Here is a 57,671-nt window from a genome sequence, read left to right as displayed (position 1 = left end):
ACCACTATTTTTTACATAAGATGAGTCAGATGTGCCAGCCGCAAGCCATTTTTCACCGCTCTTGTCATATCCGTACAGATAATAATATCCGGGATAAGTTGGGTATCTTGATACATCAACCAAAAAGGCAACTTTATTTTTCGGCGGAGTAACTAAATCATCGGTTGTAAGGGGGTCAGTGTTTGAAAATTTAGCCTTAGCTAACTCTCGTAACTTGTTTTCGCTAACTTGCATAAACCTATTTGCGTATGCATATGGATTATCCATTTGATCGTAGTAATCATATTTGTTAATGAAATTGAGCTCATTCTCTCCATTATTCGTCACCGAAAAATCAGACTCTTTGTTAGGCGAATTCGTATCTGGCGCTTGCGAAGTATCGGTAACACCTCTGTGACCAGTTGTATCTGCTGTCGAAGCCGCATCTTGAAGTGCTATTACGCCAACACTAGCAGTACCAGCAAGCGCGATGGCAGCAAAAAAAACAAGCAATGTTTTAGATGCGATCATCCTCTTAATCAAATTATTAAATTTATTGGCCATTCTCAACCTCTTTAGAAAATGCTTTTCTCCGGTATAAAGGAAAAAAGCGGTTTTTACATGCTTTCAAAAATATCGAACAGCTAGTTGTCAAATGCTTAATTTTTAAGCTTAATAAAAAAAGAAATAAAAAGGTTACCGCTAAGATTTTCAGAAACAAATCAGGTCAAGAACTATTTCTAAATTAGAAGTTTCAAGAGATTCTTCGTGAAGGCACGGTGACTTTAAAACCATCAGAACAATGCGATTTAAAGTTTTCATACTGCGAGCTTTTTTATAAAATGTAACTATTGGTGATATTTCAAAACCAATCAAACAAAACAATATGTTACACGTAATTAAACATTAAGTTACATATAGATGATTAAAGTAACAATAAGTAACATTTATACGCAATTCATACAAAATAAGCATGTTTTTTATACACGTAAACTACCTACAGCCGTAGGTTTTGTATGAATAATGCAATAAGAAAGTGATCTAGGGCTTACGCAAAATTCATAAAAACAGCATAAAAGTTGCGGATAGAAATTACTCGTGCGAATGTACGTCGATTTTTCAACGTTTAATATCCCTTAGATTAGCGATATAAAATCTGTCTCTGTTTGCAATCCTTTATAAGTTGATGCCACCCCATCAAGTTATAAAACTGGGAAACGTAAGAGATGTGAAACGACACTCGACACAGCGTGATTATTGCCAATAATTATTGGTCACTCCATTGAAGCAAACACTAACTAATTTTGCCGACCGTGCAGAGAACATGAGCCATGAATCTATCAAAAGACTTCGGCTGCTCGATCAGCTAACAGCGCAATTAATCTTGGAGAATGTGATCACGCCAATGGTGACGGGTATGGGGGAGTTATCTGCTGTTTGATGAGACAATCATTGATAAGAGTCATGCTCCCACGATTGAATTTAAGAACAGAAATGAAATGCAATGCAATGAAAAGACAAGGATAACTTGAATGTTTCAAATTATCCTCTTCGGCAGATCACACGTGACCGTGACGGCGGAAGTAGGCGATGAGGCCGCTAGTGGAAGGATCGAGGTTGGCGTCGTAATCCTGATTGCCAAGGATGGCTGGCAGCAGCCGATTGGCGAGTTGTTTACCGAGTTCCACGCCCCATTGATCAAACGAATTAATGCCCCAGATCACGCCTTGTACAAACACTTTGTGCTCATACAGCGCCAGCAGCATACCAAGTTGGAATGGATCGAGACTCGGCATCAAGATAGTCGTTGATGGCTGATTACCGGCAAAAACTTTGTGTGGCAGTAAAGCGGCAATTTGCGCTTCGTTAAGCCCGGCTAGCTTCAACTCTTCACGCGCCTGTGCCTCAGTTTTACCGAATGCCAGTGCAGCACTTTGTGCCAGACAATTGGCTAACAAAGGTGCTTGATGGCCAGGCAAAGGATGATCGCTGGACGCAGCCACCAAAAAATCACACGGGATTAACCAGCCGCCTTGATGCAATAACTGGAAGAACGCATGCTGACCATTAACGCCGATTTCGCCCCAGACAATCGGGTTCGCGCGACAGGTCAAAGGTTCACCATTACGACCAACGGCTTTGCCGTTCGATTCCATTTCCAGCTGCTGCAGGAATGCCGGTAAGTGCCGGATGGATTCGTTGTAAGGCAAAATTGCGGTCGTTTCTGCGCCCAGAAAATTGGTATTCCAGACCGAAATCAAAGCCATTAAAACTGGTAAGTTGTGCTCCAGCGGGGTCGAGCAAAAGTGCTTGTCCATGGTTTCTGCGCCCTGCAACATGCGCTCAAAACCGCTCATGCCAATCGCCAGCGCCACCGATAAACCAACGGCTGACCACAATGAATAGCGACCACCTACCCAATCCCAGATGGTCAGGATATTGTCGTCAGGAATACCGAATTCATGCGCTTTCTCCGGGCTGGAAGTGACGGCGATAAAGTGCTTACTCACGGCCCATTCTTCCATCGCTGCCGCCATCAACCAAGTGCGTGCCGTGTGGGCATTAATGCTGGTTTCTTGCGTAGTGAAGGTTTTTGACGCCACGATAAACAAGGTCGTACGTGGATCCAGATCCTCCAGCAACGGCGCCAGATGCGCGCTGTCAAGATTGGATACATAATAGAAATTCAAATTCGGATGCTGCATGGCGGATAAAGCACGGGTCGCCAATTTGGGACCCAGATCAGAACCACCGATACCGATATTCACGATATTTTGAATTGCATCGCCTTTAAAGCCACGCCACAGTCCGCTACGGACACGCTCGACAATGTCACGCATTTGTTTGCGTACAGCGCGCACTTGTGGCATCACATCATTTTCTGCGTTTGGAAACGGTTTGAAATCCATATTCCGTAACGCGGTATGCAAGACCGCGCGGTCTTCGCTGATGTTGATTTTTTCCCCGGCAAACATGCGATCACGCCAGCCTGCGACCTTAGAAAGCCGCGCTAAGGCTAATAAACTATCCAAGGTTGGCTGATCGATTCTTTGCTTAGAATAATCAATCAGCAACCCATCCAATTCCGCCGAAAAACGGGTGAAGCGCTGCGGGTCTTCGGCAAATAAATCGCGTAAATGTTTTTTTTCAAGACGAGACTGATGTTGCAATAAGGATTGCCATTCAGGAGTGAGCGTAATGTTCATAGTTTAGAAAATCAGCTTAAAAAATACGACAACATCAACTTAAACCGGGCTGCGAAGCCGGGCTGCGAAGCCGGATTGCGATATCAGATAGTGGCCACATGTAAAATTCTGGCCAGATTCACGAATTGTTCCAACGGTATCGTCTCTGGACGTGCTTGCGGATCGACACCCGCATCAATCAATTGCTGCTCGGTAAACATGCCGGCGACGCAGTTACGCACCACTTTGCGACGTTGTGAAAATGCTTTGGTAACGACCGCTTCTAAACTTTTCTGATCACAGGCCAATGTTTCTTTTTTCGGAATCATCCGCACGATGGCCGAATCCACTTTCGGTGGTGGGTCAAAGGCTTCTGGTGGGACGACAAATAATAAATCCATGTCATAACGCCATTGCAGCATGACGGATAAACGTCCATAGGTTTTACTACCTGGCGGCGCCACCATGCGTTCAACAACTTCTTTTTGCAGCATGAAATGCTGGTCTTCAACCTGGTTCGCCATTTCTGCCAGATGGAACAATAAAGGACTAGAAATGTTGTATGGCAAATTACCGACGACGCGCAATTTTTTACCTTCAAGCACAGGAATGGTATTGAAGTCGAATTTCAATGCATCGCCTTCGTGGATGATCAATTTATCTGCCGGAAAACTCTTTTTTAGCCGAGTGACGAGATCACGATCCAGCTCAACCACATGCATCTGCGGTATGCCTTCCAAAAGCAGGCGTGTCATAGCGGCCAAACCCGGGCCGATTTCGACCATAGTTTCGCCAGTCTTGGGATTGATCGCGCGAATGATCTGGCTCAATACCAATTGATCGGTCAGGAAGTTCTGTCCGAAGCGTTTACGTGGAATATGTTTCATGATTATTTTTTATTATTTGCCATATCAGCAGCAACGCGAATTGCCACCAACATACTGCTGATATCGGCATGCCCAAGCCCTTGTGCGGCCAAATCTAGTGCGGTGCCGTGATCAACCGATGTTCGAATCAATGGTAAGCCTAGCGTGATATTCACACCTAATCCAAAACTCGCATGTTTCAGCACGCTCAAGCCTTGATCGTGGTACATGGCGAGCACGCAATCGGCCTGTTCTAAATATTTTGGCTGAAATAAGGTATCAGCCGGATAAGGCCCGCTGACAGCGATGCCCCTACTTTTGGCCGCTGCAATCACTGGGGCGATCACATCAATTTCTTCATGCCCCAAGTAACCGTTTTCTCCCGCATGAGGATTAAGTCCGGTTACTAAAATGCGTGGCTGCGCGATGGCCATTTTTTGACGTAAATCATCATTAATAATTTGTAGAGTGCGTAACAAATCATCAAATTTGATTGCCGCTGGCACGTCTTTCAACGCTAAGTGGGTCGTTGCTAAGGCCACACGCAAAGGCTGCGCCAGATGCGCATTGGCTTCACACGCCAACATCATGACCACTTGCGAGGTTTGCGTTTTTTCTGCGAAATATTCAGTGTGTCCACTGAACTTCACACCCGCATCATTGATGGTGCTCTTTTGCAAAGGCGCAGTAACGATCGCATCACACCACCCCTGTTGTACGCTCTCGATTGCCACATCCAGCGTATGCAACACGGAACGTCCATTGCGCGGATCAAGCTGACCGGCAATCACGTGAGCATTGAGCGGGCAATCGATCACAGTTATTTTATCGGCGCTAATCGCCGACAGGCCGTAGTTTCTGAGCGCCTCGACAGAGACGCCCATTAATTGAATAGCAGGATCAATCTCGTTGGCCAGCATCGCAAGATAGGCGGCATCACCAACCAATACCGGCCGCACTTCATGGCGTAATTCCCAGGCGGCACGTATCGAGATTTCCGGTCCTATGCCAGCCGGTTCACCGACCGTTAAGGCAATGACCGGCAATCTGGAATCAGACATTATTTGTCATCCGTACGGAATTCAACATAAGTACGGTCACGTAATTCACGCAACCAATCTTGCAAAGCTTCGTCGGATTTACGTTCACGCAAAGCGTTACGTGCAGCAAGACGTTGGCGATCATTTGACTGATCTTCTGTTTTGCGTTCCAAGACTTGAATCAAATGGTATCCGAACGGTGATTTGACTGGGTCACTCACCTCGTCAATCGCCAGTTTATTCATTGCTTGTTCAAATTCAGGTACGGTGTCACCTGGGTAGATCCAGCCCAAATCACCACCTTTGGCCGCAGAACCATCCGCAGAATTGGCTTTGGCGAGATCTTCGAAAGTCGCTTCTTTGGCAACGATCTTGCGCTTCATATCCTGCATTTTTTGCAGCACTTCTGCTTCAGTGATAATCTGATTCGGTTTCATCAGGATATGACGAACATGCGTTTGCTGGACTACCGCCGCATCCTGCTTGACATCATTGCTGGCCCGTTGGCCATTTAACTTCACAATATGAAAGCCGTTAGGACTACGAATGATGTCGGTGACTTCACCTGGTTTAATTTTACTGACCGCATCAAGAAATAATTGTGGCAGACGGTCTTGTTCACGCCAGCCGAGATCGCCGCCTTTTAATGCTTCAGCGCTGTCAGAATAGGTCACTGCCAATTTGGCAAAATCACCGCCTGCACGTAATTTTTGCAACACTTCTTCTGCGCGATTACGGCGTAAAGCAATTTGATCGGCTGTCGCATTTTCTGGAATGCGAATTAAGATATGGGCGAGACTTAGTTCTTGCTTGCCGGCTTTTGAGCTCGCTTCTATCGCCAAAAAGTTATCAACCTCTGATTCAGTAATCAGGATTTTGCTATCAACTTCACGCTCGCGCACGCGTTGCATCAGGATGTCATCACGAATTGCTTCGCGGAACTTAGCGTAAGGTGTTCCCTCGCGCTCCACCTGATTACGGAACTGTTGCAAACTCATTTTCTGTTGCTCAGCCAAGCGCAACATCGCACGATCCAACATCACGTCATCAACGCGCATGCCACTTTCTTTGGCCAATTGGATTTGAGCGCGGTCAATAATCATGCGCTCTAACAACTGTTTCTGCAAATCAGCACGATCTGGAATCGCCGTTCCTTGCGCTTTTAAATTGCGCTCAACTGTCGACATCCTTTCTGCAACTTCTTGCTTGGTAATGACTTCGTCATTGACGATCACTGCAATGCTATTGACAACTTGTGGCTTCGCTGGCGTCGATACTATTGGGCTAGCGGCAGTTGTTTGCTGCGCGAAACTGGCTGGTGCCGCGATCAAACTAACGGAGAATGCCAATAGAGATAAAAGAGTACGTTGTTTCATGTGCAATAAATGTCGCATAATGATCTAAAAAACTGTTTGAGCAGTGCCACACTATAGAGTGCTGCACGGCATAAAAGTTGCAATATACACGTTAGCAGGGTTTTCACAAACAATCATGCTTGCGCATCGATATCCAAAAACTCACTAACTGCCCCAAAAAGCGCTTCATTGCGCTCTTCATATCGCGTATTAACGCTCAGTAATCGGCTGATAACCGGAGATATTACGTTTTAATGCTTCGATAGGATCATTTCCGACACCCAATCGTCCTAATCCACCAAGTTCAAGCTGAATTGAAAAACCAGTATTGTTGTTGAGGCTATCAATTGCAAACCGCTGTGCCACCAAACGCAACGCCCAACAATCAGCTTTATATTCAAAACCTGCCAGACCATCAACTACCTTTCTATCCATTAAAGAATAGTTGCTTCTGCCGACTGCGTACCAGCGCCTTCCAATTGGCCATTGTGCCGAAATATCGACTTCTTCCAAGCTATCGCGTTGAAAACGGTATGCCACATTCAATACTTTCTTCGGCTCAGGTTGCCAACGGATACCATAATTCGACTTTACCGATTGGCGTGTGCTTTGACTTAGCTGTAAGCCAAGGTCCAATCCAAGACTACGCGTTATTTGTCCAGTTGCGGCTAACAGCAGGTCTGAGCGACTTGGTGTCATTGTGGTGTCAGTCAACACTTTCTGTGTATTGAAATAAAACCGCTGTCCAATGGCTAACTTTAATCGCTCTTCGCCATCCATCTCAATATAGCGAGATATCAATGCAGCCGTAATTTGATTCGAGTCGCCGACCAAATCTTGCCCGCTAAAACGGTTTTCACTAAAAATTTGCGCAAAGTTAAAATCTGCGTCGGTTGTATCAAAAAGCGGTACTGCGTCTTGATTCACATATGGTGTACGCACATAAAATAAACGTGGCTCCAGAGTTTGCGTCATTTCACGCCCAAACAAAGAACTCTGCCGCTCAAACACCATTCCACTATCGACAGAAAAGGTTGGCACTACAGTCGTAAAATTAGAGGCATAACCCGGATCTTGATTTGCCAGTTGATAGGCATTCGCATGCAACATCAGCTTCGGTGTAATGAAATAACCAGGTTGCACAAACGGCAGCGACAATTGAGGATTAATGACCAGACGGTCTCCACGCACATAAGTAGGGTGCCAAAAACGGGTCAGGCTTGCATCAAAAGCCCAATCGAAACCCAATATATCGCGTTGCCCAGAATGAAACTGTATTTGCGGCAACCGATCATACGGTCTGTCAATGGGGGCATTCAGATCTTGTAAAACTTGATAATTACTCGCCAAGATGCTGAGATCCCAAAATGAGCCCGAATACGTTGCATTGATATTGCGTGGCAGCAGACGCTGGGAAGTTTTGGTAATAGAATTCGAAAAATCTGAAGGGTAGTTATCGTCTGACGCGATATTAATATCCCAGCTCAAGTTCAATGCCGGCGTCAGCAGTTGTTGATGTGTCGAGGTCAATGCATAACGACTGGTATTTGTTAATTTATCGCCTTCCAAACCTTCAAGTGTCGTCTCACCGCGATAAGTATCGCCGAGGTAACGCATGTCGGCACCCAATTGCAGACCACGGCGCGAAATGATTTTCGGATACAAAGTCAGATCACGATTCGGCGCGATATTGTAATAATAGGGCAGACCAAATTCTACCCCACCCACGGTTGATGCACCGATCGTTGGTGGTAAAAAACCAGAATGGCGAGCACCTGACAACGGAAAGGTCAACGTAGGCGTAGCAAGGATCGGTGTTCCCATAAAGTACAGTACAGATTTTCCGGCGACACCTGTATCGAGACCACTATCGAGACTCAATGTATCAGCGCGCAGATACCAATCGGGATCAGGACCGCTGCAAGTACTATATGTTCCTTCATGAACGACGGAGCGTTCTGTATCGAGAAAATCGATTTTTGCGGCCTTGCCTTGCGCATTTGACTCCAGTAAATGGTAGTCCGCACGGCTGACATTTCCTACCCCGGAATCCAGACGAAGTTGCGCACTGTCACTATTAAAACAATCGCCTTCTTTGCGGATGCGCACATTACCTTCTGCAGCAACTTCATCTTCAAGATATAAGTAGGTTGCCTTATCCGCAGTTAAGGTCGTACTACCTTTGACAAGTTCAACGTTATTTTCAAAATGAGCATCCCTCTCAGGACGTCCGACCATTTTTTCAGCCTGAATAACAGTCGGAGCGCGTTGATCTGCTTCGCGCCGCTGGTGCTTTTGCTTGTCTTGCTCGTCCTTTTTTTCTCGCTTACTCTTTTGCCGCAAGGCTGTATCTTCCTCGAAACTAAAAGGATCACTTTGCTCACTTTGTTCAGACGCCTGAGTTTGCTGCACGGAACTCATGCTGTCGGCGTTAGCCGTCGGCGCAATTGTTTCCGAAATTTTCAGGGGCTGTGCTTGCGCTTGAACAAAGAAAGCAGGCACTATCACCGACACGACAATCGCGGGGATAGTAGGAAACAAGAGCGGCGAGTGAGATAATACGGGTTTCCTGCGCATGTATTCAGTAGTCAGTAAGCGTTTTGGCAAGCATATTGGACGGTATCATTCAGACAATCCGCCAGAAATTAGTCGCCTATTATAGGTGAAATGCCGCAAAATCTTGCCGAACTGTGCGCACAAACTCAATCTATTAACAAATTAATCATGCCATCCACACCATCTACCGATAATCAGCCAGCGGCTCCAACTGTTTCTGAGGTAAAAGAACAACGCTATTCCGCCCTCAAAGAATGGTTAGGCGGCTTGTCTGTCCATGCGCTCAAGATAGATAGTTTGCGTGCGGCATCGTCGGATGCCAGTTTCCGTCAGTTTTACCGAATTGATACAGAAAATGGCGGCAGTCTGATCGTGATGGATGCGCCACCGGCGACCGAAAATTCTGCTGCCTTTATTAAAATGGCAAAATTGCTCAAAGACATCAATCTAACGGTACCGGAAGTGCTCGAGCAAAATCTGGAAGCTGGTTTTTTGCTCGTGACCGATCTGGGCTTACACACGTACGCACATGTGTTAAATCACGACACAGCACATAAGTTATATCTGGATGCCATCGATGCGCTGGTGCTCATGCAAGCGCAAAGCCAGCCCGATGTCTTACCAGAATATGACCGCGCGTTTTTATCCCGTGAATTAAATATATTCACCGAATGGTACGTGAACAAGCATTTGGGCGTGACGTTAAACGAAAAACAAGCCGCGACTTTACAGAAAGTATTTGACCATATTTTAGCAAGTGCTCTGGCGCAACCACAGGTGTATGTACACCGTGACTTCCATTCACGTAACCTGATGTGGATGGGCAAAGGCAACCCAGGCATTGTTGATTTTCAGGATGCCGTATATGGACCGATCACTTACGATCTGGTGTCATTATTGCGTGATGCGTATGTGCAATGGGATGAAGAAATGGTGCTGGACTGGGCGATCCGTTACTGGGAAAAAGCCAAGCGTGCGGGCTTGCCTGTGGCGCCGGACATTGACAGCTTTTATCGCGATTTTGAATGGATGGGATTGCAACGTCACCTGAAAATTTTGGGTCTTTTTGCGCGTCTTTCACATCGCGATGGCAAAGATAAATTCCTGGCCGATATTCCCACTGTGATGGAATATGTACGAAAAACCTGTCATCGCTATAAAGAATTAGTACCGCTGTTGCGCTTGCTCGATGAATTAGAAAATACAGCGCCCCAAGTTGGCTACACGTTCTGAGGCACAGCACATGAAAGCTATGTTACTCGCAGCGGGACGTGGTGAACGGATGCGTCCGCTGACCGACACGTGCCCGAAGCCATTGTTAAAAGTACGCGGTCGTCCATTAATCGTCTGGCATATTTTAAATCTGGTCAAAGCCGGTATCACCGAGATTGTGATCAACCATGCGCATCTTGGTCATCAAATCGTCGACACGCTCGGCGATGGCAGCAAATTCGGTGCTCAGATCAGCTATTCACCAGAAGAAACCGCGCTTGAAACCGCTGGCGGCATCGCCAAAGCACTGCCATTACTGGGGGCGGAGCCTTTTATTGTCGTTTCTTCAGACATTTATATTCCACATTTTGATTTCAAAGAATGTATCAATACGCTAGAAGACAATGACCCATGGGGTAATCCACTTCCCGAAAATGAACGCGATATCGCCTGGCTTTACATGGTCAAAAATCCTGACTTCCATCCGAATGGTGATTTTGTGTTAACCCTGATGGGCTTATCCAACGAAGGTACGCCACGTCATACCTTCGCCAACATTGGCGTATATCGCCCAGAGATGTTTGCCAGTATTCGTCCAGGCGATCACGCAAAACTGGCACCGTTGATGCGAGAGTTTATTGATGCTGGTCGTATCGGCGGCGAATTGTATCGTGGCGAATGGCATAACCTAGGTACGCCGGAGCAATTAAACGCACTCAATGCGCCATTGAATTTTAATAAAGGCTAACTATGAGCCAGGCCAATCACCTGCATTTTTCCGCCCGTCGTCAACACTTGATATCGTTGATGCAAGCCCAGGGGGGTGGCGTTGCCATCATTCCTACTGCACGAGAATTGGTACGCAACAACGATAATACTTTTCCATTCCGTCACGACAGCTATTTCTATTATTTGTCAGGATTTACTGAGCCAGACGCCGTCATCGTTCTGGTTGCAACGGCAGACGAACAAGCAGAAATCCTCTTTTGTCGTCAAAAAGATGTCGAGCGCGAAATTTGGGATGGATTTCGATATGGACCAGAGGCGGCACAAACAGAGTTCGGCTTTGATGCAGCATATGCGATCGATGATATTCATCAGAAAATGCCTGAATTATTAGCTGACACACACAAGCTGTTTTATAGCACCGCCGTCGAGCCCCACTTGGATACCCAAGTACAGCAATGGTTACAGGAAGTACGTGCCAAAAGTCGTGCAGGCATCGGTGTACCAACAACCACGGTTGACGTCCGCCATCTGATCGACGAAATGCGCCTCTACAAGGACAGCATCGAAATCGCAACGATGCAGCGTGCCGCCAGTATCTCTGGCGCCGCTCATGCGCGAGCGATGCGAACCGCAACACCGGGGCAATTCGAATATGAATTAGAAGCCGAATTGCTGCATGAATTTCGCCGCCAGGGCGCGCAGTCGCCTGCATACGGCGCCATCGTTGCCGCAGGTGCGAATGCCTGTGTCCTGCACTACCAAAGCAACCAGGCGCAAATTCATGATGGCGATTTAGTACTCATCGATGCCGGTTGCGAATTTGACAGCTATGCCGCAGATATTACCCGCACCTTCCCCGTCAACGGGAAATTCAGTCCGGCACAAAAGACCTTGTACGACATTGTTCTTGCCTCACAATACGCAGCCCTTGCGTGCGCCAAACCTGGCGCTCGTTACATGGATGGTCACCATGCTGCAGTCCGTGTGCTGACGCAAGGGATGCTCGACACCGGCTTACTCGATAAAAATCTTGTAGGCAGCGTCGATGATGCCATTGCCAGTCTCGCCTATCGCCAATTTTATATGCATGGAACTGGCCATTGGATAGGCCTCGATGTGCATGATGTCGGCTTATATCGCGACATTCATAACATCGCTGAAAACAAGCCGTATCGCCATTTGCAAGAGGGTATGGTGATTACCATCGAGCCTGGCATTTATGTACGCCCGGCAAAAAATGTTCCCGAAGAATTTTGGCATATTGGCATACGCATCGAAGACGATATCCTTATCACCAGCGACGGCCATCATAACCTGAGCCGCGACACACCCAAAACAGTCGCCGAGATTGAAGCGGAAATGCGGCGCGCGACCTAGAAAAAAATGCGCCGGGAAACCGCTAATCAAGACGCAGACAGTTGAATATAGTTGAATAAGAGTTTATGACGACAACAGACTTTGATATTGCAATTTGCGGTGCCGGACCCGTGGGACAAGCACTGGCTCTGCTGTTGCACCGGGAAGGATTCGCTGCCAATAAAATTGTGCTGATTGATGCAAAAACAGCCGCCCAATCAGAACAAGATGCACGATCAATTGCTATTTCTTACGGTAGCCAACAAATCCTGCAACGCGCTGGAAGTTGGCCTATAAGAGCCACGGCGATCCAAGAAATTCATGTATCTCGACGCCAGCATTTTGGCCGCAGTCTGATGCGGGCGACCGATTATGATGTGCCAGCGCTTGGCTACGTTGCCCGCTATGGCGATATTATTCGTCCCATGCAAACGGCTGCCGCGGCAGCAAAAATTCAGATGTTCAGACCGTTTCAGGTCGCACAGATTGAAGAACAGGAACAGCAAGTGATCTTGAACCTAACGCATGCAGAAACAAGTGCGTGTTCCACCGTGACTGCAAAAATTCTGGTGCAGGCCGAAGGTGGTACCTTTGCGGATCAATCACAACGCGTGCAGCGCCACGACTATCAGCAAACCGCCATCATCGCCCATGTAACATGCAATCAAGCAAAGTTACAACGTGCATTTGAGCGCTTCACTGAACAAGGGCCACTGGCGTTGCTACCGCAAGAAGATGGCTATGCTTTAGTATGGTGTGCCCGTCCTTCGATGGCAGAGCAACTCTTAACGCTCGACGATGCCAGTTTTCTAGCTGCACTGCAAATCGCTTTTGGACATAGGCTTGGCGATTTCAAGACGGTTTCCAAACGCTTCGCTTATCCCTTAGGTTTAAATGCCCAACCCAGCGCCAGCAAACGCTGCGTCAGCATAGGGAACGCCGCACAAACGCTGCATCCAGTGGCCGGACAAGGATTAAATTTAGGCCTCAGAGACGCGCACACCTTAGCAAAATGTCTGAGCCGCCAACACGAACACCTCGAAGCTGGAATTCCGCTCTTTATTGAACAGCGTAAAACTGATCGTCAGTTGACGATTCGAATCACAGACACCATGGCCAGGATATTTGCCAGTTCTGCAGACGGTTCATTGACGCAGTCTTTACTTGGTCTTAGCCTCGGTACCCTCGATGTGTTGAGCCCTGTAAAAAATTTACTTGCGGGACAAATGATGTTTGGCTGGCGATGATACGTCTGCTCCCCAGACCAGTCATTTTTTTAAACAAGTTATAATCCTCCCCTCACTTACAAGGATGCAATATGAAACTCCGCACAAAAAGACGTTTAATGAATTATGGTCGTATCTACAACCACCAACTTTCGACCGTGTTAGAAGCTGCTTTTGAGGAATTCCGCGCTAATTTCACGAAAGAAGGCGAATCTTTGGAACAGTCTTTAGACGCTTTACACAAGCTCGGCGCCAGCTATCGCCACTTCAAAAAGTTCTCGTTGCGGTTTGCAATTTCACACTAACTGTCGCACTAAGTTTTGCACTAAGTTGCAAAATAAGTTATGGGTCTGATGCGTTCCCGCCGTCAGACCCATTATTTTTTTAGCATAGAGTCTGCATTGACTTAAATTGTTAGTCGATCGGTAAGCCACATACTGGCTTGACCTCTTCCATACAAATCATCGACCGCAATGAAGCGACACCAGGTACTTGCATCAAGGTATCGGTCAGAAATTGCGATAAGCTTTTCAAATCAGTCGCAACGACTTTGAGAATATAGTCAAAATCCCCCGAAATCGTATGGCACTCGATAATCTCCGGAAACGCCCGTAATTGTTTCTCGACTTCACGGACGTTTCTGAACTGTTCGCGATCTAAGGATAAATTGACAAAAGCCATCACGCCCAGACCAACCGACTCAGGTGCCACCTGCGCCACGTAACCCCGGATGATCTTCTTCTCTTCTAATGTGCGGACCCGACGTAAAGTCTGTGGTGCTGACAAATGAATTTTCTCTGCGAGGCTCAGGTTGCTCATGCGCCCATCATTTTGAAGATGGCGCAAGATACTCAGGTCATAAGCGTCCATTTGAATCCTTATTTTGCTTTTTTACACTGCGGTCTGTGCTACAGGCTTCACATTGCTGAAAAACATGAAGTTTTGACATCAAAATGTTGTCGACCAACTAGGCAGACCATAAATCACCAAAACCAAGCATGCATTTTGCGGCGAAAGGCACATGATGATTTTTAAGATATTTTACACAACAAGCATATTTAGAAATTTAAATTCTTTATATATTATTTTTAGAAATTATATTTCTTTATTAAGCATTAATACAACGAATTTAGCAATCTAATTATTCATCCGGATCGCTACAATGGATAACAGAACTCGTCGTTTCGAACAGCACTTTTGTGTTTGAGGCTTTTGCGAAATGCGGAAAAATTTCGCAGCGGCTTCCGGACATGCCTGATATTTCTTCGTGGCTAAGTCCAAAGACGATGTTCTGGTTTAATCGGATGCACTAAAAATCACGTCGTTATGCGTAGTCATCACGTCCACTTTTTAAGGCGTCCGACACAATTCAAACTATTCGGAGAACATCATGGTGACCTATATTGGCACACAAGAAATGCAAGCCCACTTACGCAAAGTTAAGCCAGAAACTGCGATCACTCGTATGGCTGAAATGATTAAAGAAGACTATCTGCGCTGGGCAAGCTTCGACAAATCGGCTCGTGTTGCAAATCACTCTGACGTTGGCGTCATTGAATTAATGCCAATTTCTGACGGCCACAACTACTCGTTCAAATATGTGAATGGTCACCCCAAAAATACACAAGCTGGCTTACTGACTGTCACTGCATTTGGCGTACTCGCGGATGTTGATACCGGTTACCCACGCTTGTTGTCTGAATTAACACTGACTACTGCATTGCGCACCGCCGCGACCTCCGCTTTAGCCGCAAAATATATGGCTAGACCTGATAGCCGTAGCATGGCCTTGATTGGTAATGGTGCCCAGAGTGAGTTTCAGGCGGTTGCATTTCATGCCATGCTTGGCATAGAAGAAATCCGGGTTTTTGACGTTGATCCGGCAGCGACAGAAAAATTGATTCATAATTTACGTGCTTATCCAAATTTACGTGTCGTTCGCGCGACTTCCGTTGCAGAAGCTGTCAAAGGTGCTGATATCATTACAACTGTCACGGCAGATAAAACGAATGCAACGATCCTGACGCCAGAAATGATAGAACCGGGTATGCACATCAACGGCGTCGGTGGGGATTGCCCTGGCAAAACAGAGCTACATGCAGACATTTTAAATAACGCGTATGTTGTGGTTGAATACGAGCCGCAATCAAGAATTGAAGGCGAATTACAACAAATGCCAGCAGATTTCCAAGTCACAGAATTATGGACAATCTTGGAAGATAAGGCACCAGGTCGCGCCTCCGCTGAACAAGTAACGGTATTTGATTCGGTCGGATTTGCATTAGAAGATTTTTCTGCCATGCGTTATCTGGAAAAATTTGTGATGCAAAAAACGTCACCATTGCTCGATCTGATTCCTGAAATGATGAATCCAAAAGATTTATTCGGGATGGGTATGGGTGCACCGGTCATGGACACAAAAAATGCAACATCAGCAATATTGGCAACACCAGCAACACCAGATACACCGTTGGCACCAAAAGTGCCAATACATGCTTAATACGCTTAACGGCATAACTTAGTCTGAAATTACACATAGAATGAAAACCATTTCCTTAATTGGAGCGCCGACAGATGTCGGCGCTAGCGTCAGAGGCGCAGGCATGGGGCCTGATGCATTACGCGTTGCAGGTCTGAACGAAGCCCTGGAAGGGCGTCATCTCAAGGTCATTGACCACGGCAACCTGCGAGGCCCTGCCAATCCATGGGAACAACCCGTGAATGGATTGCGTCATCTGAAAGAAGCGATCGACTGGAATCAGGCCGTCTACGATGCGGTCGATCATGCTTTGCTAAATGGTCACATTCCTATGATGCTGGGTGGTGACCATTGCCTGGCAATTGGTTCTATTAGTGCCGTGGCGGCGCATTGCCGCCGGGTCGGTAAAAAGTTACGTGTCTTGTGGTTTGATGCCCACGCCGATAGTAATTTATCGACAATTAGCCCCACCGGTAATATTCACGGCATGCCTGTCGCCTGTCTGATGGGTCATGGCCCAAAGGAATTAATCGCTTACGGCGGCCATACGCCAGCGATGCAGCCAGATGAGATTCGTCAAATCGGCATCCGCAGCGTCGACGCGGGCGAAAAGAAATTCATTCACGAAATGGGTATTCAAGTCTATGACATGCGCTATATCGATGAATACGGCATGCGCAATGTCATGAGCTCCGCGTTAGCAGGGGTTGATTCGAACACGCATTTACACGTCAGTTTCGATATGGATTGCCTTGATCCTGCGATTGCACCAGGTGTTGGCACTGCGGTTTTGGGCGGCCCGACCTACCGCGAAGCACAGTTGTGCATGGAAATGATTGCCGACACTGGCTTGCTGGCATCACTGGATCTGGTTGAACTTAATCCGGCTCTGGATTTGCGTAATCAGACGGCAATTCTGGCGGTCGATCTCATCGAGAGTCTGTTTGGGAAATCGACGCTGGTCAGAATGTAAGTTATTGACTTTCAATCGGATTCACTTGGTTTAAAGCATCAGCCACTTGCTCTGCAAGTGGCTTTTTTGTATTGCTACAAATAAAAAAATATCCCCGCCACCATTGAGGTCGACGGGGATTTTCTTGGTAATGACGCAGTTGCCGCAGCCTTATTCGACCGCTTTCACCATATCCTCAATAACCTTTTTCGCATCACCGAATACCATCATTGTTTTGTCCATATAGAACAACTCGTTATCCAGACCAGCATAACCAGAGGCCATAGAACGTTTATTAACGATGACTGTTTTTGCTTTGTAAGCTTCCAGAATCGGCATACCAGCAATCGGTGATTTTGGATCTTTTGCAGCAGGATTAACCACGTCATTGGCGCCTAACACCAGCACCACGTCAGCCTGACCGAACTCACTGTTGATGTCTTCCATTTCAAAGACTTGATCGTAAGGCACTTCCGCCTCCGCCAACAGCACGTTCATGTGACCAGGCATCCGTCCGGCAACCGGATGGATCGCATACTTAACGGTAATCCCCTTGTGCGTCAGCTTTTCAGTCAACTCTTTGAGGGCGTGTTGTGCACGTGCTACCGCCAGACCATAACCTGGAACGATGATGACTGTTTCAGCATTACCCAGCAAAAACGCGACGTCGTCGGCTGAACCCGACTTAACATTACGCTGTGCTTGCGTACCGCTACTTGCGGCTGCCGCTTCACCACCGAAGCCACCCAAAATCACATTAAAGAACGAACGATTCATTGCCTTACACATGATGTAGGACAGAATTGCGCCAGAGGATCCCACCAGCGAACCGGCGATAATCAACATTGAGTTATTTAATGAAAAACCAATACCTGCTGCCGCCCAACCTGAGTAACTATTAAGCATCGACACAACGACGGGCATATCTGCACCACCGATAGGGATGATAATCAAGACGCCCAACACAAACGCGATCGCTGTCATCAACACAAATGGTGTCCAACTTTGTGTCACACAGAAAGCAATTCCTAAACCCAGCATAGCCAGCGCCAGCACCAGGTTTAACTGATGTTGACCACTGAAGCTGACTGGTGCCCCCTGAAATAAGCGGAACTTGTACTTACCAGACAATTTACCGAACGCGATCACAGATCCAGAGAACGTAATTGCACCGACAAAAGTACCGATAAATAACTCAATCCGGTTACCTACTGGAATTGGCATATCTTTGCCAACGATATTAAATACCCAAGGCTCAGATACAACAGCAACAGCAATACATACCGCTGCCAAACCAATCAACGAGTGCATCGCTGCAACCAGTTCAGGCATTTTTGTCATTTCAACGCGTTTGGCCAGAATGGCACCAATACTGCCGCCGACAACGACACCCAGCGCAACCAGGCCATAGCCCATGCCGCTTCCGGCGCTTTCGGTTTTGAGCTTGACAATCAAAGCAATGGTTGTCGCTACCGCAACCGCCATCCCGACCATACCAAACGTGTTACCACGACGCGCAGTAGATGGATGAGACAAGCCTTTCAGCGCCTGGATAAAACATACCGAGGCGATCAGATAGAGCATTGTGACGAGATTCATACTCATTATTTGCCCTCCTTGTTACCGTCCGCTTTTGCTGCTTTAGGCTCTTTTTTCTTAAACATTTCCAGCATCCTCTGTGTGACCAGAAAACCGCCAAAAACATTCACCGCAGCCAAGGCCACAGCGACCGTGCCCATGACTTGCGCCAGTAAGCCTTCAGTCAAGCCAGCCGCCAACATTGCGCCGACAATGATGATGGCTGAGATCGCATTGGTCACCGCCATTAACGGCGTATGTAATGCAGGTGTTACCGTCCAGACCACGTGATAACCGACATAAATTGCCAGTACAAAAATGATGAGGTTGGTTAGGGTATGACTAACTTCCATGATGTCCTCTCTGTTGTAGTGATTGAGACATGCAAATACCGTCGATTTCTCGGGCAACTTTTTCTGACAGGCATCGTGCATCTATCATTCCTGCCATCGTCCGCTCCTTTGTCATCGGCTTAATACTCCTTGAGACTGGTGATCTGATTTTTTGCATTCACAAAAACCACATTCGGTTTGTGCGCACGCGCTTCTTCTTCTGTCATTGGTGCGTAAGTACAAATGATCATCAAATCGCCCAGTTGCACACGACGGGCTGCAGCACCGTTCAATGAGATTTCGCCACTGCCACGTTTGCCTTTAATTGCATAGGTGGAGAAGCGTTCGCCATTGTTCACGTTGTACAGCTCGACCTGTTCGTTCTGGATGATATTCGCAGCGTCGAGCAGATCTTCATCAATTCCACAAGAACCTTCATAGTGGAGATCGCACTGGGTCACAGTAGCGCGATGAATTTTGGCGCGGAGCATATTTCTTTGCATGGTGTTTCTACTTTCTGATACATGTGACGAAAAACTTAAAATTTCTTACTTCTTGAGAACCTCGCCGCCGGCACAGACGAGCGTAGCAGCAACAATTTCGTCTTCACGATTGATCGCCAATGCAGCTTCTTTGTCGATGATCAGTTTCAAAAAGTCGAGTACATTGCGGGCATACAATGCCGAAGCATCTGCCGCCAGTAAGGTCGCCAGATTCGGTTCACCGATAATGTGAACACCATACTTGGTCACTGTTTTCCCTAATTCTGACAACGGGCAATTACCGCCTTGCTCGACCGCCATATCGACGATCACAGAACCAGGCTTCATAGACTTAACAGTCTCTTCTGAAATCAATACCGGGGCTTTACGACCTGGTATCAACGCGGTAGTAATAATAATGTCGGCTTGTTTGGCGCGCTCATGCACCAATGCTGCCTGACGTTGCATCCATGCAGCGGGCATAGGACGGGCATAGCCACCTGTACCCTGCGCGATTTCGCGCTCTTCATCCGTCTCGTAAGGGACATCGATAAATTTAGCGCCAAGGGATTCAACTTGTTCTTTGACCGGAGGTCGCACGTCGGATGCCTCAATCACAGCACCCAGACGCTTGGCTGTCGCAATCGCTTGCAGGCCTGCCACACCGACACCCATGATCAACACACGCGCTGCTTTAACAGTACCTGCTGCCGTCATCAGCATTGGCATAAAACGTTGATAGGTGTTCGCCGCCAGCATCACTGCTTTATAACCAGCGATATTAGCTTGTGATGACAGTACGTCCATGGATTGTGCACGCGTAATACGTGGCGCCGCCTCGAGGGCAAATGCGCTGATACCATGGGCGGCCATCGCTGCAATATTATCGGCATCAAAGGGGTTGAGCATACCGACTAACACTGCTCCGGACTTGATCAAAGCCCTTTCACCGGCATCTGGCGCACGTACTTTTAATACTAATTCTGCGCCGAATGCTTCTGCAGCAGTGCCGATCTGGGCGCCTGCTGCCAGATACGCTTCATCTGTGATACTCGAAGCCACACCAGCACCAGACTGCACAATCACCTGATGTTTTGCAGCAACGTACTTCTTAATGGTTTCCGGAGTCGCCGCAACACGCGTCTCTCCAGGCCGAGTCTCGGCGGGAATGCCGATTTTCATAGATTTGCTCCCTGATAGTGAATAAAATCTTTTCTTTGTTACTGCCTCTCGTCGCAGTGCACCGGCTTCGAAACTGATCGCACTGTGATGTTGTAGCGGCCTTTACCGCACACGATTCAAGTCAGCAACCGTAATACATTCTGAACCAGCCCAGTCTCTGACGCCATTGGGCAAAATACTTACCTGAATCTTACATTTAATATTCGACAACAATATTACACGCAAAATGTTTTTTAGCACAACCGTTCACTTTTTTGCCAATGTTGAAATATTTGTTTTTTAAGTTTAACAACAAAATGTGAACGCCATCGTTTTAAAAATAAAATTTCCTTTTAAAAACAATTATTTAGATGATTTTCGTTAGCGAAAAATAGCATAACTCTAAAAAATAGCGTTTAACTTATAACAATAAAAATAGCTTTACGGCATGGATATATATAAAACGCATTAGCTAATTCACTTTCAAATTTGCTGGTTTGCCACACAAATTTTGATGGCAAAGTAAAATGTCACCTTCCCAGACTAAATGAAAGAAGCAATGTCCACCATCTGGAAGCCATCGGTCACCGTTGCAGCGATCATTGAACGCGATCAACGCTTTTTAATGATCGAAGAAGAAACACCGGATGGCATACGCATTAATCAGGCAGCTGGACATTTGGATCCACACGAATCCTTAATCCAGGCAGTCATTCGGGAAACCCTAGAAGAGACTGCACACGATTTCACCCCGACCGCCTTGGTAGGAACGTATCTATCCACCTTCACTTCGCCGAAAACGGCTGAAGAAGTGACTTATTTGCGTTTTGCCTTTACCGGTGAAATTGGGAACGCTTATGACCAACCACTGGATACAGGTATTTTGCGTACCCTGTGGATGAGCTATCAGGAAATTGTGGATTGCAAACACCTGCATCGCAGCCCTTTGGTGCTGCGTTGTATAGACGATTATCTGCAAGGACAACGAGCACCATTGTCTTTGTTATTTACGCATCCAAGCGTACTTGGATCAACATTATGAGCAAAAAAAGAGTAGTAATTGGTATGTCCGGCGGCGTCGATTCGTCGGTATCAGCATGGTTATTGAAAGAACAGGGTTATGAAGTGATCGGCCTGTTCATGAAAAACTGGGAAGATGACGACGATTCAGAATACTGTTCGACGCGCGAAGATTGGATCGATGCGGTCAGCGTCGCCGATGTGGTGGGCGTTGATATTGAGGCCGTTAATTTTGCCAGTGAGTATAAAGATCGCGTATTTGCTGAATTTTTGCGTGAATATCAGGCTGGCCGTACGCCAAATCCGGATGTGTTGTGTAACGCAGAAATTAAGTTCAAAGCCTTCTTAGACCACGCGATGAAACTCGGCGCAGATTACATCGCGACCGGTCATTATGCGCGCGTACGCGAAGTGAATGGAGAGTTTCAATTACTCAAAGCATTAGACGCCACCAAAGACCAAAGTTATTTTTTACATCGGTTAAACCAAAAACAACTCGCCAATACGTTGTTCCCTTTGGGTGAAATTCATAAAACGGAAGTAAGAAAAATTGCCGAACAACTGCAATTACCGAACGCCAAGAAAAAGGATTCCACCGGTATTTGCTTCATTGGTGAACGTCCTTTCAGGGATTTCTTAAATCGCTATTTATCGTATAAACCAGGCGAAATCAAAACACCGGAAAACGAAATCATTGGACAGCATGTCGGTCTGAGCTTCTACACCCTTGGCCAGCGCAAAGGGATAGGCATTGGTGGCATTAAATCGCACCAGAACGCAGACGGCAGCAGTGATGCCTGGTACGTCGCCAGAAAGGATGTCGCCGCTAACACTTTATACGCTGTACAAGGCCATGACCATCCGTGGCTATTGTCCTCAAGCTTAGAGGCGACGCAAGTTAGTTGGGTAGCTGGCCATGCGCCTGAAACTGTAGCTCTATCAGCGAAAACGCGCTACCGCCAACCGGATATGCGCTGCCAATTTGCTGGCGATGAGCAACAATTTAACTTACATTTTGAACAGGCTCAGTGGGCAGTAACCCCTGGGCAATCTGCGGTTTTATATGACGGTGATATTTGCCTCGGTGGTGGGATCATTCACTCAGCAGCAAGCTGATAATTTTGGCTGTGCGGTAGTTACCGTCGTTTTTTGGTCTACTGATTAGACGGGGTGGCTTATACCCGCTCTACGATTACGTATCCGCATCGACAGCAATATCGCTTTTGGCTTTCCCCCTCCAGGCTAAGCAAATTAAAGCAATTCAAAGAAATTCCAAGAAATTCAAAGCAATTCAAAGAAATTTAAGCGTCACGGAAAGCGGATCAGAAAGTATCTTTATCTGAGCGCAGCGAGTTAAGATACTTTCCCGTTTTACCTATTTAAATCGACGCAAAAATGATGCACTAAGAGGAACATTAGGATAGCCTTGAATATCAGTTTGTACGGCAAGTGGGCGCCTTGCCCCCTTTTTGTAGGGTGGTCGCAACCCACCTTCGGTTACCTTAATACCTGATTTTGCTTTTCCCTGACCAATAATCTTGATCATTTAAACGGTAAAATCGCATTCATCGATGCTATTTAAAGTCTGCTCAGCAACATGCTACTCACTCAAGCAATTACCACCGAGCACCTGACCTTAAGCAATTTACGGCCAGAGCAAGCGCAATTATTACAACGCTATCTGCTCGACAATCGGCAGCATTTGGCGCCCTGGGAACCGGTTCGAACCGACGCGTATTTTGATATTACCCAGTGTGAAGAACGCTTATACCAGCAGTTTCAGCAAATGCAACATGGCAATGGATTATTTCTCGCAATCATGTGCGACGAAAAAATGATCGGCGTATGTAATTTCAGCAATATCGTCCGCGGTGTGTTCCAAGCCTGTCACCTGGGCTATGCGATTGCCCATACGCATCAGGGAAAGGGATTAATGAGTGAAGCCCTGACGGCGGCGATTCAATACATGTTTGAACGTGAGAATCTACATCGTATTATGGCTAATTATATGCCAGACAATATTCGTAGCGCGGCCGTTTTAGAACGCTTGGGCTTTGAAAAGGAAGGCTACGCCAAAGCCTACTTAAAAATCAACGGCCAATGGCGCGATCACGTATTAACGTCATTAATTAATCCAACAGCAACAAATTAAACGTCAAACGTACAAGCTGCAAGTACATCGAATTATCCTTAAAGAACCGACTAAATCCAACATCATGCACGTCAGATTGGATAGCAATTAACTAACAACTAAGGCTATACTCTAGGCATTTCTGAACCAGTTTCCATAAATGTGGTCTATTTGCGGTTCAATGTTTGTAGAGAGCCTGCCTAGATATGTTACTGACCCGACTTCTCTTTCTATGCGCCAGCATCTGCTCGCTTGGTGTGACGACCATTTGCCTCGCGCAAAACGAGCCTGATGATCCTGGGGACGCCACCGTACCGCATCAACGTCCACGTATCGCCCTGGTACTCTCAGGTGGTGGTGCCAGGGGCTTTGCACATATAGGCGTGATCCGCGCATTGCGAAAAATGCGTATCCCGGTCGATATTGTCGTTGGTACCAGCATGGGTGCCGTCGTCGGTGGTGCCTATGCCGCAGGGCGCACGCCTGAAGAGTTGCAAAGAACTGTACACGATACCGATTGGGGCAGCGTCTTATCAGACCGCCCTGCCCGCACCGATCTGGATTTCAGACGCAAAGCAGAAGATGGGCTGATACCAACAAGACTTGAATTTGCAGTCACTAAAACTGGCGTGTCATTGCCGCCGGCCGCAGCTGGCAATGCGGCTTTAGAAAATGCACTGACCCAGCTTTTGCCGGAAGGTATGCGCGATCATCCAGTCAATCAACTAGCATTGCCTTTTCGCTCAGCGGCTTCGGATCTTTTAACAGGTGAATTAGTAGAACTAGATACCACACCTCTGCTAGCAACAATGCGTGCATCTCTGGCCGTACCCGGCGTCTTCGAACCGGTCCGGATCAAGGACAAACTGGTTGTCGATGGTGGTCTGGTGAATAATTTACCAGTAGAAATTGCCAGGGCGATGGGGGCGGATATTATCATTGCCGTCAACGTCGGAACCCCACTCGCTAAAGAAAAAGAATTGCGAAGTGCGGTCGATGTCGCGACCCAAATGTTGCAAATTTTGACCGAACAAAATGTACAACGTTCAATCAAACAATTACATCCTCAAGATATTTTAATTTCACCGAATCTTGATGGCATTTCGTTTCTCGATTTCACTCAATACCCGCGTGCGATTAACGAGGGTGAAAAAGCTGCGTTGAATTTGAACACACGCTTACAGGGATTAAGCCTCTCTGAAGAAGAATTCTCCCATTATGAAGAACAACGACTCCTCGCTGGGTCGATGACAAAAAGTCCGATCACAGCATTGCCAATCGCTAAAATCGAAGTGCAAGGGACGCAGTACATCAACCCGGTCGCTTTGGTATCGCAAACAGGATTAGAGGAAGGACAGGTACTGACACAACAACAAATTCGCGCTGCGACGACACGGCTGTATGGTCGCGGCGATCTGAACAATGTTGATACCGTCATTACGGATAATGATGGTGAGCGCAGTATTTTGATCAAACCGACCGAATCCAATTCCAGTAGAAATCGCCTTCGCTTCGGTATGGAATTGGCGAGTAATTTTTCAGATGAAAACAGTTTTGCATTAGATGTGTTGCACGTCGCAGCATCGTTGAATGCCTACGGTGCAGAGCTTAGAACCTTGGCAAAAATAGGTAGCGTGCGGGAATTCAATACGCAATTCTGGCAGCCGCTGGCACCAGCATCCCAATGGTATGTTGCACCATCGATCGAATATAACGCCCATAGCCAGAATATCTATAACAATCAGATTAAAGTGGCGACCCAGGAAATCAGTTATACGCGGGCAACGATGTCGATAGGCAGACACCTGGGAAATTGGGGAAGTATTGAAACAGGGTTGATGAGAGGATTTCAAAAAGTGAATTCAGAGTTATCTTCTGATCCAACTTCTGGCTTTAATCCAAATTCAAAGATATATGACACCACGCAATTTATCAATTTCAAAGTTGATACATTAAATTCGCTGGCATTTCCAACCCAAGGTAGCTATGTCAACGCGGTATGGCAAAGGTCGCCGAGTAAGGGAACTGGAGAACCGTCGACAGCACAATCAGAGTTCAGCGCACTGCAAGCATTTGAATACGGTGATTGGTCAGGGCATATTTATGGCGAATGGGCGCGCACAAAAAACACGCCACTCACTTCGCCCCTAGGTGGATTTCTTCGATTATCCGGATTACCAACAAACTCCCTGATTGGTGATGACAGTATATTTGGTCGGATCGTTATTGCCCGTAAGATAGGTTCCTTGCCTGGCACGGTCGGCGGTGCAATCCGCTTTGGTTTGTCTGCCGAAATAGGCGGCACCTATGGAACGACAACCCCTTTTAGTACAGGTATTTTGAAGCAAGCGGGAAGCGCGAGTTTATCGGTAGACACACGCTTCGGGCCGCTCTTCTTTGGTGCAGGTGCAACCCGCGGTGCAGGTTCTGCCGTCTACCTTTTCTTAAGCCCGATCTGGTGAGTCATACTCGGTAATTCGGGTTTTGGTTCAGGTCTGCGCAATGCAGTTAATGCAGAAAACTCCCAGGATTGGAAACCGACCAAGAGCGTGAAGCCATCGCGCTCTTCGGGTCTTAAACGACGATCATCTTGCTGGAGCCTGGCCAACTCTGCAGCCAGCTGTTGAATTTTTTGCACAATTTCCATAGCGCTGCGATCAGACACGCGCGCCGGTACGCACAACAATGTTTCGCCAGCATGATCGAACGTGCCACGAAAATAATCGCTGACCACATGATCACGAAAAAACTGCTGAACCGGACCATCTGGACGCCAATGAAAAGCCGGGGATACATTGAGTCGATAACGGTTATTTGGACGTAATTCAATCAACTCTAATTTGTCTAACGCGATCAGATGCAAAATGCATTCAGGCTCACTTAATTCATAGGTCTCTACAATTTGTTCCAGCGTCCAATGGCCAAGGCATGAAATCGCCACCAACAATAACTTAGCATCGGCAATCAACGATTTTTCTTGCGCCAGCGTCAATGTATCAGAGTGCGGAGTGACATCTGCCGCTTGCCGGAAAATATCCTCTAGCGCGATGCCAGCTGCTTTACAGATTTCTGCCAGACGCGACAAATTCATGTCTTTTTGGCCGAACATCCGCTTCACACTAGATTCACTCATCCCTATGCGCTCAGCCAGAATTTTATAGGTCACGCCAGCTGCCCGCAATTCGGTACGCAATACATTCAACAATAATTCAGGTGAACTCATAGTATCTCGATTCGATCATGAAATTAGCGCAATAGTATCAAATTTCAGTACCACACATACTGAAATATGAACCTTGGAACATTTTACTAGTTCTAAGTTCTGGCAGTTGCGACACTACATTTGATTTCAAAGACGCATGGCACTCGCTGTGCTGCGGTGAGTGATCCGGGCAAACAGTGTCTCCTCCACTATCTGCCCGGATCACCCGATTATCCTATGTTCAGACCTTGAAAGAATTTATGAAAACACTCATCAGATATAGTGCTTGCATAGTGGTCACAGGCGTCGTGTTTAGCTCTGGTTATTTCTTAGGCCAGCATCAGGCCGCAGAACAAGCAGCAAACCTTCGGCAACAAGCAATGTCTGCTCTCATCAGCGATTCGGCATCACAAAATAAACAACCATCCGATCATCAACTACCACGCCGCAAACCCGCCTTGTTGATGTAATTAGCCTCGGCAAAAAAACGTTTAATCGATGCGCTTTTGTGTTTGCGGATCAAATCGATGCATACTGTCAAACGTAAAACCAGCGGTCGTTTTTTGACCTGCAAGAACAGGTGTCCCTACTGGCGCACGTACGACCACAGCCTGTCCTGCGCAACGACCGTGAATCAATAAATCAGCGCCTAACGACTCAACCAAATCAATCTCAAAAGGCAAGCCAGGCATACCGATAAATAAATGCTCTGGACGCACGCCCAAAATAATTTTAGTCTCGCCGGCGGCATGCTGTTGTTGGCGCAAAGGGTGAAATGGCAGTTCAAATTTCACATCCCCCATTGTCATCCAATGACCATCTGAGCTAACGTTTCCTTGCCACAGATTCATCGGCGGTGAACCTATAAAACTAGCAACAAAACTCGTCGCAGGTTTGGAATACACTTCGTCTGGCGTACCGATTTGTTCTGCGACACCGCCATTCATCACGATCATACGCTGGCCTAACGTCATCGCTTCGACCTGATCGTGCGTCACATATAAACTCGTCGTCGCGAGGGCTTTATGTAATTTTTGAATTTCCAGACGCATTTGGACGCGTAATTTGGCGTCGAGGTTTGACAGCGGTTCATCAAATAAAAATACAGCAGGTTCGCGCACAATCGCTCTTCCCATAGCGACGCGCTGTCGTTGCCCGCCAGATAATTCTCGCGGTGTTCTATCCAATAATTTGTCTAGCTCCAAAATCCTCGCGGCTTTGTTCACGCGCTCTGTAATTTCTGACTTTGAATACCGTCTGATCTTCAAGCCATACGCCATATTTTCAAATACGGTCATGTGTGGATAGAGGGCATAGTTTTGAAATACCATCGCAATATCGCGGTCCTTGGGCTCCAGCTCATTGACGACGCGGTCACCGATAATTACCTCACCCTCACTAATCTCTTCCAGACCCGCAATCATACGCAAAAGGCTGGATTTACCGCAACCCGATGGGCCAACGATCACCACAAATTCACCGTGTTGAATATCCACCGAAATACCATGGATAACGTCCACCGCTTTCTTGCCGTGACCGTAATTTTTTTTTACATTTTTTAAGTGGACCTGTGCCATCTTTACTCTCTATACAATCGCATCATTGTGCTGATCCGGTTCACCAGATCAAACGAAACTTATTTTTCCGAATCAACCAAACCTTTAACAAACCATTTTTGCATCAGAATCACGACCAATCCCGGCGGCAACATTGCCAGCAACAAGGTTGTCATCACCAAATTCCATTCCACCGCAGCATCGCCACCGGCGATCATACGTTTGATACCGATCCCGATCGGGTACATGCTTTGATCCGTCGCAACAAGTAATGGCCACAAATATTGATTCCAACCGTAGATAAACATAATCACAAACAAGGCTAACAAATTGGTTCGCGATAAAGGCCATATGACGTCCTTAAAAAAACGTAGTGGGCCGGCACCATCGATGCGTGCAGCCTCCGCCAATTCATCAGGAATTGTCAGAAAAAATTGTCTGAATAAAAATGTAGCCGTCGCAGAAGCAATTAATGGCACCGTCAGGCCCGCGTAGGAATTCAACAACCCAAAATCGGAGATGACTTTATATGTGGGATTGATTCTGACTTCAACCGGCAACATCATCGTTAAGAAAATCATCCAGAAAAACAAACGTCTGCCGGGAAAACGAAAATACACTAACGCAAATGCCGATAACATAGAAATCGAAATTTTTCCAAACGCAATCAACAAGGCTGATGCAAGACTTATCCACAACATGCGAGCAACCGGATTGATATCGACGTTGGCGCTCGCGCCGCCCTCAAGAACCGTCATAAAATTATGCAAAAACTGATCACCTGGAATGAGCGACATCGGCGCCAGTGCCGCTTGCTCAGCAGTTTGTGTACTTGCCACGAATGCGATATAGATCGGGAATGCAATCAGCACCACGCCAAGAATTAAAACAAGATGACTTATCGCATCCAGAAACGGTCGACGTTCTATCATTTTCAATACTGCACTTTCTTTTCTACATACTTAAACTGTACTACCGTCAACGCAATTACGATCGCCATCAGAACAACTGACTGAGCGGCTGCACCGCCAAGGTCGCCACCTTTGAAACCATCATTGAAGACTTTAAATACCAAAATCTCAGTCTCTTTTCCTGGTCCACCTTGCGTCGTTGCTTCAACGATCGCGAACGTGTCGAAAAATGCGTAAACGATATTAACGACCAGGAGAAAAAAACTCGTCGGTGTCAGCAATGGTAAAACAATGGTAAAGAACCGCCGGACTGGGCCCGCACCGTCAATTGCCGCCGCTTCAATCAATGACTTAGGGATTGACTGCAAACCCGCCAAAAAAAATAAGAAGTTATAACTGATTTGCTTCCAAACTGCTGCCAATACAATCAATATCATTGCATGCTGCGCATTGAGCAAATGGTTCCATTCGATACCAACATGGCGCAATAAATGAGCGACTACCCCTAAGGTCGGGTTCAGCAAGAACATCCACAGCACACCGACCACAACTGGTGATACTGAATACGGCCAGATCAACAAGGTTTTATACAAAGCCGCACCACGAACCACGCGATCAGCAAAGACCGCCAATAACAGCGATATTGTCAAACCAAATACCGCGACTAATACGGAGAAAATACCGGTCGTTTTGAAGGCCGCCAAATAGCTTGGGTCAGAAAATAAAGCTTTAAAATTATCTAGCCAGACAAACTCGCTGGATAATCCAAAAGCGTCTTGTAACAAGACTGATTGATGTAAAGCTTGCGCTGCAGGCCAGAAAAAAAATACTATTGTCACTAAAAGTTGTGGTGCCAGTAATGCATAAGGCACCCATCGTGAGCGAAATCGTGCACGTTTTTCCAAGAATCACCTTCTGATAAAAATGTCTATCGTTCATGTAAAACAAGATGAATCTTGTTTTACATGAGTGAGACAGATACGAGAAATAAACACGAAATATACAAAAAATACAGTTATGTAGCGATGCGCCACAGCCATGGGTGTTTCACCACAACAACTCTGATCACATCGTTGCTTAAAATTCGTTTTATTTATTTGCTTTTTCGAAGCGTGCCAGTAACTCATTTCCTCGCGTTACCGCTTCGTCAAGCGCTTCTTTCGCGGTCTTTTTCCCTGTCCAGACCCATTCCAACTCCTCGTCAATCACAGTCCGGATTTGCGGAAAACTTCCTAAACGTATGCCCCGAGATTTGTCAGTCGTTTTGACGATCATCTGTTGCACCGCGACACCAGTGCCTGGATTTTTTTCATAAAATCCGGATTTTTTTGTCAGCTCGTAAGCCGCATTGGTGATCGGCAAGTATCCAGTTTCCTGATGCCATTTTGCCTGTACTTCCGGTTGCGACAAGAATTTATAAAATTTGGCTACGCCTTTGTATTCTTCATTTTTTTTACCAGCCATAGCCCATAAAGATGCGCCACCGATAATCGTATTTTGTGGTGCACCGGGCACATCGGAATAATACGGTAACGCCGCAACACCGAATTTAAATTTAGCATTTTTGACGATAACGCTATACACCGCACTGGATGAAGTCAACATCGCACACTCGCCAGAGTAAAATTTTGCATCCGGCTCGCTTTTACGTCCAGCGTACACAAAATAACCTTGTTTAGCCCAATTCGCCATGTCTTCAATATGTCGGATATGTAAAGGGCTATTGAATTTAAGTCGTGCATCCAGTCCACCAAAACCATTATTTTTTGAGGCGAATTCAACATTATGCCAAGCAGAAAAATTCTCTAAATGCACCCATGTTTGCCATCCAGTGGTATACGGGCATTTGCTTCCGGCTACTTTAAGGCGTGCCGCATCTGCGGTCATCTCCTGCCACGTTGTCGGTGGCTTATTCGGATCAAGACCAGCCTTAGCAAACAAATCCTTGTTATAGTAAAAAACCGTCGTTGAACTATTAAAGGGTAAAGATAACATCTCACCATTTGGCGCGGTATAGTAACTGGCGACTGCCGGAATATAGCTTGCCGGTTCAAATTTTTCACCTGCAATTTTCATTACTTCCGACACCGGTTTGATCGCGCCTTTAGCGTACATCATCGTGGCCGTACCAACTTCAAAGACTTGCAAGATATCTGGCGCGTTGCCAGCGCGGAACGCTGCAATCGCAGCAGACAATGATTCGTCATATTCGCCTTTGAATACCGGCACAACCTTATACTCAGTCTGGCTTTTGTTAAACTGATCTGCCAAATTATTGACACGATCCCCCAACGCACCTGTCATTGAATGCCACCAGCTAATTTCTGTGACAGCAAACGCTGGTGCGGTTTGAGTCAACATCAAGGCCGCAGTCGTAGCCAAGCCAAATTTTCGTATAAATTTCATGTCATTTCCCAGATGTCAGTTGAACAGCATGACTTAAGCCAATTATCCGTCGCGCAGATAACAGTCCGTCTACAATAATTATTAGTGGGTTACGATAGCATTGAGACCATCCATTGTATAGAGGACTTATAATTCCATTTGATTGAAACAACAGACAAGAAAAAATGAATGCTTTTGTTACCCGTTGTCATTGGTATGTCAAATTAGTGCGTTTGGATAAACCAATAGGAATTTTGCTGCTTCTGTGGCCAACGCTAATCGCATTATGGTTGGCGTCGGCAGGTAAGCCCGACTGGAAGCTGATCGGTATTTTCTCTTTAGGAACAGCCTTAATGCGCTCCGCGGGTTGCGCAATTAACGATTATGCAGACCGTGATTTTGATAAGCATGTCAAACGTACTGCGGAAAGACCATTAACGAGCGGAAAAATTTCTGGAAAAGAAGCATTGGCGATCGCAGGCTTGCTCGCGTTGATTTCGTTTTGCTTAATTCTTTCGCTCAATACCCTGACCAAGCAGCTGTCGATCATCGCTGTTGTGATCGCAGCCAGCTATCCGTACTTCAAGCGTTTTTTTGCAATCCCTCAAGCGTATTTAGGTATTGCATTTGGATTTGGCATTCCCATGGCATATGCCGCTATTCAGAATACGGTTCCTGTATCGGCCTGGCTGTTGCTGATTGCCAATATTTTTTGGGCCGTCGCTTACGATACAGAATATGCGATGGTCGACCGTGATGATGATTTAAAAATTGGCATCAAAACCTCAGCCATAACGTTTGGTCGTTACGATATTTTTGCAGTAATGCTATGTTACGGCGTCAGTTTAGGCTTGATTTCTTTGGTTGCAGTCCAATATGGTTTACGTACTTGGTTTTTTGCTGGAATGGCGGTAGCTGTTATCTGTGCCCTGTATCACTACACCTTGATACGAGACCGTGACCGTTTACGTTGCTTTGCTGCTTTCAAGCATAACAATTGGTTAGGTGCGGCAATCTTTGCTGGCATTGCGCTTGACTATGCATTAAAGTAAAAATCAGATTCTTTAAAAAAGCATTACTCAGACATGTTTTTAATTGTTTAACTTTGATCTATGACAAGCTTGGAAAGCCGAGTTTCACTAGACTAAAGGTGAACGTTTCGCTAAACCACTTTAAAGGAATAATGATGAGCTCAGCAGAACAACAAAATGACAAGTTGATGGATGACCTGAATCAAGTAATCCGGGACGCGGAAGACTTACTCAAAAATACTGATCAGCAATCTGGTGAAGGCTTTAAAGCGGCGAAAGCGCGTTTTGAAAATACGCTCAAAAATGCGAAGGCAGAATTAGCACGAGTTGAAGAAATCGTTGTGACGCGCACTAAAGAAGCCGCAAAAGCAACGGACGTGTATGTCAAAGAAAATCCATGGCAGTCCGCCGGGATTGCTGCTGGTGTTGGCTTGCTGGTAGGTCTATTGATCGCCCGTAACAAGTAACAATGGCGATCTTTGAATCGTTAGGTCAACTACTCGGAACAGCGATTGGTATCGTCCATACGCGGTTAGAGTTGGCATCGGTAGAGATTGAAGAAGAGTTAGGGCGTTTTTTCTCTCTTCTTCTTTGGTCTCTCGTCGCTTTGTTTTGTGCTTGTTTTGCGCTGGTCTTATTCGCAGTGCTTCTGATAGCGTTGTTCTGGGAAAGTCACAGAATCGTCGTTATATCGGGAATGATCGCGATTTTTTTCGGCGTCGCGTTGGGACTAGGCATGTGGCTTCGGCAACAATTTGCGAAAAAACCTCGCTTGCTTTCATTCACTTTGTCTGAATTGCAAAAAGATAGCGCGGCGTTGCGTGGAACACGTGCAACCGCTCAGTCTGAGGTAGAAAAATCATGACCACCAAGCCTGATCAGTTGGAACTGCGGCGGCAAGCGCTACTGCTTAAAATAAGTGCTCAAAGACAAGTACTTGCCTTGCAATTGCAAGACATGAAACAGTCTGCCAATATCGCTGAATTAGGCTATCGATTTGTTAGTGGCGTGATTGGCAAGTTACGCAAAAACCCTTTACTTGGAGTTGCTATCGGCGCTGGCATGTTGCTCATCAAACCTGCACGTATTACTTCAATATCAAAAACGGCCTTCAAAACATGGCAAATCTGGCGCGTCATTGCGCCGGTGATAAATCAATTCAAATCCAACGCAAAAAAATAGCTCGCCAAGACTAGTTTATCTTAACGGCCTGCGACCGTTACCAAGTGCCAATTGCCCATTCATTTTCTTGGCTGCAAACAACCATAGGCGTTCATTATCATCGCCAGGTCGCGCGCCCTCCCAGACCAGTTCCCAATGTTTGTCATGCAGATTGTCTGGTGGTAATTTTTGAAAACCATTAATCAATAAAAAGTCACAACTTGCATCGGGTATATTTTCTTGCCTGTAAGTATTAATTCCAACAAAGTATCTCAGCATGGCCCGTTCTGATTCACCTAAGTCTTTACTTGCCATACAATCAAAATTACCAGCTAATACTGTTTGCATCGAAGAAAAGACGCTACGGTAACTTTTTGCATGATCGACCCACGGAAGCAAAAGCTGGCAGAGCAACATCCAACTCAATCCAAGCCCGGCAACCCAACTCACCAAACCGCGCCCTTCAACACGAGAAAGTTGGCCAATTCCAACAAAAGCAAGAAAGGTCAAAACCACTGCGGTCACCACATGCCAAAATTCAAAATGCGGTACAAAGTCACGTGGTAAGTGTCTGAGCAAGAAAACCCATTCTGGCGGAGAACCATTGATCGTCATAACTGCCCATACCGTCCAGATAAAAGCAATGACAAGACCAAAAATCACGCGTGCACTCCAGTCCCACGTGCGATCCCAATTTGCAGCTAAATGACGTGCAGCAGGTGCCGCGATTAACGCGATCGGCAGCAACAAAGGCAACGCGTAGTTATCGCGCGCAGAGGCAGCTCGCCATAGAACGAGCAGCATAATCAAAAATACCAGACCACAAGCCTGGATCGCTGCGGATGTAAATACTGAATGTCGATTACGCCAAATGGTCAACATTGCCAATGGCAGGGCTGGAAAGGCAAACCATGGCAAGGTAGTAATCCAAAAGCCCTCCGTGTGTGGTGCTCCGAGTTGCGCTACTGAAAACCCAAAAAAGCGGCCTACATTGTTCAACCAAAACCAGTCCATAAACAAATCAGGCGAACGCATATAAAGGCTAATCGGCCAGATAAATAACCAGGGCATTGCGTAGATCAAAGCCAGGATCAAAAATTTACCATAGGTCAGCTTACGCCACTGTCTGAAAAACACAGGCAATAACACTGCTGTCAAGCCAAATACGCCAAGCGCCAACACCCCTTTTGCCATAAAACCAATACCGACGCCGGTACCTAACAATCCACCAGACAGACGCGGATGTTCATCGATTTTTACAAATCCAGCGGTTGCCACCGCAAATCCTGTCAGCAAAGGTACATCCGTTAACATCATATGCGAATGAAGAACTAAACCAAGGCATCCTAGTAATGACAGCACTGCATAACGACCGTAGCCACGCCCCCACCAATGTCTGGCGGACCATCCGGTCGCAACACAAGTAACAGCCATAAATAAACCCGTTGCGAGCCTTGCGCCATCGTGTAAAGCTAACCAAGGCGTGAAGGTTTTCGCGAAAATAGCGGCCACCCAGTAGTACAAAGGCGGTTTTTCCATGAATGGCTCGCCAGCCATCGTTGGAACAATCCAATCGCCAGTTTCAAGTAAGTGGTGAATAATGCCAAAAATATAAGTTTCATCTTGCTTCCATGGATCGTGCCCAATTAATCCAGGAAATAAATAAGTACAGATCAATGATAAAAAAGCGAGCCAAGTCCAATCAATCGAGATGCTCACGCTATTTATTTTACGGAGGCATTTATGGATGAATTTATGGATGTGCTTATGGATGTGCTTATGGCTGTGCTTATGGCCGTATTTATGGGCGTAAACAGAAGACGTTGCGCTTTCATGGCGCCCGTTTAATTGAATATCACATATGTTTCTGAATAAATTCAATTGAAACAAAATGTTAACATAACTACGGAACTGAGCAAAAAATGCCATAAAAAAACATTGAAAAGGGGCGAAAGAATTTGTGCGAAATACTGGTCAGACTCTAAAAACCAGAGAGAATCTCGCTATGGATGAGGCAAAACACAATACATATTAGAGCGTTAAAAAATCACGTAAAAAATCATTTTTTTAACAGTAACGCATTGTATCTCATCAATGCATTTCTTATCGTTTGAATTCAATAAATTAGAGGCTAAGCACTCATTTATTGAAAATCACGCAACATTTTGTTTCCGTAGATAAAAAAAATGAAGCCATCCGTTTCCGGAGAGCTTCATTTTTTGTCAATTTAGTAAATAATGGGTCGCTAAACCTTCATTATTTCCTGCTATTACTAGTCTTGCTGACCAAATTCCTCACCCAGCGCTGTCGCTCTGATGGCGGCAGATTTGATCGCCCGGATAATCTCATTCTTCACATCGTCAGCGTCAAGGCTGGTCAGTGCTGCGTAGGTCGTTCCACCTTTAGAAGTGACCCGCTCTCTCAGTACAGAAACATCCTCAGTCGAATGCATTGCCAGTTGCGCTGCCCCTTCAAACGTTGCAATAGCAAATTGGGTACCCTGCTCATGAGTTAAACCAAGTTCTTGCGCGGCTTGTTGCATGGCTTCAATAAAATAAAATACATAAGCGGGTCCACTACCAGAAACTGCCGTAACGACGTCAATAAGTCTTTCTTCAGTGACCCAGGAAGTCGACCCAACTGCCCGTAAAATTTCATCCGCGCACTGTTTTTCTGCCTCGCTCACGTCTGGTAAAGCAAACATACCGGTAATACCTTTGCCGATCAATGCTGGTGTATTTGGCATAACCCGGACAATTTTTGGAAACCCATTTAACCATCTTGAAATATCCGTTGCACGTATGCCGGCCGCAATCGAAATCAATAACTGATCTTTCAAATGAGCAGCGAGTTCACCAACGACATCCCGTAATTGTTGCGGTTTCACCGCAAGTATAATGACATCCATCTGTTGCAAATGATGATCAATGCTGAGCGACGTGGCAACACCAAATTCTGTTTCCATGCGCGCTAACATCGCCTGGTTCACATCGACCACATGGATGTGCTTGGCATTAATGCCTGCCTGTAGCAAGCCACTAATCAGAGCAACTGCCATATTTCCACCACCAATGAAACCGATTTTCATTTTATTTTGCATAATTTCTACTCCCGAAAATTGCTGTGCCTATGCGGACCATCGTACTCCCCTCCGCGATGGCTGCATGTAAATCGCTGCTCATTCCCATTGATAGGGTATCTAAAACAATCCCCTGGCGAATGATCTCGTCATTGAGCTGCTTCAAGTGTCTGAACGCTAAACGTTGCTGCTGCTCGTCGGAGGTTGGTTCCGGAACTGCCATTAAACCCCTGAGGCGCAATCGGGGTAGTTGTGCTATTTTCAGCGCCACAGCAACCGCCTCGTTTGGTAAGACACCACTTTTACTCGCTTCGCCGCTGATATTAACTTGCAAACAAATATTCAATGGTGGCAGCTCTGACGGGCGCTGTTCAGATAGTCGTTGCGCTATTTTTTCGCGGTCTACCGAGTGAACCCAGTCGAAATTTTCAGCGATCGGCCTGGTTTTATTGCTCTGTATGGGGCCTATGAAATGCCACTCCAGCACGAGATCCGTCATCTGACGGTGAATAAGCTCAATTTTTTCCAACGCTTCTTGCAGGTAATTTTCGCCAAAAGCTCGCTGCCCGCACTCAGCAGCCGCTAAAACGGCATCAGCGCCAAAGGTCTTAGAAACGGCTAATAAACACACTTGCTCGGGGGATCGGCCAAAATCAAGCGCAACACGTTGAATATCAGTAAGTACGGCTTGCAAGTTGTCGGAAATTAAGGACATAATCAGGGAATCTAGTAGCTAAAATATTCGTTGAAATTGATCACTTTTTGCAATGAAGTCTAAACACTGGCAATCATTGCGTCTGTCATCTGCGACACACACATTACCGGAATTATAAATGGACATTTCTGAACTTCTCGCGTTCTCGGTCAAGAATAACGCTTCTGACCTTCACTTATCTTCTGGATTGCCACCGATGATACGGGTTCATGGCGATGTGCGCCGGATTAATTTGCCACCGTTAGAGCACAAAGATGTCCATGAATTGATTTATGACATCATGAATGACTCCCAGCGCAAGACTTATGAAGAGAGTCTGGAATGTGATTTTTCATTCTCAATTCCTGGCCTGGCGCGTTTTCGTGTCAATGCGTTTAACCAGGAACGCGGTCCGGCGGCCGTGATGCGGACAATTCCTTCCAAGATTCTCTCATTGGAGCAATTGAATACGCCAAAAATTTTTGCTGACCTGGCCCTCAAACCGCGTGGTTTGGTATTGGTCACTGGACCTACTGGCTCTGGCAAGTCGACCACTCTTGCCGCGATGGTGAATCATTTAAATGAAAATGAATACGGCCATATTTTGACCGTCGAAGATCCAATAGAATTTGTCCACGAATCGAAAAAATGTCTGATCAATCAACGTGAAGTCGGACCGCACACAATGTCATTCCAAAATGCGCTCAAATCTGCATTGCGTGAAGATCCAGATGCGATTCTGGTGGGTGAATTACGGGACCTGGAAACCATCCGCTTAGCCTTAACGGCGGCCGAAACAGGTCACTTAGTATTTGGTACTTTACATACTTCTTCCGCCGCAAAAACCATCGATCGTATCGTCGACGTTTTTCCGGCTGAAGAAAAAGAAATAGTGCGCTCAATGTTGTCTGAATCTTTGCAGGCAGTCATCTCTCAGACCTTACTAAAAACCAAAGACGGCACCGGACGTGTCGCCGCCCATGAAATTATGTTGGGAACGCCAGCGATCCGAAATTTAATTCGTGAAGCGAAAATCGCACAAATGTATTCTGCAATTCAAACCGGTAGTAATCTGGGTATGCAAACGCTGGATCAGAACCTGACTGATCTGGTCAGACGCAACGTAATCTCGGTAGGAACAGCTCGTAATGCGGCAAAGATACCAGACAATTTTCCTGGCTAATTGCGCAATATTTATGCAATATTTATGCGATATTTATGCAGTCATTGCTAATCCTTGCTCAAAAATAGCTAGCTAGATTACCGACCAGTTAAAGCAAATAGGACGACAACAAAGATGGAACGCGATCAGGCAACCAAATTTATGCATGACCTCTTAAGGCTCATGTTAACGAAAAACGGCTCAGATTTATTTATTACGGCAGATTTCCCTCCGGCGTTTAAAATTGATGGAAAAGTAACACCCGTATCTAATCAGCCGCTGACGCAAGCACATACGATCGATCTGGCGCGCGCCATCATGAACGACAAGCAAGCTGCGGAGTTTGAATCGTTGAAAGAATGTAATTTCGCCATCAATCCGGCTGGCATGGGGCGTTTCCGTGTTTCTGCATTTATGCAACAAGGTCGCGTCGGCCTTGTTCTCAGAACGATCACGACGGCGATTCCAAAATTAGCAGACTTAGGTCTTCCGGAACATCTCAAAGAGGTTGCATTAACCAAGCGTGGCCTCGTGATCATCGTTGGATCGACGGGCTCAGGCAAATCAACCACTCTGGCAGCGATGGTCGGGCACCGTAACAAAAATAGTTACGGCCATATCATTACCATCGAAGATCCGATTGAATATGTTCATCCGCATGCTAATTGTATTATTACCCAGCGTGAAGTCGGCATCGATACGGCGGACTGGGGTGCTGCACTCAAAAATTCCTTGCGGCAGGCCCCTGATGTCATTCAAATTGGTGAAATTCGGGATCGCGAAACCATGGATTTTGCGGTTGCATTTGCAGAAACGGGGCACCTCTGTCTAGCGACGTTACATGCCAACAGCGCTAATCAGGCATTAGATCGTATTATTAACTTTTTCCCGGAAGAACGCCGCGCACAGTTACTGATGGATTTGTCGCTCAATCTCAAGGCTGTTATTTCGCAGCGACTGATTCCAGTCAAAGGTAGAAAAGGTAGGATCGCTGCCGTTGAAGTGCTATTAAATTCGCCACTCATTTCTGACATGATTTTTAAGGGTCAAGTACATGAAATGAAAGACATTATGAAAAAATCTCGCGAAATCGGCATGCAAACCTTCGATCAAGCATTATTTGATCTGCATGAAGCTGACAAGATCACTTATGAAGATGCCTTGCGTAACGCAGATTCTGTAAATGAATTGCGGCTGGCAATTATGCTTCAAGGAAAAGATGCAAAAGACCGCGATCTGACCGCTGGAACCAATCACTTAGGGATACTCTGACCATGAATGCACTCGATTTCAATGCTAATAATTTACAAGGCCACGCCGTTGATCTGAAGCAGTATCTCGGACAAGTTGTATTGGTTGTCAATACAGCGAGTAAATGCGGGTTTACGCCCCAATACAAAGGACTCGAAGAAATCTACCAGCAGTTTAAAGATAAGGGCGTGGTAGTGCTTGGTTTCCCATGTAATCAATTCGGACATCAAGAGCCTGGTACGGCAGACGAAATTGGTAGTTTTTGCGAAAAAAATTATGGTGTGACTTTTCCGCTATTCGAAAAAGTAGATGTCAATGGCGATGATGCTCATCCGTTTTTCACGCACCTGAAAAATGAAGCACCTGGTTTGATGGGCACTAAGGCCATCAAATGGAATTTCACCAAATTCTTAATCAAAAAAGATGGCTCTGTATATGGTCGCTACGCACCGCAAACGACACCATCAGATTTGATTTCAGACGTGACCAAACTGCTGGCTGAGTAAAGTTTAATCACCTCACAGCGATATTAAATGACCCCAAGCAGTCGTAAAGCGAAGGGTAAGCATATCGCTGTCAGTAGACCAGACAATCCCATCGCCAACCCGGCAAATGCACCCATTTGTTCGTTGATCTGAAATGCCCGGGCAGTACCAATGCCATGCGCGCTGACACCCAATGCAAAACCGCGTATTGCATCATCTTTAATGCGTAGCAAATTCAATACGCCTGATGCCATCATCGCGCCAATAATCCCCGTGAGCATCACCAACGCTGCAGTCAGCGAAGGCAACCCACCGACCTTTTCGCTGACGCCCATCGCAATTGCCATCGTCACTGACTTAGATGCCAAGGAGAGAACCGTAACTCTAGAAGCGCCAAGTGCACTTGCTATCAGCATTGCTGTCGCAATGGCCGACGCACTTCCTAAAACAGCGCCGACCAGAAATGCTTTCCACTGAGAGCGGAGCTTATTCATTTGTTGATATAAAGGAACCGCTAAGGCAACAGTCGCAGGTCCCAGCAAAAAATGGACAAACTGTGCGCCGGCAAAGTACGTTTGATAGGGTGTATGCGTACCGAGCAAAACGGTAACAATAAGTATCACAGAAATAGCTACCGGATTTGCCAGTGGGCTAAAACGACTTTTGGTGTACAAGAAATAAGCGATTTGATAAGCAATTAAGGTCGCCGTCAATCCCAACAAAGGCGAAGCGGCGAGATATACCCAGACTTCAGACAGGTGATGGTTCATTTTTGCAGCCATTTCACGCAGACTGCGGTTACCACAATAGAAACTGCCGTACTGACAATTAAGGCAATTGCCAATGGTAGCCATTCATCCATCACCATTTTCCCATGTACCATGATGCCAACGCCGGCGGGAATAAAGAGCAATGACAAATGACTCAATAGAGTTTGTACACCAGGCACCAGTTTCGCAGCCTCACTTTGCCTGATGAGCAGAAACATCAGCAGCAGCAACATACCGATCACCGGTCCCGGAACCGGCAACCCTGTCGCGTAGACCAAACCTTCACCGAGACATTGGAAGATCAGTAAGATTGAAAAAGTGCGTATCATCGCTACTGAATGCCTTCTTTAAAAGTATTCAACCATGCGTCAGCGCCTTGTCGATTAACTCGACCCAATGTTTTACCGGCGTGTCTGTCCCCGATTGCAAATGTGTCAGACAACCGATATTGGCAGACACCACCATATCGGGCTTACTTGCGAGTAAATTTTTTAATTTATTATCACGTAATTGATAGGATAAGGTGGGTTGCAAGACCGAATAAGTACCGGCAGAACCACAACATAAATGGCTATCAGCACACAACTGAACATCGACGCCAATCGACTTCAATAAGCCTTCGACTTTACCGCGAATTTGCTGTCCATGCTGTAAAGTGCAAGGCGGATGCCAAACGATGCGTTGCGCAATTTTCCCTTTGAGCTTTTCGACTAATTGTTGCTCAAACGCTGGCAAGATTTCACTCAAATCGCGGGTCAACGCAGAAATACGCTCCGCTTTTTGTGCGTAATCGGAATCATGTGCCAACATGTGACCATATTCTTTGACCGTCACGCCACAGCCCGAAGCTGTCATCACAATCGCCTCTGCGCCTGCTTCTACCAACGGCCACCATGCATCGATGTTATTACGCATATCGTTGAGAGCCGCTTCCTGATCATTCAAATGATGACGTATCGCACCGCAACAGCCTGCTTTTGGGGCAACGATCAACTCAACGCCAAGACTGCTAAGTACACGTGACGTCGCGGCATTAATATTGGGGGACATCGTTGGCTGCACACAACCATCGAGTAACAACATTTTGCGCGAGTGCGTCGTTTTCGCCCAAGTGCCAGATTCATGACGAACCGGAACTTTATTTTTCAATGCCTTTGGCAGCAAAGGACGTAATGTTTGTCCAAGTCGCATTGCAGGCTGAAAGATCCAAGGCCGTGGCAACACCGCCTTTAAAGTTTCACGTACCAATGTTTGAGACATTGACCGACCAACTTGTTGTTCAACCACTTGTCGACCAATATCCAGCAGACGACCGTATTGAACACCCGATGGGCAAGTCGACTCGCAATTTCGACACGTCAGACAACGATCCAGATGTTGCTGCGTTTTTTCTGTCGCTGGTTTGCCTTCCAGCACTTGCTTAATCAGATAAATGCGGCCACGTGGCCCATCTAGCTCGTCACCCAACAATTGATAGGTAGGACAAGTTGCCGTACAGAAGCCGCAATGCACACATTTACGCAATATGTCGTCGGCCTCCTGGCCAGCACGTGTGTCTTTAATAAAATCAGCGAGATTAGTTTGCATAGCGAATTAAAAGTCCTTGTACAAACGGCCAGGATTGAAGATCCCAGCAGGATCAAACGCATCTTTGAGACGTTGATGAATATTGAGCAGTGGCGTCGAGAGTGGAGTAAAAACATCCGTGTTTTTATCACCGCCTCGAAATAAGGTCGCATGTCCTCCTGCGGCGACTGCAGCAGCGCGAATGGTCGCTGGCGTCTCATCACTAAACAACCAGCGCTGTGCACCGCCCCACTCTATCAATGATTTTCCTGTCAATGGAAGAGCAGACGTTGTCGCAGGTACCGACAGGCGCCATAAACCATGCTCCTCATCCTGCGAAAAAAAATCCTGTGTCTGCTCGCGCAAAGAATGCCAGTACGTTCCGGCATCATTCATTTCTTCGCCACCCAACACTTGTTTTGCTGAACGCACGGCGGCTTCCGCACCGGATAGTCGCAACATCAAACGTCCAACATGCCAACTGCTGCCTGAAATTGGCAATGCTTGTCCTGCCCATTGATTCATTTTTTTAATCGCGTCAGCCTCCGATAATGCAAAGACTAATGTTGTTTCAGCGAATGGGCGTGGCAACACTTTGACCGAAATATTCAAGATCAACCCCAAGCTTCCCATTGCGCCAGCCAACAAACGTGACACATCGTAACCTGCCACGTTTTTCATGACTTGCCCACCAAATTCGAGTACCTGCCCTTTGCCATCCATCAAGGTCGCACCAAGCACAAAATCACGTACTGCGCCGACGTAGGGCCGTCGTGGCCCAGACAGGCCAGACGACAACATCCCTCCCAAAGTGGCTTCAGCGCCAAAATGAGGCGGTTCAAAAGCGAGCATCTGATTTTGTTCCGCCAGCAAAGTTTCAATGTCAGATAAAGGTGTGCCACAGCGCGCCGTTAAGACGAGTTCTGTTGGTTCATAGGCCAGAATTCCACTGTATGCACGGGTATCGAGCACTTCGCCTTCCGGCTGTTGACCGTACCAGGTTTTAGTTCCACCACCGCGGATTTGCACTGCATTTCCTTGCTCCGCAGCGTGCAGAATTTGTTCGCGAAAACTTTGCAATATTGTTGTCATATCACTATTCATCAAATATCTGTTTATCAGATAGGAATGTTAAAAACGCGGTAAATCCGGGAATGCCAGGCGACCTTGTTTGACATGCATGCGGCCATATTCCGCGCAGCGGTGTAAGCTTGGTATCGCCTTGTCAGGATTTAACAGCGAATAGGTATCGAACGCATGTTTCACGGCAAAAAAAGCGTCCAGTTCTTCGCGAGAAAACTGTACACACATCGAATTAATTTTTTCTATACCGACGCCATGTTCACCCGTAATCGTGCCACCAACAGCCACACAGAGTTCCAGAATTTCCGCACCAAATGCCTCTGCACGATGAAACTCACCTGGCTGATTGGCATCAAACATAATCAGTGGATGAAGATTACCGTCGCCAGCATGAAATACGTTGGCGCAGCGTAGGCCATATTTGGTTTCCATTTGCGTAATACCGATCAGTACTTCCGCCAGTCGTTTGCGTGGAATGGTACCGTCCATACAGTAATAATCCGGTGAAATCCGACCTGCAGCAGGAAAAGCATTTTTACGCCCAGACCAAAAGCGTAGGCGTTCCGCATCACTCTGAGATACCGCGATCGCCGTGGCACCCGCTTGCTCAAGGACAGCGGTCATACGAGAGATTTCTTCTTCGACTTCTTCATGTGTGCCGTCAGACTCGCACAACAATATCGCCTCGGCATCGATGTCATAGCCCGCTTTAACGAAGGGTTCTACCATTCTTGAAGAGGTCTTATCCATCATTTCCAGACCGGCAGGAATAATACCGGCCGCAATGACGTTGGCGACGGCATTGCCGCCCTTAACCACATCATCGAACGATGCCATAATGACCCGCGCTGTTTGTGGTTTCGGAATCAGTTTGACAGTCACTTCAGTCACAATGCCTAGCATGCCTTCTGAGCCGATAAAGACGGACAATAAATCGAGACCCGGCGCATCCAGTGCTTCACTACCCAGCTCAATGACGTCGCCCTCAATTGTCACTACGCGTGCGCGCAACACATTGTGCACGGTGAGCCCATATTTGAGGCAATGAACGCCACCAGAGTTTTCGGCGACGTTACCGCCAATTGTGCATGCGATTTGCGAGGAAGGATCTGGTGCGTAATAGAGATTCAACGGTGAAACGGCATCAGAAATCGCCAGATTGCGCACGCCTGGTTGTACTACGGCAGTTCGTGAATAGGCATCCACTTTCAAAATTTTATTGAGCTTGGCAGTCGATAGCACTAAACCATCTGCAATCGGCATCGCGCCACCGGATAAACCTGTGCCAGCTCCACGAGGCACAATCGGTACTTGCAAACGGCGGCAGACTTCCATCACTGCGACAATTTGCGCCTCATTTTCTGGCAAGCAAACTACCATAGGCAATTGTCGAAATGCGGCTAATCCATCGCATTCGTAGGGTCTGACATCCTCTTCATCATGCAAGACACAGTGCGCTGGCAACACTTGTCGCAGTGCACGGGCAACATCTCGTTGGCGATTGACGAAAATCTGATCTGAACTTATCTGCTCCATACCGACACCTTTTATTTATTTTATTCCAGTGTAATCAGCTTTAATTACCTTTGGGATGAATAGTTTGCCTCAACTTCACTGAATTGTTTTCAACGCATAAAAAAAAGGACGCCAGGGCGTCCTTTTTTACTATTTCTAACCAGATTCAGACTGAGAAAGAAGAGCCGCAACCACAAGTTGTAGTGGCATTAGGATTTTTAATCACAAACTGCGCGCCTTCGAGGTCGTCTTTGTAGTCAATCTCTGCGCCCACCAGATACTGGTAGCTCATAGAGTCAATCAGCAAATGCACGCCATTTTTTGTCATGGTCGTATCATCTTCATTGGTGATTTCGTCGAAAGTAAAACCGTATTGAAAACCTGAGCAACCACCACCCTGCACGAAAACGCGCAATTTCAGGTCTGGATTACCTTCTTCTTCAATCAATTGCGCAACTTTAGAGGCAGCGCTTTCGGTAAAAACAATCGGTGCTGGCATTTCGGCAACGGCATTCATTTCTTGCTCCTTCAATCTAAGATACTGCCATTATAGTCCTGACTGCAAAACTATGCATTGGACGCGGCCAGCGTTAATAACGCGGGCTCTGGCAACACATCGTGTGTCAACTTTCCTGAGACTAACGCACCACTTAACATTTCTAAAGTTTTGTAGTGCACATCGCCTGAAATTCTTGCTTTGGGTTGCAATTCCAACAGTTCCGTCGAGAACACTGGACCATTAATTTGACCATTCACAACCACATGCGCGGCACGGACTTCGCCGTCGATGATGGCTTGCTCGGAAATGACCAACATGCTGGAAGAAACGGTGTCGGCAATCACATTACCCTGGATATGTCCATCAATACGAAGACCGCCCTTAAAGTGTAGATCCCCTTCAATTTTCGTCGACGCACCAATTAAACTGTCTATCGTATTTTTTGCTTTTCGGTTAAACATGAAATGTTCCTTCTGCAGGAAGAGTTCAAAATGCCAGCACTGATATCAAGCATGTATATCAACAACGCAAAGACACTTTTGAAAAAGTTTATAAATTAACAGCCTGCTGCGCTCGAACTATGCCGCGGTCAAGCACTTTGACCTGCACGTTTTTAGCTGTCGCGCCATCTGGAAGCGTAATCACACCTTCCAGCCGCTGGTAATGTTTAAACGACAATTTCAATTTACCAGCTTCCCCCGATTTTGGATCGGGGAACTGCATCGTAACAGGTTTACCAGCTTGCACCAAGTTGACAAAAAATTGCAGCTCTCCTTCAAAGTCTTTGGTATTTTTGACTCCTTGCATCACCAGTGCGCGATATCGCAGTTGTCCCGGTCCTTGCAACTCGACTTTTAAATTTTGAACGCTAATGCCATCCGTACCTGTTCCCGATGGCATTAAGCCTTCAAAAAACGCCAGATCATCTTTTAGTTTTTGATTTTCAGCCGTCAGGGTTTTGACTTGTTCGGCCAATTGCTTCTGCATGGCATGGTCGATATTCAACTTACTTTCGATGGTATTGGCATCAAGCTGTAATTTATCTCGCTCCGTTGTTAATTTCTCAATTTTATCTTGCAAATCATGCACTTGATCCTTGTTAAAGCGCGCACCAAAAGCAAAGCTGCGCCCTAAATCATAGGTCCACCAGGCAAGTACTGAAACCAAGACGAGCACCAAAGCGGCAATTCCCAACTTAATATGCCAAGGCCACGAGTGCGAAATTGTCATCTTTGGCGCCAGATAGCGCCGATGTGTCGTGCGTGATTTTGCCATGGTTAATTAAGGCAATACCGGGACGTGATGTAGACCAGTTGTTTCATCCAGACCAAACATCAGATTCATACACTGCACAGCCTGACCTGAAGCACCTTTGACAAGGTTGTCCTGAACCACAAGAACAATCACAGTCTTACCATTATTTGGACGATGTAATGCCAGACGCAGCATATTGGAGGCACGCGTAGAGCGCGTTTCAGGATGCGATCCAAACGGCATCACGTCAACAAAGGACTCATCTTTATAAGCGTTCACAAATAAGGCTTGTAACTCCTCATTGCTGATTTCAATATTTAAGCGTGCGTACAAAGTCGAATGCATGCCACGTATCATAGGAACTAAATGCGGCGTGAATAAAAGTTCAACATCTTGTTTTGTTAAGCGCTTTAATTGTTCCGTCGTTTCAGGTGTATGCCGGTGTCCTGAGACAGCATATGCTTTAAAACTATCGCTAGTTTCCGAAAACAAAATACCTATCTCCGCTTTCCGGCCTGCACCGGAAACACCGGATTTACAATCGGCGATCAAGCTGCTGGCGTCTATGACACCGGCTCTTAACAATGGTGCATAGCCAAGCTGCATCGTCGTCGGGTAGCAGCCTGGGTTACCAATGACGCGGGCAGTTTTAATGGCATCACGATTGAGTTCAGGCAAACCATAGACAGCCTCCGCCAATACGTCGGTACAGGTATGAGGAATCCCATACCATTTTTCAAATTGAGTAACATCTTTAAGACGAAAATCGGCGGCCAAATCAATCACTTTAACGCCTGCAGCCAACAACTCTGGTGCTTGCGCCATTGCCACACCATGCGGCGTTGCGAAAAACACCACATCACATTCAGTCAGATTAGCTTTATCTGGCGCTGAAAATGCCAAATCAACCTTGCCTCGCAAAGATGGGTACATATCAGCGACTGGCAAACCATCTTCTTTACGCGACGTAATGGCCGTCAACCTGACGCCAGGATGCGTCGCCAAAATACGCAACAATTCAACGCCGGTATATCCTGTTCCACCTACGATACCTACTTTAATCATTTTGTTTCCTTGGATTAAATTTTTCACTATTCTAACAGCAGACTTCCTGTTCTTGTCCTATGGGATCAAGTCTTAGACAAAATTGTCTGACCAGAAAATGGCGCTAAAGATCTTACGTAAAGTATACCCAAGTGTGAAAGCGCCACAGCTGGCGTTTTGCAAACGTATTTTAGATTTAATAACGCAAAAAAGCCGCCCAAAGGACGGCTTTTTTGACCGAGCGAAAAAAATTAACGCTTGGAGAATTGCTTTGCGCGACGAGCTTTGCGCAGACCAACTTTTTTACGTTCAACTTCACGTGCATCACGTGTAACGAAACCAGCTTTTGACAGCTCAGATTTCAAAGTTGCATCGTAGTCGATCAGTGCACGAGTGATACCGTGACGAACCGCACCAGATTGACCAGATTCGCCGCCGCCGTGGACGTTAACCATAATATCGAATGTTTCGAGATTGTTAGTTAATTCCAATGGTTGACGGATAACCATCAGGCCAGTTTCACGAGAAAAATATTCGTTTGCTGGTTTGCCGTTCACAACGATCTTGCCGCTGCCGGACTTCAGGAATACGCGAGCAACTGCGCTCTTGCGACGGCCAGTTCCGTAGTTGTAATTACCGATCATGGCTAATCCTTAGATGTCGAGTACTTGTGGTTGCTGTGCTGCGTGCGGATGCGTTGCATCTGCATACACTTTCAGCTTCTTGATCATTGCATAGCCGAGTGGGCCTTTAGGCAACATGCCCTTAACAGCTTTCTCGAGTGCACGACCTGGAAAACGCGCTTGCATTTTCGTGAAATTTGTTTCATAGATACCGCCTGGATAACCAGTGTGACGGTAGTATGTTTTGTTCAGAGCTTTAGTGCCTGTCACGCGCAGTTTACCTGCATTCACTACGACGATGAAATCGCCCGTGTCAACGTGCGGAGTAAATTCTGGTTTATGTTTGCCGCGTAAACGGAGTGCCACTTCGCTGGCAACACGTCCGAGTACTTTATCTGTCGCGTCAATCACGAACCAGTCGCGCTGAACCTCATGGCCCTTAGCGGAAAAGGTTTTCATGTTGAATCCTAAAAAGTTAAATACGCCTTTGTGCGGTGGTTCTACCCATGTTTTGGCAGACTCTCCCTTGTTAATTTCTCGCTCAGGCAAATCGAGAATCGGAAATTATAAGGTTTTCAAAGACTTAGTGCAAGAACTGTTTAAATTTTAGGCAGAGAAATTCTGTAGACCGTGATTTTTTCGTCAATGGACAAAAAAAAGCCCGAAGAACTTGCTTCGGGCTGAATCCACCAAAGGAGTAGGTGGAGGAGACAATTGCTTGGTAGAAAATACATCTGGGACTGCTTAGAAGTAATAACTAACCGATGAGTCAATAATAGGACAAGAAATTGTGCAGTGCAAGAAAAATTCAACTAAATGTGTGAAGATTCCTTCTAAATATGGTTTTACGCCCTGTTTTTTTCAGTTGTGAGCAACCCCACACCCAAATACCTTGCACCAAGGGACAAGCCAGGCTTAAGCCATCTAAGGTTGAATACAGTACAATTTGATTTAGGAATGATCTGGCAATCTTCTTGCAATCATCTGGCACTAATTAACAACATCATCAACACAAGGAAAAGCAACATGGAAACAACCGTTCGCTGGACAGGATCATCCGGCATGTCATTTCTCGCTGAGACTGGATCTGGCCATGCTGTCTTGATGGATGGCGCGCCGGAAGGCGGAGGACATAACCGGGCACCACGTCCAATGGAAATGGTCTTGTTGGGTACGGGTGGATGCACTGCCTATGACGTCGTGCTGATCTTACGCAAAGGTAAACAGGACGTGCGTGGATGTGACGTCACTCTCAAAGCTGAACGCGCAGAAACCGAGCCAAAAATATTCACGGCAATTCATTTTCATTTCACAGTTCGCGGTCGTCAGTTAAAACCGGCGATGGTAGAACGGGCTATTAAACTATCCCACGAAAAATATTGCTCCGCATCAATCATGTTAGAAAAAACGGCGGTAATCACGCACAGTTTTGACATCATCGACGATCTCACTGATGAACTAGCATCTGGGCATGAATCCTGAGTTGATTGGAACATGAATCTTTCAGGCTGCTTTTCACAGCTATTTTTAAGGCGGCTTTTTTGGTTATTTAAAACTTAGTTATACTAAGTCAGGCCATTTCAGGCTTGCGTTTTAATCTCCGGCTTACCAAAAATGTCTCGGTAAGTCGGATAAAACGAACAATACAAAATGGTCGTCAACAGCGCTGATATGGGCAGCATCGCCAGCATTACAAAGACAGCGTCACCGATGATGACGGCAACGAGGACACTGATTAAGGCCGGTAAAATACCTGCAATCAACATCCATGCAGCGGCATAAAGTAAGAATGCTTTTCCCGCACGTTTTACCGTAAAAAAACTGTAGAAAATCGCCTTTCCTACTGACATTTTTTTCCACATTATCAATGGTGCTGCAAACCAAAAAGCCATCAATGCGGGCATGTATATTAGTGCAGCCACCAGTATCCCTGAAAAAAGTCTGCTGTCTGGCGGCGCTTCAGGATCAACTGGCTTCTGCGTTGAAAGAAAATCAAATAACGCACCACCATCAACCCAGCTGGAAACAAAAATTGCTAAGGCAATCGCTATAACATAGAGCGCCCCCAAGGCAAGTAGGCGACCAAACGCTTCAGACCTAAAACCAAGCATCAACAGGTTGGGATAGACCTTGACGCCATTTTCGATCTGGTCACAAGCTTGCATAAAACTCATGCTAAACACAGGGATCAGCAGCAATGGCAAGAATTCACCCGCTTTAGGAATCAGCCCTATTCCCATCACGATAAACATGTAGGAAAAAAACAATGTCAGCATCTCTGCTGGCTGTTGGCGAAACAGGAAAAAGCCACGTTTAACCCAAAGCCAGCCCGCTATTGGCATCACTGGATTCATAAATTTGTTGGTAAGTGAGGAACAGGTAATGACTCACGCAAGCGTAAAATCCGCTCAAAATGGGCCGGATCGTGCGGTGTCAACATTTCTGCATCGCGTGGCTGATAATAATCATACAAGCGAGATAACCAAAAACGCAATGCAGCAGCACGCAGCATGGGTTGCCATGCAACACCTTCATCTTTAGTAAAAGGACGTACACGGTGATAGGCATTGATCAACGCGTTAACTCTGTCGACATCTAATTCACCTGTGGCAACATCAATACACCAATCATTGACCGTCACCGCCACATCAAAAATCCACGTGTCACACCCGGCAAAATAAAAATCAAAAAAACCGGTCAACTGCTCACCGACAAACATGACGTTGTTTCTAAATAAATCTGCGTGAATAGGCCCGCGAGGTAACGCGCGATAAATTGCTGTGCTATCAAACGCGTCTTGGAAATGCACCTCCGCTCGCAATAAATGTTGTAGCTCATCGGAAATAAAAGGTAACACCTTGGGTGTCGTCTCATGCCACCAATCCAGAGAGCGCAGATTTGCTTGTTGCAAAGGGAAATCTTGCGCAGCAATATGCATACGTGCAAGCATTGCACCAACCTCAGCGCAATGGGAAGGCAGTGGGGACATTTGAGAACTCCCCTCAAGCTTACTAACGATTGCGGCTGGTTTGCCATGCAAAGCAACGACTAATTCGCCCTCGGCATTAGGCACAGGCGCTGGCACCAAAACACCGTGGTCGGCGAGATGGCGCATGAGTTTCAAATAGAATGGCAACTGTTCAAAATTCAGATTTTCAAAAATCGTCAGAACGTATTCACCGGCCTCTGTCGTGATAAAGAAATTACTATTTTCGATGCCGGATGCGATCCCTTTAACCGCGAGTGCTTTTCCTAACGGAAATTGAAGCATCCACGAGCCCAGATCATCCAGGGTAACTGGTGTAAAAACTGCCATTATTCTTATTTAGTAAAAAATGCTGAAATCGTTTATTTATCGGAAGCACTCGCTGATACAGCTTGGGTTGGTGCGGGCGGCAATACAGGCAAAGGCTCAGCTTCTTTGCTCTCTTTTTTTCCACCCCATTGCATAATATTCCATTGCGCAGGGCGGTTTGTCGTACCCTGCGCGGTGCCATGCGGGGCATTACCAATTTCTGGATCCGCTTTCAGTACATAGTTACTGCCACCGGATTGGACTTGCACCTCGGTAACTTTACCTGAATTATCACGAATCTCTTTGGTTTGATTTCTTTGTTCCTGCTTTGCACCCTTCAAATCAGCGGCAGAAGGTCCCTCTTCTAATACCTCTAATCGAGGTGGTGGAGGCGGCGGCGTGAGTTCAGTCTTCGGAGGGGTGACGGTCGTTTGTGCATGGACTATTCCTGCAAGCAAAATAACAAGTGCGCCAGAGAAAATTCCCGCGCCGAATTTCAATGATTTTTTCATGATTGCCACCTGTTAAATTGAACGTTCAATCATTGTAACAAATCAAACCCCGCTCGGTCGCGAATAATCGTCAGGTTTTATGTCGCATCAAGTTAACGCCTCTATTCACGTTATTTTTATAAAAAAAAAGAGCGGTCAACAGACCACTCTTTTTGATCAACTATGGCTTCAGGCAAAAGCCTGAAATCAATTAGAACTGGTGACGAACGCCAGCAGTGATTTCGTTGATGTTTGCGCCAGCTGTAGAGCCAACGATTGCAGATTTTGCATCTTGGTTTGTACGAGCATATGCAGTGTACAAATCAGTACGCTTGGACAATGCATATTGGTAGCCAACAGCGAACTGTTTAGCAGAACCGATTGCGGAGCCAGCTTTTACTGTGTCATCAGTTACTTTAGTGAAAGTAGCAACAACTTTACCAGCTGCATCAACTGGAGCAGTTACACCCACAGTCATGTACTTAGTGCTTACGCCAGCGTCATCAGATTTCTTTTGGTAGATAAATACTGGCTTAGCTACACCGAAATCGTAGTTAACAGCGATGGTGTTAGCTTTGATACCATTTACGCCCAATGTTGCGGAGTAAGCATTGTCTTTTACATAGTTGTAAGCGATGTCCAAGCCATCAGCTTTGTAACCGAAAGTCGCGCCCAAAGAACGGCCAGCGGAATTATTGCCTACAACTTCGCCAGCAGCGTATTCACCAACAGCGTAGAAACCACCCAAAGTTGCTGGTGTGTAGTAGTAAACAGCGTTGCCATCACGGCCAGTTGTGTTAGCAGTGGATGCTGCTGCTGATGTAGTCGACTTACCACCGATGAAGTAGATTGCTTTCAAACCGCCACCGCTGTTGATCAAACCTGAACCAAACGGGTCAAAGTTATCAAACAATTGGAACGTTGGTGTTTTGTCACGGCCCAGGTTCACTGTACCGAAATCACCAGACAAACCAACGAAAGAACGACGACCGAATGTCAGTCCACCTTGATCGGATGCACCAGTATCAACCAGGATACCTTGTTCCAATACGAAGTTAGCTTTCAAACCGCCGCCCAGATCTTCAGTACCTTTGAAACCCAAACGGGAACCAGATTCTTGGCCGCTTTCAACTTTAGCTTGTTTGCCAGAGCCGTTGCTCAGGCCTTGAACGCCGACGTCAACGATACCGTAGATAGTTACTGAAGATTGCGCGAATGCCGCACCGGAGAAAGCACTCATCAGAGCAAGTGCGAGTAATGATTTTTTCATTGTCTAGTATCCAAAAATGAATGTTAATTTTTTTGCTGCTGCACAACAATATTTGCGGCAAAAAACTGAATTGCAGGTCTGTTTAAAGCCTTGAATCGAACATAAACTCAATGACAAATGCCACGATACCTGCTGAAAATGACATTTTGATGAAATCAGACTACTTTAAAAACAAGGTCTTACAAATCGTTGCAAATTAAAGACACAATAATCCGCAGTAAGTTCAATAAAACAAACATCTGGTTATTGCGAATTAAGCCGACATTATAGGCAAATTTTAACTTTGCTGCACAGCACAACCAATATAGGGAGAATTTACTCGCTTTCAAGACGTCGACTAAATAGTTTTTTATTATTTCTATATAAGCAATGCCGTAGACAAGTTCGCTTCAACCTATTGTTTCCCAGGCACTTTGTGTTTGCGCAGTCATTGAGCGCCAATACGCCCTTCCGGTGTACCACAATATTGCGGCAATAATCACGCAACCAAACTGCCCAAGAGCGAGATGCAGGGCAGACTGGTCTAAAGCAGGCGAGACGATCCCAGCGATGACAGCACCCAATAAAGTGACAGTCGCTGACTGGCAGGAGGCGACGATTCCACGAATATCAGGAAACAAATCGAGTACCTGCAAAGTCGCACCTGGTGCGACTAAGGACATGCCAAACGTATAAAAAAACAATGGCATTACAGACCAAAATAGGATGGGAGCGGACAGAAAATTAAATACAACGTTAAACAAAGCGGCACCAAACAAAAAGCAAAACCCTATGCTCACTTGCTTCCAGACGCTGATTTTTCCGGCCAAACGATTGGCAGCTAAGGCCCCCAGAAAAATACCACCCACAGACGGCACAAACTGCCATCCAAACTGGTCCGCATGCAACTTGAGATGTTGTGTAATAAACACTGGTGCGGAGGAAATATATAAAAATAGCCCAGCAAAATTAAAGGCAATCGTGCCGGATTTTAGGTGAAACAACGGTGATTTGAAGACTTTCAAATAACTAGCCCACAGAAATTCCGGACTAAACTCTTGCCTTTTTTCATGCGGAAGTGATTCCGGAAGGAATTTGTAACACGCGACAAAAAGTAACAATGTGTATGCAAATAACAACAAAAAGATACCGCGCCACGTTGAGAATCCGACAATCCAGCCGCCCAAAATCGGCGCGATCGCGGGAGCAATCGAAAAAATCATGGTGACCATCGACAATAATCGTTCGGCGGGCGCACCGGCATACAGATCGCGAATGATCGCGCGACCGATCACCATACCTGCCCCTGCCGAGACACCTTGCAAAATGCGAAATCCCCACAAGTAATGAATGCTGTGGGCCGAGGCGCAACCGAAACTTGCAACCGCGAAAACCATGAGCGCCACTAAAATCACGTTTCTACGCCCAAACGAATCAGAGAGAGCACCATGCCACAACGTCATTGCGGCAAAAGAGAGCATGTAGGCGGTAAGGGTCTGCTGCACCTGTAAGGAACTCGCTTGCAGGGTGGCCTGAATATTAGGAAACGCTGGAAGGTAGGTATCGATTGAAAACGGCCCCAACATGGCCAAAGCGGCAAGCAAAGTAGCTAAGCCGGCATTACTAAGTTTGATATTCGAGCGCATAAATGGCAATTCATTCAAAAAAACAGGGCGGAGTAGATTCCGCCCAAATGCTTAATGCTATGACGATCTGAATACAAGTTGGCATTGACATTGCCTTTTTTGCTTTCGCAGTTATTGCGAAACAAAATAGGATATCGACGATAGATTCCAGCTTAAAACAGGTTGCAATGAGGCCCCATACAGGTACGGGTACAGGTACACAAAGAAAGCACTACAAACGATGGGATTACACGTTTGCAGACTCACATACCACCAAGACACAGGTATTTCATTTCCAGGTATTCATCCATGCCATATTTGGAGCCTTCGCGGCCCAATCCGGATTGTTTGACGCCGCCAAAAGGCGCTACCTCATTGGACATCAGCCCCGTGTTGATACCGACCATGCCGTATTCCAATTTTTCTGCCACGCGCCAGACACGACCGATATCGCGTGAATAAAAGTACGACGCCAACCCAAATTCTGTGTCATTTGCCGCTGCAATGACTTCTTCTTCAGACGTAAATTTAACCACCGCAGCAACGGGGCCAAAGGTTTCTTCTTGCATAATGAGCATGGCTGGTGTGACATCAGAGAGCACGGTTGGTTCATAAAATAACTCACCAGCGGCGTGTTGTTTGCCACCAGTGACTAATCGCGCACCTTTTGCCCTGGCATCTGCAACATGTTCCGTCACTTTATCGATGGCCTGGGCATCGATCATAGGTCCTTGCTGAATGCCCGAGGCGAAACCATCTCCCACCTGAATTTTTTGGGCCCCCGCCGCCAGTTTCTCAACAAACTGATCGTAAATCGATGCATGAACATAAAATCGATTGGTACAGACACACGTCTGTCCTGCATTTCGGAATTTTGATAACAATGCGCCTTCGACTGCAGCATCCAGATCGGCATCTTCAAAAACAATAAATGGCGCGTGTCCACCCAATTCCAGGGCTAATTTTTTGATGGTCGGTGCTGACTGGCGCATCAAAATCCGCCCCACTGGTGTTGAGCCCGTAAAAGACAAGTGACGTACGACCGGACTGTCACACAAAACTTTGCCGACGGCGATAGAACGGTCAGCATCAGCAGTCAGCACATTGATGACGCCAGCAGGAATACCAGCACGGTGCGCTAACTCAACCATTGCCAACGCTGATAGTGGCGTTTGTTCGGCTGGTTTAATCACGATGGTGCAGCCAGCAGCTAATGCTGGTGCGACCTTGCGAGTAATCATGGCAATTGGGAAATTCCACGGTGTGATCGCAGCACAAACACCAATCGCTTGTTTAAGGACAACGATACGTTTATCCGTCCAGGTCGACGCCATTACATCACCTGAGACGCGCTTCGCTTCTTCGGCAAACCATTCCAAAAAGCTGGCGCCGTAGACTACTTCGCCTTTGGCCTCCGCTAAGGGTTTGCCTTGTTCCGCCGTCATAATGGCAGCCAAATCGTCCGCATGCGCCATCATTAAATTAAACCAGGCTCGCAATAAAGTTGCACGTTCCTTGCCAGTTTTAGCTGACCATGCCGGAAATGCAGCGTGCGCAGACGTGATCGCAAGTTGGGTATCTTCTTCTGTCACGTTAGCAACCCGCGCCAGACGTTCATGGGTAGAAGGATTGGTAACGTCAAAACGTGTCTCTGTCGTTAGCCACTCACCATTGACATAGGCGGCGTGGCGCAATAATGAGGCATCTTTTAAATTTAATTGCTGAATGGTATGAGTGGATGACATGACAAGCTTTCTCCGATTCTAATAATAATGGTCGCCATTACGGACGGGAATTCTTTAATCTATAAAACTGGTATCAGACATTAAAACTTAGCCTCAAGCCTAAAGCAAAACGGCCAGCTCTGCTGAGACCTGACCGTTATTTATCGCTTTAAGAGGCTAAATTTAATGAATTTAACTTGATTTCACTTGATTTAAATTGGCGGATTCAATTTCGAAGTGCAACCACATATTGATGCGATTGTAACTGCTTCATAAATACTTGGTGCGGCGTTTTGAAGCCGAGACATTTTCTGGGACGATGATTTAAGCTGTTCATCGCCCATAAAATATCTCCTTCACTGATGGCTTCAAATCGC

55 protein-coding genes and 2 pseudogenes (1 of these 57 running past the window's edge) are annotated in these 57,671 nt (G+C 46.4%); 20 read left to right on the top strand and 37 right to left on the bottom strand.

The window, feature by feature from the left end:
- The 6 genes from ACO0K1_RS10525 to ACO0K1_RS10500 all read right to left on the bottom strand — a co-directional run.
- A protein-coding gene (locus ACO0K1_RS10525) for a hypothetical protein (protein ID WP_423025426.1) crosses the window boundary here: on the bottom strand, window positions 1-543 show its 5' end (the start). Its footprint begins 2,418 nt before the window's first position; only the first 543 of its 2,961 coding nucleotides appear in the window; the start codon lies at window positions 541-543; the stop codon falls past the left edge of the window.
- A gap of 995 nt (window positions 544-1,538) precedes the next feature.
- Window positions 1,539-3,185, bottom strand: coding sequence for a glucose-6-phosphate isomerase (gene pgi, locus ACO0K1_RS10520; protein WP_423025424.1), 1,647 nt, complete (start codon window positions 3,183-3,185; stop codon window positions 1,539-1,541).
- Between the two features lie 83 nt (window positions 3,186-3,268).
- On the bottom strand, window positions 3,269-4,051 hold the full coding sequence (gene rsmA / locus ACO0K1_RS10515; RefSeq protein ID WP_423025422.1) for a 16S rRNA (adenine(1518)-N(6)/adenine(1519)-N(6))-dimethyltransferase RsmA: 783 nt from the start codon (window positions 4,049-4,051) through the stop codon (window positions 3,269-3,271).
- A 2-nt stretch (window positions 4,052-4,053) separates the two neighbouring features.
- Window positions 4,054-5,091, bottom strand: a complete 1,038-nt coding sequence (gene pdxA / locus ACO0K1_RS10510; RefSeq protein WP_423025420.1) for a 4-hydroxythreonine-4-phosphate dehydrogenase PdxA — start codon at window positions 5,089-5,091, stop codon at window positions 4,054-4,056.
- Complete coding sequence (locus ACO0K1_RS10505) at window positions 5,091-6,446, bottom strand: peptidylprolyl isomerase (protein ID WP_423025418.1); 1,356 nt, start codon at window positions 6,444-6,446, stop codon at window positions 5,091-5,093. The genes pdxA and ACO0K1_RS10505 overlap by 1 nt, the downstream gene beginning before the upstream one ends.
- Window positions 6,447-6,635: 189 nt before the next feature.
- A complete protein-coding gene (locus ACO0K1_RS10500) occupies window positions 6,636-9,002 on the bottom strand; it encodes an LPS-assembly protein LptD (protein ID WP_423025416.1) in 2,367 nt (788 codons plus the stop codon).
- Between the two features lie 147 nt (window positions 9,003-9,149).
- Between ACO0K1_RS10500 and ACO0K1_RS10495 the strand changes: the two genes are divergently transcribed.
- The 5 genes from ACO0K1_RS10495 (at window position 9,150) to ACO0K1_RS10475 (ending at window position 13,809) form a co-directional block, all read left to right on the top strand.
- Complete coding sequence (locus ACO0K1_RS10495; RefSeq protein WP_423025414.1) at window positions 9,150-10,214, top strand: aminoglycoside phosphotransferase family protein; 1,065 nt, start codon at window positions 9,150-9,152, stop codon at window positions 10,212-10,214.
- A 10-nt stretch (window positions 10,215-10,224) separates the two neighbouring features.
- Window positions 10,225-10,941: an N-acetylmuramate alpha-1-phosphate uridylyltransferase MurU gene (murU, locus tag ACO0K1_RS10490; protein WP_423025412.1), complete on the top strand. Its 717-nt coding sequence runs from the start codon at window positions 10,225-10,227 to the stop codon at window positions 10,939-10,941.
- Between the two features lie 2 nt (window positions 10,942-10,943).
- Window positions 10,944-12,299, top strand: a complete 1,356-nt coding sequence (locus ACO0K1_RS10485; RefSeq protein ID WP_423025410.1) for an aminopeptidase P N-terminal domain-containing protein — start codon at window positions 10,944-10,946, stop codon at window positions 12,297-12,299.
- A 65-nt stretch (window positions 12,300-12,364) separates the two neighbouring features.
- On the top strand, window positions 12,365-13,525 hold the full coding sequence (locus tag ACO0K1_RS10480; RefSeq protein ID WP_423025408.1) for an FAD-dependent monooxygenase: 1,161 nt from the start codon (window positions 12,365-12,367) through the stop codon (window positions 13,523-13,525).
- Between the two features lie 71 nt (window positions 13,526-13,596).
- The gene (locus ACO0K1_RS10475; protein WP_423025406.1) at window positions 13,597-13,809 is read left to right on the top strand and encodes a hypothetical protein; all 213 of its coding nucleotides are present in this window, start codon (window positions 13,597-13,599) and stop codon (window positions 13,807-13,809) included.
- Window positions 13,810-13,918: 109 nt separating this feature from the next.
- Here the strand turns inward: ACO0K1_RS10475 and ACO0K1_RS10470 are convergent, their stop codons facing one another.
- Complete coding sequence (locus tag ACO0K1_RS10470) at window positions 13,919-14,374, bottom strand: Lrp/AsnC family transcriptional regulator (RefSeq protein WP_423025404.1); 456 nt, start codon at window positions 14,372-14,374, stop codon at window positions 13,919-13,921.
- Window positions 14,375-14,894: 520 nt separating this feature from the next.
- On the opposite strand from ACO0K1_RS10470, the gene ACO0K1_RS10465 reads away from it, so the two are divergent.
- Window positions 14,895-16,004: an ornithine cyclodeaminase gene (locus ACO0K1_RS10465; protein WP_423025402.1), complete on the top strand. Its 1,110-nt coding sequence runs from the start codon at window positions 14,895-14,897 to the stop codon at window positions 16,002-16,004.
- 40 nt (window positions 16,005-16,044) lie between these two features.
- On the top strand, window positions 16,045-16,956 hold the full coding sequence (rocF, locus tag ACO0K1_RS10460; RefSeq protein WP_423025400.1) for an arginase: 912 nt from the start codon (window positions 16,045-16,047) through the stop codon (window positions 16,954-16,956).
- Window positions 16,957-17,106: 150 nt separating this feature from the next.
- Here the strand turns inward: rocF and ACO0K1_RS10455 are convergent, their stop codons facing one another.
- The 4 genes from ACO0K1_RS10455 to ACO0K1_RS10440 all read right to left on the bottom strand — a co-directional run bounded on the left by ACO0K1_RS10455 (window position 17,107) and on the right by ACO0K1_RS10440 (window position 20,509).
- The gene (locus ACO0K1_RS10455; protein WP_423025398.1) at window positions 17,107-18,540 is read right to left on the bottom strand and encodes an NAD(P)(+) transhydrogenase (Re/Si-specific) subunit beta; all 1,434 of its coding nucleotides are present in this window, start codon (window positions 18,538-18,540) and stop codon (window positions 17,107-17,109) included.
- Window positions 18,540-18,866, bottom strand: coding sequence for an NAD(P) transhydrogenase subunit alpha (locus ACO0K1_RS10450; protein ID WP_423025456.1), 327 nt, complete (start codon window positions 18,864-18,866; stop codon window positions 18,540-18,542). The genes ACO0K1_RS10455 and ACO0K1_RS10450 overlap by 1 nt, the downstream gene beginning before the upstream one ends.
- A gap of 119 nt (window positions 18,867-18,985) precedes the next feature.
- Window positions 18,986-19,348 carry an aspartate 1-decarboxylase gene (gene panD, locus ACO0K1_RS10445; protein ID WP_423025396.1) on the bottom strand — a complete coding sequence of 121 codons (363 nt, stop codon included), beginning with the start codon at window positions 19,346-19,348 and terminating at the stop codon, window positions 18,986-18,988.
- Window positions 19,349-19,393: 45 nt separating this feature from the next.
- Window positions 19,394-20,509: a Re/Si-specific NAD(P)(+) transhydrogenase subunit alpha gene (locus ACO0K1_RS10440; RefSeq protein WP_423025394.1), complete on the bottom strand. Its 1,116-nt coding sequence runs from the start codon at window positions 20,507-20,509 to the stop codon at window positions 19,394-19,396.
- 538 nt (window positions 20,510-21,047) lie between these two features.
- Between ACO0K1_RS10440 and ACO0K1_RS10435 the strand changes: the two genes are divergently transcribed.
- The 4 genes from ACO0K1_RS10435 to ACO0K1_RS10420 all read left to right on the top strand — a co-directional run bounded on the left by ACO0K1_RS10435 (window position 21,048) and on the right by ACO0K1_RS10420 (window position 26,101).
- The gene (locus ACO0K1_RS10435) at window positions 21,048-21,530 is read left to right on the top strand and encodes an NUDIX hydrolase (protein WP_423025392.1); all 483 of its coding nucleotides are present in this window, start codon (window positions 21,048-21,050) and stop codon (window positions 21,528-21,530) included.
- The gene (mnmA, locus tag ACO0K1_RS10430; RefSeq protein WP_423025390.1) at window positions 21,527-22,624 is read left to right on the top strand and encodes a tRNA 2-thiouridine(34) synthase MnmA; all 1,098 of its coding nucleotides are present in this window, start codon (window positions 21,527-21,529) and stop codon (window positions 22,622-22,624) included. Before ACO0K1_RS10435 ends, mnmA begins: the two co-directional genes overlap by 4 nt.
- A gap of 481 nt (window positions 22,625-23,105) precedes the next feature.
- On the top strand, window positions 23,106-23,660 hold the full coding sequence (gene rimJ / locus ACO0K1_RS10425) for a ribosomal protein S5-alanine N-acetyltransferase (protein ID WP_423025388.1): 555 nt from the start codon (window positions 23,106-23,108) through the stop codon (window positions 23,658-23,660).
- Between the two features lie 185 nt (window positions 23,661-23,845).
- Window positions 23,846-26,101 (top strand): patatin-like phospholipase family protein, encoded by a 2,256-nt coding sequence (locus ACO0K1_RS10420; protein WP_423025386.1) that lies wholly within the window; start codon window positions 23,846-23,848, stop codon window positions 26,099-26,101.
- Here the strand turns inward: ACO0K1_RS10420 and ACO0K1_RS10415 are convergent.
- Window positions 26,074-26,862 carry a helix-turn-helix domain-containing protein gene (locus tag ACO0K1_RS10415; RefSeq protein WP_423025384.1) on the bottom strand — a complete coding sequence of 263 codons (789 nt, stop codon included), beginning with the start codon at window positions 26,860-26,862 and terminating at the stop codon, window positions 26,074-26,076. The two genes, ACO0K1_RS10420 and ACO0K1_RS10415, sit on opposite strands and share 28 nt — an antisense overlap.
- 239 nt (window positions 26,863-27,101) lie before the next feature.
- On the opposite strand from ACO0K1_RS10415, the gene ACO0K1_RS10410 reads away from it, so the two are divergent.
- Window positions 27,102-27,311: a hypothetical protein gene (locus ACO0K1_RS10410; RefSeq protein WP_423025382.1), complete on the top strand. Its 210-nt coding sequence runs from the start codon at window positions 27,102-27,104 to the stop codon at window positions 27,309-27,311.
- Between the two features lie 21 nt (window positions 27,312-27,332).
- Here the strand turns inward: ACO0K1_RS10410 and ACO0K1_RS10405 are convergent, their stop codons facing one another.
- The 4 genes from ACO0K1_RS10405 to ugpB all read right to left on the bottom strand — a co-directional run bounded on the left by ACO0K1_RS10405 (window position 27,333) and on the right by ugpB (window position 31,714).
- Window positions 27,333-28,418 carry a sn-glycerol-3-phosphate import ATP-binding protein UgpC gene (locus ACO0K1_RS10405; RefSeq protein ID WP_423025380.1) on the bottom strand — a complete coding sequence of 362 codons (1,086 nt, stop codon included), beginning with the start codon at window positions 28,416-28,418 and terminating at the stop codon, window positions 27,333-27,335.
- 59 nt (window positions 28,419-28,477) lie between these two features.
- Window positions 28,478-29,329, bottom strand: a complete 852-nt coding sequence (gene ugpE / locus ACO0K1_RS10400; RefSeq protein WP_423025378.1) for a sn-glycerol-3-phosphate ABC transporter permease UgpE — start codon at window positions 29,327-29,329, stop codon at window positions 28,478-28,480.
- A 2-nt stretch (window positions 29,330-29,331) separates the two neighbouring features.
- Window positions 29,332-30,213: a sn-glycerol-3-phosphate ABC transporter permease UgpA gene (ugpA, locus tag ACO0K1_RS10395; protein ID WP_423025376.1), complete on the bottom strand. Its 882-nt coding sequence runs from the start codon at window positions 30,211-30,213 to the stop codon at window positions 29,332-29,334.
- A 184-nt stretch (window positions 30,214-30,397) separates the two neighbouring features.
- Window positions 30,398-31,714 carry a sn-glycerol-3-phosphate ABC transporter substrate-binding protein UgpB gene (gene ugpB / locus ACO0K1_RS10390; protein ID WP_423025374.1) on the bottom strand — a complete coding sequence of 439 codons (1,317 nt, stop codon included), beginning with the start codon at window positions 31,712-31,714 and terminating at the stop codon, window positions 30,398-30,400.
- Window positions 31,715-31,878: 164 nt separating this feature from the next.
- Here ugpB and ubiA point away from each other — a divergent pair, with 164 nt between their 5' ends.
- From ubiA to ACO0K1_RS10370, 4 genes are all read left to right on the top strand, one after another.
- Entirely contained in the window at window positions 31,879-32,745 is an 867-nt protein-coding gene (ubiA, locus tag ACO0K1_RS10385) for a 4-hydroxybenzoate octaprenyltransferase (RefSeq protein ID WP_423025372.1), read from the top strand.
- 131 nt (window positions 32,746-32,876) lie between these two features.
- Window positions 32,877-33,191, top strand: coding sequence for a DUF883 family protein (locus ACO0K1_RS10380; protein WP_423025370.1), 315 nt, complete (start codon window positions 32,877-32,879; stop codon window positions 33,189-33,191).
- A 2-nt stretch (window positions 33,192-33,193) separates the two neighbouring features.
- Complete coding sequence (locus tag ACO0K1_RS10375; RefSeq protein ID WP_423025368.1) at window positions 33,194-33,589, top strand: phage holin family protein; 396 nt, start codon at window positions 33,194-33,196, stop codon at window positions 33,587-33,589.
- On the top strand, window positions 33,586-33,906 hold the full coding sequence (locus ACO0K1_RS10370; RefSeq protein WP_423025366.1) for a YqjK family protein: 321 nt from the start codon (window positions 33,586-33,588) through the stop codon (window positions 33,904-33,906). The genes ACO0K1_RS10375 and ACO0K1_RS10370 overlap by 4 nt, the downstream gene beginning before the upstream one ends.
- A 15-nt stretch (window positions 33,907-33,921) precedes the next feature.
- On the opposite strand, the pseudogene ACO0K1_RS10365 reads toward ACO0K1_RS10370, so the two are convergent.
- The 3 genes and pseudogenes from ACO0K1_RS10365 to ACO0K1_RS10355 form a co-directional block, all read right to left on the bottom strand.
- Window positions 33,922-35,556, bottom strand: a pseudogene (locus tag ACO0K1_RS10365) (ArnT family glycosyltransferase); the annotation flags it as partial.
- Window positions 35,557-36,157: 601 nt separating this feature from the next.
- Window positions 36,158-36,973 (bottom strand): pyrroline-5-carboxylate reductase, encoded by an 816-nt coding sequence (gene proC, locus ACO0K1_RS10360; protein WP_423025364.1) that lies wholly within the window; start codon window positions 36,971-36,973, stop codon window positions 36,158-36,160.
- Window position 36,974: 1 nt separating this feature from the next.
- On the bottom strand, window positions 36,975-37,679 hold the full coding sequence (locus ACO0K1_RS10355; RefSeq protein ID WP_423025362.1) for a YggS family pyridoxal phosphate-dependent enzyme: 705 nt from the start codon (window positions 37,677-37,679) through the stop codon (window positions 36,975-36,977).
- A 118-nt stretch (window positions 37,680-37,797) separates the two neighbouring features.
- Between ACO0K1_RS10355 and ACO0K1_RS10350 the strand changes: the two genes are divergently transcribed.
- The 3 genes from ACO0K1_RS10350 (at window position 37,798) to ACO0K1_RS10340 (ending at window position 40,577) form a co-directional block, all read left to right on the top strand.
- The gene (locus ACO0K1_RS10350; RefSeq protein WP_423025360.1) at window positions 37,798-38,841 is read left to right on the top strand and encodes a type IV pilus twitching motility protein PilT; all 1,044 of its coding nucleotides are present in this window, start codon (window positions 37,798-37,800) and stop codon (window positions 38,839-38,841) included.
- A gap of 114 nt (window positions 38,842-38,955) precedes the next feature.
- The gene (locus ACO0K1_RS10345; protein WP_423025358.1) at window positions 38,956-40,092 is read left to right on the top strand and encodes a PilT/PilU family type 4a pilus ATPase; all 1,137 of its coding nucleotides are present in this window, start codon (window positions 38,956-38,958) and stop codon (window positions 40,090-40,092) included.
- A gap of 2 nt (window positions 40,093-40,094) precedes the next feature.
- Window positions 40,095-40,577 carry a glutathione peroxidase gene (locus tag ACO0K1_RS10340; protein WP_423025356.1) on the top strand — a complete coding sequence of 161 codons (483 nt, stop codon included), beginning with the start codon at window positions 40,095-40,097 and terminating at the stop codon, window positions 40,575-40,577.
- A gap of 23 nt (window positions 40,578-40,600) precedes the next feature.
- Here the strand turns inward: ACO0K1_RS10340 and ACO0K1_RS10335 are convergent, their stop codons facing one another.
- From ACO0K1_RS10335 to rplM, 11 genes are all read right to left on the bottom strand, one after another.
- On the bottom strand, window positions 40,601-41,326 hold the full coding sequence (locus ACO0K1_RS10335) for an LrgB family protein (protein ID WP_423025354.1): 726 nt from the start codon (window positions 41,324-41,326) through the stop codon (window positions 40,601-40,603).
- A complete protein-coding gene (locus ACO0K1_RS10330; protein WP_423025352.1) occupies window positions 41,323-41,655 on the bottom strand; it encodes a CidA/LrgA family protein in 333 nt (110 codons plus the stop codon). The genes ACO0K1_RS10335 and ACO0K1_RS10330 overlap by 4 nt, the downstream gene beginning before the upstream one ends.
- Before the next feature lie 28 nt (window positions 41,656-41,683).
- Entirely contained in the window at window positions 41,684-42,913 is a 1,230-nt protein-coding gene (gene glcF, locus ACO0K1_RS10325; RefSeq protein WP_423025350.1) for a glycolate oxidase subunit GlcF, read from the bottom strand.
- A 6-nt stretch (window positions 42,914-42,919) separates the two neighbouring features.
- Complete coding sequence (gene glcE, locus ACO0K1_RS10320) at window positions 42,920-43,984, bottom strand: glycolate oxidase subunit GlcE (RefSeq protein ID WP_423025348.1); 1,065 nt, start codon at window positions 43,982-43,984, stop codon at window positions 42,920-42,922.
- 39 nt (window positions 43,985-44,023) lie between these two features.
- Window positions 44,024-45,511, bottom strand: coding sequence for an FAD-linked oxidase C-terminal domain-containing protein (locus tag ACO0K1_RS10315; protein WP_423025346.1), 1,488 nt, complete (start codon window positions 45,509-45,511; stop codon window positions 44,024-44,026).
- 145 nt (window positions 45,512-45,656) lie between these two features.
- Complete coding sequence (erpA, locus tag ACO0K1_RS10310; RefSeq protein ID WP_423025344.1) at window positions 45,657-46,007, bottom strand: iron-sulfur cluster insertion protein ErpA; 351 nt, start codon at window positions 46,005-46,007, stop codon at window positions 45,657-45,659.
- Window positions 46,008-46,057: 50 nt separating this feature from the next.
- Window positions 46,058-46,450, bottom strand: a complete 393-nt coding sequence (locus ACO0K1_RS10305; protein WP_423025342.1) for a bactofilin family protein — start codon at window positions 46,448-46,450, stop codon at window positions 46,058-46,060.
- An 88-nt stretch (window positions 46,451-46,538) separates the two neighbouring features.
- Entirely contained in the window at window positions 46,539-47,264 is a 726-nt protein-coding gene (locus ACO0K1_RS10300) for a DUF6776 family protein (RefSeq protein ID WP_423025340.1), read from the bottom strand.
- Window positions 47,265-47,270: 6 nt separating this feature from the next.
- Window positions 47,271-48,308 (bottom strand): N-acetyl-gamma-glutamyl-phosphate reductase, encoded by a 1,038-nt coding sequence (gene argC, locus ACO0K1_RS10295; RefSeq protein ID WP_423025338.1) that lies wholly within the window; start codon window positions 48,306-48,308, stop codon window positions 47,271-47,273.
- A 230-nt stretch (window positions 48,309-48,538) separates the two neighbouring features.
- Entirely contained in the window at window positions 48,539-48,931 is a 393-nt protein-coding gene (rpsI, locus tag ACO0K1_RS10290; protein ID WP_162039944.1) for a 30S ribosomal protein S9, read from the bottom strand.
- A 9-nt stretch (window positions 48,932-48,940) separates the two neighbouring features.
- Entirely contained in the window at window positions 48,941-49,369 is a 429-nt protein-coding gene (gene rplM / locus ACO0K1_RS10285; protein WP_186911382.1) for a 50S ribosomal protein L13, read from the bottom strand.
- A gap of 567 nt (window positions 49,370-49,936) precedes the next feature.
- On the opposite strand from rplM, the gene ACO0K1_RS10280 reads away from it, so the two are divergent.
- On the top strand, window positions 49,937-50,392 hold the full coding sequence (locus ACO0K1_RS10280; RefSeq protein ID WP_423025336.1) for an OsmC family protein: 456 nt from the start codon (window positions 49,937-49,939) through the stop codon (window positions 50,390-50,392).
- 98 nt (window positions 50,393-50,490) lie between these two features.
- Here the strand turns inward: ACO0K1_RS10280 and ACO0K1_RS10275 are convergent, their stop codons facing one another.
- The 7 genes and pseudogenes from ACO0K1_RS10275 to ACO0K1_RS10245 form a co-directional block, all read right to left on the bottom strand.
- Complete coding sequence (locus tag ACO0K1_RS10275; RefSeq protein WP_423025334.1) at window positions 50,491-51,264, bottom strand: BPSS1780 family membrane protein; 774 nt, start codon at window positions 51,262-51,264, stop codon at window positions 50,491-50,493.
- Window positions 51,261-52,226, bottom strand: a complete 966-nt coding sequence (locus ACO0K1_RS10270; RefSeq protein ID WP_423025332.1) for a homoserine kinase — start codon at window positions 52,224-52,226, stop codon at window positions 51,261-51,263. Before ACO0K1_RS10270 ends, ACO0K1_RS10275 begins: the two co-directional genes overlap by 4 nt.
- 32 nt (window positions 52,227-52,258) lie before the next feature.
- A complete protein-coding gene (locus ACO0K1_RS10265) occupies window positions 52,259-52,717 on the bottom strand; it encodes a hypothetical protein (protein ID WP_423025330.1) in 459 nt (152 codons plus the stop codon).
- A 190-nt stretch (window positions 52,718-52,907) separates the two neighbouring features.
- Window positions 52,908-53,966, bottom strand: a complete 1,059-nt coding sequence (locus tag ACO0K1_RS10260) for a porin (protein WP_423025328.1) — start codon at window positions 53,964-53,966, stop codon at window positions 52,908-52,910.
- A gap of 389 nt (window positions 53,967-54,355) precedes the next feature.
- Complete coding sequence (locus ACO0K1_RS10255; protein ID WP_423025326.1) at window positions 54,356-55,591, bottom strand: multidrug effflux MFS transporter; 1,236 nt, start codon at window positions 55,589-55,591, stop codon at window positions 54,356-54,358.
- Between the two features lie 242 nt (window positions 55,592-55,833).
- Window positions 55,834-57,315: an NAD-dependent succinate-semialdehyde dehydrogenase gene (locus tag ACO0K1_RS10250; RefSeq protein ID WP_423025324.1), complete on the bottom strand. Its 1,482-nt coding sequence runs from the start codon at window positions 57,313-57,315 to the stop codon at window positions 55,834-55,836.
- Between the two features lie 205 nt (window positions 57,316-57,520).
- Window positions 57,521-57,671: pseudogene (locus ACO0K1_RS10245) on the bottom strand (IS30 family transposase); the annotation flags it as partial.

The organism is Undibacterium sp. SXout20W (assembly GCF_049340285.1).
Taxonomy (GTDB): Bacteria; Pseudomonadota; Gammaproteobacteria; order Burkholderiales; family Burkholderiaceae_D; genus Undibacterium.
Note: the sequence above shows the minus strand (reverse complement) of the source record. Positions and strands in the feature narration are given on the sequence as shown.

Bases quoted from the DNA above. Each gene is read 5' to 3' on its own strand.
- pdxA (WP_423025420.1), bottom strand. From the start codon at position 5,091: ATGTCTGATTCCAGATTGCCGGTCATTGCCTTAACGGTCGGTGAACCG.
- ACO0K1_RS10315 (WP_423025346.1), bottom strand. From the start codon at position 45,511: ATGGAGCAGATAAGTTCAGATCAGATTTTCGTCAATCGCCAACGAGAT.
- erpA (WP_423025344.1), bottom strand. From the start codon at position 46,007: ATGAATGCCGTTGCCGAAATGCCAGCACCGATTGTTTTTACCGAAAGC.
- ACO0K1_RS10485 (WP_423025410.1), top strand. From the start codon at position 10,944: ATGAGCCAGGCCAATCACCTGCATTTTTCCGCCCGTCGTCAACACTTG.
- ACO0K1_RS10375 (WP_423025368.1), top strand. From the start codon at position 33,194: ATGGCGATCTTTGAATCGTTAGGTCAACTACTCGGAACAGCGATTGGT.
- ugpB (WP_423025374.1), bottom strand. From the start codon at position 31,714: ATGAAATTTATACGAAAATTTGGCTTGGCTACGACTGCGGCCTTGATG.
- ACO0K1_RS10265 (WP_423025330.1), bottom strand. From the start codon at position 52,717: ATGAAAAAATCATTGAAATTCGGCGCGGGAATTTTCTCTGGCGCACTT.
- ACO0K1_RS10355 (WP_423025362.1), bottom strand. From the start codon at position 37,679: ATGTCCTTAATTTCCGACAACTTGCAAGCCGTACTTACTGATATTCAA.
- ACO0K1_RS10505 (WP_423025418.1), bottom strand. From the start codon at position 6,446: ATGAAACAACGTACTCTTTTATCTCTATTGGCATTCTCCGTTAGTTTG.
- ACO0K1_RS10405 (WP_423025380.1), bottom strand. From the start codon at position 28,418: ATGGCACAGGTCCACTTAAAAAATGTAAAAAAAAATTACGGTCACGGC.
- glcF (WP_423025350.1), bottom strand. From the start codon at position 42,913: ATGCAAACTAATCTCGCTGATTTTATTAAAGACACACGTGCTGGCCAG.
- ACO0K1_RS10255 (WP_423025326.1), bottom strand. From the start codon at position 55,591: ATGCGCTCGAATATCAAACTTAGTAATGCCGGCTTAGCTACTTTGCTT.
- rocF (WP_423025400.1), top strand. From the start codon at position 16,045: ATGAAAACCATTTCCTTAATTGGAGCGCCGACAGATGTCGGCGCTAGC.
- ACO0K1_RS10260 (WP_423025328.1), bottom strand. From the start codon at position 53,966: ATGAAAAAATCATTACTCGCACTTGCTCTGATGAGTGCTTTCTCCGGT.
- ACO0K1_RS10480 (WP_423025408.1), top strand. From the start codon at position 12,365: ATGACGACAACAGACTTTGATATTGCAATTTGCGGTGCCGGACCCGTG.
- ACO0K1_RS10380 (WP_423025370.1), top strand. From the start codon at position 32,877: ATGATGAGCTCAGCAGAACAACAAAATGACAAGTTGATGGATGACCTG.
- glcE (WP_423025348.1), bottom strand. From the start codon at position 43,984: ATGACAACAATATTGCAAAGTTTTCGCGAACAAATTCTGCACGCTGCG.
- mnmA (WP_423025390.1), top strand. From the start codon at position 21,527: ATGAGCAAAAAAAGAGTAGTAATTGGTATGTCCGGCGGCGTCGATTCG.
- rsmA (WP_423025422.1), bottom strand. From the start codon at position 4,051: ATGAAACATATTCCACGTAAACGCTTCGGACAGAACTTCCTGACCGAT.
- ACO0K1_RS10435 (WP_423025392.1), top strand. From the start codon at position 21,048: ATGTCCACCATCTGGAAGCCATCGGTCACCGTTGCAGCGATCATTGAA.
- ACO0K1_RS10370 (WP_423025366.1), top strand. From the start codon at position 33,586: ATGACCACCAAGCCTGATCAGTTGGAACTGCGGCGGCAAGCGCTACTG.
- murU (WP_423025412.1), top strand. From the start codon at position 10,225: ATGAAAGCTATGTTACTCGCAGCGGGACGTGGTGAACGGATGCGTCCG.
- ACO0K1_RS10470 (WP_423025404.1), bottom strand. From the start codon at position 14,374: ATGGACGCTTATGACCTGAGTATCTTGCGCCATCTTCAAAATGATGGG.
- ACO0K1_RS10345 (WP_423025358.1), top strand. From the start codon at position 38,956: ATGGAACGCGATCAGGCAACCAAATTTATGCATGACCTCTTAAGGCTC.
- rpsI (WP_162039944.1), bottom strand. From the start codon at position 48,931: ATGATCGGTAATTACAACTACGGAACTGGCCGTCGCAAGAGCGCAGTT.
- ACO0K1_RS10410 (WP_423025382.1), top strand. From the start codon at position 27,102: ATGAAAACACTCATCAGATATAGTGCTTGCATAGTGGTCACAGGCGTC.
- ubiA (WP_423025372.1), top strand. From the start codon at position 31,879: ATGAATGCTTTTGTTACCCGTTGTCATTGGTATGTCAAATTAGTGCGT.
- rimJ (WP_423025388.1), top strand. From the start codon at position 23,106: ATGCTACTCACTCAAGCAATTACCACCGAGCACCTGACCTTAAGCAAT.
- ACO0K1_RS10335 (WP_423025354.1), bottom strand. From the start codon at position 41,326: ATGAACCATCACCTGTCTGAAGTCTGGGTATATCTCGCCGCTTCGCCT.
- ACO0K1_RS10250 (WP_423025324.1), bottom strand. From the start codon at position 57,315: ATGTCATCCACTCATACCATTCAGCAATTAAATTTAAAAGATGCCTCA.
- ugpE (WP_423025378.1), bottom strand. From the start codon at position 29,329: ATGATAGAACGTCGACCGTTTCTGGATGCGATAAGTCATCTTGTTTTA.
- pgi (WP_423025424.1), bottom strand. From the start codon at position 3,185: ATGAACATTACGCTCACTCCTGAATGGCAATCCTTATTGCAACATCAG.
- ACO0K1_RS10450 (WP_423025456.1), bottom strand. From the start codon at position 18,866: ATGGAAGTTAGTCATACCCTAACCAACCTCATCATTTTTGTACTGGCA.
- ACO0K1_RS10440 (WP_423025394.1), bottom strand. From the start codon at position 20,509: ATGAAAATCGGCATTCCCGCCGAGACTCGGCCTGGAGAGACGCGTGTT.
- ACO0K1_RS10420 (WP_423025386.1), top strand. From the start codon at position 23,846: ATGTTACTGACCCGACTTCTCTTTCTATGCGCCAGCATCTGCTCGCTT.
- ACO0K1_RS10275 (WP_423025334.1), bottom strand. From the start codon at position 51,264: ATGAATCCAGTGATGCCAATAGCGGGCTGGCTTTGGGTTAAACGTGGC.
- proC (WP_423025364.1), bottom strand. From the start codon at position 36,973: ATGAAAATCGGTTTCATTGGTGGTGGAAATATGGCAGTTGCTCTGATT.
- ACO0K1_RS10330 (WP_423025352.1), bottom strand. From the start codon at position 41,655: ATGATACGCACTTTTTCAATCTTACTGATCTTCCAATGTCTCGGTGAA.
- panD (WP_423025396.1), bottom strand. From the start codon at position 19,348: ATGCAAAGAAATATGCTCCGCGCCAAAATTCATCGCGCTACTGTGACC.
- ACO0K1_RS10415 (WP_423025384.1), bottom strand. From the start codon at position 26,862: ATGAGTTCACCTGAATTATTGTTGAATGTATTGCGTACCGAATTGCGG.
- ACO0K1_RS10305 (WP_423025342.1), bottom strand. From the start codon at position 46,450: ATGTTTAACCGAAAAGCAAAAAATACGATAGACAGTTTAATTGGTGCG.
- ACO0K1_RS10350 (WP_423025360.1), top strand. From the start codon at position 37,798: ATGGACATTTCTGAACTTCTCGCGTTCTCGGTCAAGAATAACGCTTCT.
- ACO0K1_RS10340 (WP_423025356.1), top strand. From the start codon at position 40,095: ATGAATGCACTCGATTTCAATGCTAATAATTTACAAGGCCACGCCGTT.
- ACO0K1_RS10475 (WP_423025406.1), top strand. From the start codon at position 13,597: ATGAAACTCCGCACAAAAAGACGTTTAATGAATTATGGTCGTATCTAC.
- rplM (WP_186911382.1), bottom strand. From the start codon at position 49,369: ATGAAAACCTTTTCCGCTAAGGGCCATGAGGTTCAGCGCGACTGGTTC.
- ACO0K1_RS10500 (WP_423025416.1), bottom strand. From the start codon at position 9,002: ATGCGCAGGAAACCCGTATTATCTCACTCGCCGCTCTTGTTTCCTACT.
- ACO0K1_RS10465 (WP_423025402.1), top strand. From the start codon at position 14,895: ATGGTGACCTATATTGGCACACAAGAAATGCAAGCCCACTTACGCAAA.
- ACO0K1_RS10270 (WP_423025332.1), bottom strand. From the start codon at position 52,226: ATGGCAGTTTTTACACCAGTTACCCTGGATGATCTGGGCTCGTGGATG.
- ACO0K1_RS10300 (WP_423025340.1), bottom strand. From the start codon at position 47,264: ATGGCAAAATCACGCACGACACATCGGCGCTATCTGGCGCCAAAGATG.
- argC (WP_423025338.1), bottom strand. From the start codon at position 48,308: ATGATTAAAGTAGGTATCGTAGGTGGAACAGGATATACCGGCGTTGAA.
- ACO0K1_RS10280 (WP_423025336.1), top strand. From the start codon at position 49,937: ATGGAAACAACCGTTCGCTGGACAGGATCATCCGGCATGTCATTTCTC.
- ACO0K1_RS10495 (WP_423025414.1), top strand. From the start codon at position 9,150: ATGCCATCCACACCATCTACCGATAATCAGCCAGCGGCTCCAACTGTT.
- ACO0K1_RS10455 (WP_423025398.1), bottom strand. From the start codon at position 18,540: ATGAGTATGAATCTCGTCACAATGCTCTATCTGATCGCCTCGGTATGT.